The organism is Parabacteroides distasonis ATCC 8503 (assembly GCF_000012845.1).
In the GTDB taxonomy this organism is placed as follows: domain Bacteria; phylum Bacteroidota; class Bacteroidia; order Bacteroidales; family Tannerellaceae; genus Parabacteroides; species Parabacteroides distasonis.
This window is the reverse complement of sequence record NC_009615.1, coordinates 2,872,501-2,930,171: the sequence shown is the minus strand read 5'-3', so window position 1 is coordinate 2,930,171 and position 57,671 is coordinate 2,872,501. Positions and strand designations below refer to the sequence as shown.

Sequence of the window (57,671 nt, the reverse complement as noted above, 5' to 3'; positions counted from 1 at the left end):
GCCGGGAAATATGAGGTAGTATTAATGGTAGGCGCCGGCAATATCGACCGTTTGGTGGAGCCTGTAAAAGAGATTTTATGTAAACAAATAAGGAAACCGTGATCCGAATAATTTCCATAGTAGTAGCCACGTTGTTGTTCTGTTACATCGTGTTTGTGTCGTTTTTCTTTCGGGAAATACGTCAAGACTCTATTTGCCAAGATCTGCAAGTCGTGGTGAAAGACAGTCTGGATAAACACTTCGTGAGCGAGAGTGACCTTGTGTCTATACTGAAGAAAGCCGGGCTAGATCCGATCAAGCGGCCAATGGCTGACGTGAATACGGATCGGATAGAGACGGAATTGCTTAAGAATGAGATGATCGCCCAAGTGGAGGCGTATAAGACTCCTTCGGGGATTATCAAACTAGAGGTCATGCAAAAGATGCCTATCCTCCGGATTATGGGCGTAAGAGGTAGTTATTACGTGGATAATCTGGGAACCACCATGCCGATCAGTCGTCGGTATGCCGCACATGTGCCAATTGTGAGTGGATATGTGGAAAAAGAGCTTGCGGTGACCGACTTATACAAATTTGCATTATTTTTGCAAGAGAATGAGTTCTGGAATGACCAGATTGAACAAATCTATGTCTATCCGGATAATGATATAGAACTTATTCCAAGAGTGGGTAACCACCGGATCATGTTGGGTACTTTGGATGAATTCGAAGAAAAGCTTGCGAATTTAAAGCTTTTCTATGAACAAGCGATCCCTAAAGTGGGTTGGGAAAAGTACAGTATGATTAATTTAAAATATAAGAATCAGATTGTTTGTACTAAAAAATAGATGATATGGCATACACAGACTTTATAGCAGCTATTGACCTAGGTACCTCCCATATGGTAGGAATGGTGGGGACTAAGAATGCGATGGGCGCTCTTTCAATCATCGCCTACGAAGTTGAGAACTCCGGCACCTGCATACGAAGAGGATGTGTATATAACGTGAAGGAGACGGCGAGTAAGATAAAACGCTTGATCCTCAAGTTGGAGAATAAACTGGGGGGGACCAAGATCGGGCAGGTATATGTGGGACTGGGTGGCCAGTCACTCCGTTCTATCGAGCATACGGTTTGCAAGGTATTGGGAACGGAAGGAGTGGTCACGGAGGAGATCATAGACTCTCTTTATCAAGAGTGTAAGGATTATCGTCCGGATATGTTGACCGTTCTTGACGTGGTTTCTCCTTCCTATTTTTTAGATGATAAACCAGAGTCCAACCCGGTGGGTGTGCCTTGTAGCCGTATCGAGGCTCGTTACAAGTTGATTGTTGGACGTCCTTCCTTGAAATTAAATATTGTCAATAGCATCTCGGAACAAGCGAAAATCGAGATCGCCGGTATTCTGGTGTCACCCCTTGCGTTGGGAGATGTTGTCTTGAGCGACAATGAGAAGGACTTGGGTTGCGCCTTGATCGGTTTCGGTGCCGGCGTGACGACGATATCTGTCTATAAGGGTGGTAAGTTGGCCAGCCTTTCCGTTGTTCCCTTTGGAGGTAATTTGATAACAAAAGATATAACCAATCTCAGGGTCGTAGAGTCTGAGGCGGAACGCTTGAAGATCACTTATGGTAGCGCGAAAGCGGACCGGGATAATGATATGACCATCCAAGTGAGTTTAGCGGATGGAATGGGCTTGCGTGAGATTAAGCTGGCCGAGTTGAACGGCGTGATCGAGGCCCGTATGGATGAGATCTTAGAGAATGTATATGCTCGTCTGGAGGCTACAGGCTTGATGAGCGTTCTCGGTGCCGGCATCGTGATTACGGGTGGAGGCGCCGCTTTGAAGAATTTACCGGCTGTTATGAGCGAACGCTTGAAGATGGAGGTTCGCTATTCAGCGGTTCGCAAGGGGGTTGTCGCTAGTGGTGATTTAGTGGTTGCCAGCAATCCCGAATATGCGGTAGCCGTCGGCCTCTTGGCGAAAGGAACTAAGAATTGCGCGTTATATATTCCTCCTAAACCGGAGCCTAAGATTGAGCCGGTGGTTGAGACTGAACCGACAGTGGAACCGACTCCGGAACCGGAACCCGTCAAGGAGAAGCCGAAGAAAGAGAAGAAAAAAGGTCCCGGCTTGTTCGGGCGGTTGACAAAAGGAATCGATACCTTTGGTAAAACCCTCTTCGATGACGATGATAACGAGAGTAAATAACGTGATCTACGAATGTAATAAAACCGGAAGACAATGGACGATACAATATTAAATTTTAATTATCCTACGGATACTCCCAAAATCATTAAGGTGATTGGTGTTGGAGGCGGTGGCGGAAACGCTGTTACTCATATGTATAAGGAGGGCATACACGATGTTACATTCGTGTTATGTAATACGGATAATCAAGCCTTGAACCGTTCGGATGTTCCTATCAAGTTGTTGCTGGGACGTGAGATCACGCAGGGATTGGGCGCGGGAAATAAGCCGGAACGTGCGATGATGGCGGCCGAGGAGAGTCTGGACGATCTTCGAGGTATGTTGAACGACGGTACGAAGATGGTATTTATTACCGCCGGTATGGGTGGTGGTACCGGTACGGGTGCCGCTCCGGTTATCGCTCGTATCGCGAAGGATATGGGAATATTGACGGTAGGTATCGTAACCATTCCTTTCTTGTTCGAGGGTGAGCGTAAGATTATACAGGCCTTGAATGGTGTGGAGGAGATCGCGAAAAACGTGGATGCCTTATTGGTAATCAATAACGAGCGTTTGCGTGAGATTTATTCGGACCTTTCCGTGATGAACGCTTTCGGCAAGGCCGATGATACCTTGACGATCGCCGCCAAGAGTATCGCGGAGATCATTACGCTTCCGGGTATTATCAACCTCGACTTCGCCGATGTTAACACCACGATGAAAGATGGTGGTGTCGCTTTGATGAGTAATGGTTTTGGTGAAGGAGAAGGACGTGTTCGCCAAGCGGTGGAAGACGCTCTGAATTCTCCGCTATTAAGCAACAACGACGTAAAGAACGCCAAGAAAATCCTGTTCAACGTATATTTCAGCGAGGAAGCCGAGTTGCGCATGGAGGAGATGAACGACGTGCATAACTTTATGTCCGAGTTCAACCGTGATATAGAGGTTATCTGGGGTACTGCCGTGGATAATACATTAGGTAATAAAGTGAAAATGACGATCCTCGCTACTGGATTTACGATGGATGATATTCCATTGATCGCTGATAAACGCAGGAATGAAGCCGCTCAGATGACGGAAGAAGAATTGCGCTTAGAAGAAGAGCGAATCGAGAAAGAGCGTAAGGAGCGTGATTTGATTGGTAAATATTATGGTGCTTCCGCACAAAAGGCGGGTCGTTTTACCTCTCGTGCGAAAGCGGTAGTTTTGACTCAGGAAGAGTTGGACGATGATGCCTTGATCGCTTTGATAGAGGATAATCCGACTTATAACCGGGATCCGAAGATCGTGGCCCGTGCCCGTTCCAAAGTAGCGGGAGAGGATATTCAAGTATCGGCTCCGACAACGGCGAAGCAACCGGCTAACCAACCTCGCCAAGATTCTCAGCGGGGGGGTAAACAAGTGATCAGTTTCCGATAGTTAATAATATAATAAGGATATGGATTTATTTGAACAAGTCAGTGAAGACATTAAAAACGCGATGAAGGCGAAAGATAAAGTCGCCTTGGAGACATTGAGAAATGTAAAGAAATTTTTCTTGGAAGCGAAAACCGCTCCGGGAGCCAATGATACGCTGACGGATGCGGATGCCTTGAAGATCATGCAGAAGTTGGTGAAACAAGGGAAAGATTCCGCTACGATTTATGTGCAACAGGGCCGTCAAGACCTAGCGGATGTTGAGTTGGAGCAAGTAAAAGTGATTGAGAAATATTTGCCTCAACAAATGTCTGCCGAGGAATTGGAGAAAGAATTGAAAGCTATTATCGCTCAAGTCGGTGCCGCTGGCCCGAAAGATATGGGTAAGGTAATGGGTGTAGCCTCAAAAGCATTGGCAGGAAGAGCCGAAGGACGGATGATTTCCGAGACGGTTAAGCGTTTACTTAATTAATTGATTCATACGAAGACCGTACTAAGGGCATTCTGACAATTGCTCGTTAGAATGCCCTTGGTACGGTTTTCTCGTATATACCTTTTCCTTTGACAATTTAATTCTTTAGAAAACCATGATTACTTTTACATGTTGTCTGATAGCCCTTATCGTTGGATATTTTACGTATGGTAAATTTGTCGAGCGGGTGTTTGGCGTAGATCCCTCCCGGGTTACTCCTGCTTTCACGAAACAAGATGGTGTCGATTATATACCCTTGCCTACTTGGAAGATTTTCATGATCCAATTTTTGAATATAGCGGGTCTGGGACCTATTTTCGGCGCTATCATGGGGGCTAAATTTGGGGTAGCTTCTTTCCTTTGGATCGTATTGGGAAGTATATTTGCGGGCGCTACCCATGATTTCCTATCGGGAATGCTTTCGTTGCGGCATGATGGAGAAAGTCTTCCTGAATTGATCGGACGGTATCTGGGGAATAACTTTAAGCAATTTATGCGGGGCTTTACGGTTATCTTGATGATCTTGGTGGGTGCTGTTTTCGTAGCTGGGCCTGCAGGGTTGCTGGCTAAACTGACTCCGGAATATCTAGATGCTACGTTCTGGATTATCGTCGTGTTCATTTATTATATACTGGCTACTCTATTACCTGTTGATAAGATTATCGGAAAGATCTATCCATTATTTGCCATCGCTTTGCTATTTATGGCCGTAGGTATCTTGGTTATGTTATTTATTAACCAGCCGCCGTTACCTGAGATTACGGATGGACTTGGTAATACGCATCCGGGAGGCTTGCCTATTTTTCCGATCATGTTTGTTAGTATCGCTTGTGGCGCTATCTCTGGCTTTCATGCTACCCAAAGTCCATTGATGGCCCGTTGCATGAAAAGTGAGAAATACGCCCGTCCCGTATTTTACGGAGCGATGATTACCGAAGGTATCGTAGCCTTGATTTGGGCCGCCGCTGCTACGTATTTCTTCCATAATAACGGAATGGAGGAGAACAATGCCGCTGTCGTAGTAGACAGTATCACGAAAGAGTGGCTGGGCGCTGTCGGAGGTGTATTAGCGATACTGGGTGTGATAGCTGCTCCGATTACTTCTGGCGATACGGCTTTCCGCTCGGCTCGTCTGATTGTCGCAGACTTCCTGCATATGGAGCAAAAAACGGTGGCCAAACGTCTGATGATCTGTATTCCCATGTTTATCGTTGCGATAGGAATCTTATTATATAGTCAAAAAGATAAGGACGGCTTCGATATGATCTGGCGTTATTTCGCATGGAGTAACCAGACGTTAGCGGTATTTACCCTATGGGCCTTAACCGTATATTTGGTACAAGCAAAAAAATTATATGTGATAACCTTGATTCCCGCCTTATTCATGACGGCGGTATGTTCTACCTATATTTTTGTAGCTCCGGAAGGGTTTGGTCTTTCCTCCGGTTTTTCTCAACTTTTGGGGCTACTAGTTACATTGATCGTTTTCGGGATCTTCTTAGTCTGGAAAAGAAGGAAAGTATAAAAAAGGCTGGCTAAATGTAGGCCAGCCTTTTCTGTCGTTATTGTTCAAGTGAATTAAAGCACTTGTATGCCTTCCTCACGGGCTTGTTCCTCCCCGGAAGGAGTGATTAATTTATACCCCTTGCCGTGGATGTTGATGATCTCGATACCCGGATCGTCTTTCAACAATTTACGTAATTTCGTGATATAAACGTCCATGCTACGAGCGTTGAAATAGTTATCGTCTACCCAGATTGTCTTCAAGGCGTAGTTACGCTCAAGGATCTCATTTGCGTGGGCGCACAACAAGCTTAATAATTCGCATTCCTTCGTGGTAAGTTTTGTAACCTTGTCGCCGATAGCCAACGTTTGTTTTTGGGTATCGAACAAGAAGTTTCCTAACTTGTAGAAAGGAATATCTTTCATCTTCTTACCTTTCACACGGCGAAGGATAGCCTCGATACGAAGCAATAGCTCTTCCATGCTAAACGGTTTTGTCAAGTAGTCATCTGCGCCGATCTTGAATCCTTCCAAGATGTCTTCCTTCATAGTCTTGGCTGTAAGGAAGATAATAGGGATATCAGGATTGATAGAGCGAATTTCTTGTGCCAAGGTGAAACCATCTTTCTTTGGCATCATGACATCCAACACACAAAGATCGTATTTACCTTTGGTAAAACCTTTGTATCCGGCTTCTCCGTCAGAGAATAGGTCCGTTACATACCCTTTAGCTTGTAAGTATTCTCTTAAAAGCATTCCTAAATTCTCATCGTCTTCACAAAAGAAGATCTTTAGTTTTTCTTCCATAACTAACTTTTTATAAGAGGTAAAGTAATAATAAATTTTGTTCCAATGTTTCCCGCACCACTTTCGGCACGGATCGTACCTTTGTGGTCCTCAATAATTTTGCGTACGTAAGCGAGTCCGAGACCGAACCCTTTCACGTCATGTACGTTGCCTGTCGGTACGCGGAAGAAACGGTCGAATACCTTTTTCAGATATTCTTTCTTGATACCGATACCATTATCTTCCACGGAGATCAACAGCTTTCCGTTCTCGTTCCAAGTGCGTGCCATCAATGTAAGCGGAACTTCCGGGTGGCGGTATTTAACCGCATTATCCATCAAGTTGAACAATACATTGGTGATATGCATTTCATCCACATATATATCCGATTCTGTAGCTTGCAGGTCTATATCCATTGTACCGCCGTACTTCTCGACCTTTAAAACGAAGGTGTTAGCCACGTTCGCTACCAAATCATTCGCGTCAATTTCTTTCAATTTAAGCGCTGCTTTCTGTCGTTCGAACAAAGACATCTGTAGCACTTTCTCGACCAAGAAGCTCAATCGCTTCGTCTCGTCGTTGATTACGCCGGATATATGCTTGAATACGTCCGGACTCTTCGTTATATCCGAATCCTTCAACATCTGGGCGGCGAGCGAGATCGTGGATACCGGTGTCTTCAACTCGTGCGTCATGTTGTTGATAAAGTCGTTTTTCATCTCGGATAACTTCTTCTGACGGAATACGATGTAAATCGTGAAGACGAAGGTTATCAACAGGATCAATGAGAATATAACCGATGGAACGATGAAAGTAATAGAGCTTGAGATATAATCCCCTTTCGTCGGAAAATAAACTCTCAGGTAGTTTAGTTTCGATGGGGGATCGTTCGGGAAAAGCACTTGGGTGATCACGTCAGAGGCGATCGGTTGCTTTTGGAATTCTCCGCTCTGGTATACTACATTTCCATCTTTGTTAATAACAGAAAACACAAACGGCAAGTTCAAACCGTTGTTAATAAATTCTGTTTTTAAGTAATTGTTCAGCTTTTTAAAATCTATACGTTCCTCGATCGGCTTTAGATTCGCAGTGTATAAGATGTTGTAAATCACCTCCTCTATCAGTCCACCTTGGTACTGGTAACGTCTTTTTAGTGTCTTCTGTAAATCTTTAGATGTGTTTACGATGCTGTTGGCAGACTGCCGTTTTGACAAGGAAGAGAGCGGCTCGAACTTATGGGCGCTAAAACTTTGCATCTCTATTTGTTGAACGGTTCCATTAGAATCCTTGATCTGTAATTGGTATTTCTCATGGTTGATCACTTGTCCTAGGCTTTGGGCATCCGGGGCATTTTGATACATGAAATTTGTCTCATCCCGGTTGATATCATCCTCGAGGTATTTACGGGTCTCATCCAATTCCAGATTCTTAGATACTTGGCGCAGGCTTCTTTTGACAGTCTCATTGAACTGTTCGCTGCGTGTCTTAAGTATAATGCTCACATAGTTTACCTGTAGGTATAATAACCCGGCGAAGGCAAAAGCCATAACTACCGCAAGCAACCAAATTGTCGACTTCCTCATATCAATATCTTTCTCTTAATATTGCAACAAATAACGTATGTTTTAGTTTAATATTTACACAAAAAAGGTAAAAATAATCCGTTTAAAATGTTAATAATACTTTGTGGGCATAGAGGATATATGTTAGCTAAGCATTGAAACTCCGCTGTTAATGCGCTAGTTAGCGTTATTTTATCCTAAGTTTTTTATATATTATCCTAAGTAAAAACAAGTCCGGTGCGTTTTTTGTTGCGTACGGACTTTATAAAGTCTCCACTTAGGGGATTAAAATCGATGTCCCGGAGGAGGACCCATCGGACCTCTTCCCCGTCCGCTTCTACCCGGCGTTTTCACGTCGCTGGCACTGGCTCCGCCTTTGAAGATGCTGAACCGATAGATGAAGTGTACCATGAAATAACTGCCTAGCGTGTTATATTCTGAGTCTTGTATATAGCTAGCGGTAATGGAACGGGAGATATTGCTTCGTTGTTGCAGGATATCGTAGATCTTGAAACGGAGCGTCCCTTGGTTATTCTTTAAGAAAGACTTGGAGGCTGAGGCATTCCATAGGACTTCGTTCTGTTTGAATCCGTCCCCGTAGCCAGAGTTGGTAGACCAGTTCACGTCACTCTCTATCTTGAAATTGAGGGGCAGATAGATTGTCGTGTAACCGCCGGCTCCGTAATTGAAGGTGTTTTGGTTATTTTCCTTTTGCAGGGAGTTGCTGGTGGCATTGTAACGAATATTCCCGTTTACGCCCAGATCCAGATAAGAGGAGCGGAAGTCGATACCACCACGTTCGGACAATATGAGATTCCGGTTCGTATTCTTCTCCTCGTTGATATATCCGTTGCTATTAGCGAACGAGGCCATTGTCATGGAGTTGATGGAGAATTTCTTATTCTTCAAGGGGGTATTCAACATCATACGGACGTTGCCACTATAGTTGCCATTTACGTTTTTGTAAGTGGTGGTCTTTACACCTGTCTCTTGGTTATAAGAGGTATAACTTACGATATCGTTGATGATATAACTACCGTTTGCCATGATCATAAAGGCCCGTTGTTTCTCCGGTGTGAACTGTTGGAAACGAATAAATACGTTGTTCGTATAGCGGGGATTCAAATCCGGGTTACCGATCGTGATATTCGTCGGGTCCGAGATATCCGCTACCGGTTGTAATTGAGTCATGCTCGGTTGGCTGGTACGGCCATTATACATGATACGAAGATTCGTACGCTTATCGAACATATAGTTGAATTGAGCCATCGGGGAGAGGTTGACCACCTTACGGGTTATCTTGGATAAGGTCGTGTCGCCAACGAAATTCTCGCTGCTGGAATAGGATGGGTCCAGATTCAAGCCGATCGTGTAGTTGAACTTTGCCCGTTGAGACTTGAAGCTCAAGCTGGCCCGCTGGCTGATAAAGTTATTGCGATAGCTTTGGCTGTAGGCGGAATCTAATACATTATATATACCATCAGCGTCTTGGTTGTAAACATTCTTCAAGGCTTCTTGTTTCCGTTGGCTGATGCTATAAGTGGCTTGGATGAAATTATTATGCCCGATCGGTTCTACCCACGATACGTAGGCCCGGTAATTGAAACCTTTGTTGTCGTAACGTGAGCGCTGGTCGATAATGCTATTCTTCAAGGCATCAGTCTGGTTGAAATAAACGATGTCGGAACGGTTCATGCCGTCACTGTACGAATCGCTATTGCCTCCAGAAAGGGTGGCGCTGAACACACGTCCTTTGTTATTCAGCTTACGGCTGAAATCGATGCTGGCATTTAGGTTGTACCCGTTACTTTCCGAGTAATTACTGGATTTGTTGGTATTGACCGTATCCCGTTCGTTATCCAAGGTGGTAGCATCACTGAAATTGTCGTTCATGCTGTGGCTGAAGCTGAAACTCGGGCGGAAGATAAGTTGAGTCATCGTATCCGGTTTCCATTCCAAGCGAAAGTCTACGCCAAAGTTATCGCTCTTCGTACGGCTCATCGCCTCGCTATTATCATAGGAGGAACTATCTCCGGGAAGGATATTCTGCCGATCACTCTTGCTGCGAGCATCATTGTCGGAATGGGAATAACGAGTATTTCCCCCAAGAGTTAGTTTATCCGGCTTGAATTCCTTGCTGAAGTTCAAACCTGCGTTTCCGGAAGAGGTGATACCGCTACCCGCTCCGAAACCTCCTCGTCGGCCTCCACCGCCTCCCATACCGGAGAACATTGTTGAGGCTAGATCGGAAAAGCCCATATTATTCGTGTTATTCGCTCCCCCCATGAACGTGATCTGGTCATTATTCACGAAACGATTGACCATGGCGTTGCCTTCATACCGATCTTTACTTCCGTATCCACCATATGCGTTGCCAAACCAACCTTGCTTCATGCCGGGTTTCACGGTTAGGTTGATGACGGTCTCTTCCTCTCCATCGTCGAAGCCGGTCATTTGGGCCATATCGCTTTTCTTATCAAGTACCTGTAATTTATCGATCATCTTGGCTGGAAGATTCTTGGAGGCCACTTTCGGGTCATCGGAGAAGAACTCCTTTCCGTCCACCATTACCTTTTTCACCTCTTTTCCATTGACGGTGATCTTGCCTTCGCTATCTACCTCCACACCGGGCATCTTTTTCAATAAATCCTCCAAAACGGAGCCTTCGGTTACTTTATAAGAATCCGCGTTGTATTCCACAGTGTCGTTGCGAACGGTAACCTCGGGTGCCTTACCTATAACTACGGCTTCTCCCAACTCGATCGCTCCGTCGCTTAATTCAAGTTTACCTACGTTTACGGGGTTTTTCTTTCCGGTGATTTGCAAGGGTTGGTACAATGGATCGTATCCGATGAATGTGATGTGTAGTAAATAACTTCCTTTCTTTACGTTTTTCAAGGTAAAACTACCATTACGGGCGCTCACCACACCTCGTACCATGGCACTGTCTTTTACGTTCAGCAATCGTACCGTTGCTTGCTCGATGGGGGTATCACTACCTTGCTCAACGACAGATCCGGTAACATTAACACCGCTTTGCTGTGCGAAAGCCATCGGTGAAAAAAGGATCATCAACAACATCAAAAGGCACTTTCCCGATTTCATAACTATATGGATTACATTGTTTACAATTACGAAAAGATAGACATGGTTCATTCAAAATAGTTTAATATAACTTTTATGGATTTGATATTATTAACAATCGTGCAGGCCTTTGGATTTATGGAGAGTATTCTTAGAACAAGAACATTATAAAAGGTAAATAGTCCTTCAATTTAACCCGCAATATTTTCAAGGATTGTGTAATCCGGTATTCCACGGTTTTGATAGAAACCCCCAAGGCCTCTGCGATTTGGGGATTAGATTGCTCTCCGAATCGGCTAAGTTTAAATGTCTCCCGGTAATTCTCAGGCAATTCTTCGATCGCTTTCGTGATATTCTCTGTAAGCTCGTTTACGAAATAGGTATCAGGATTCTCAAATTGATCTTTAATCTTATCATAAATCAGGCTATGTACTCGCTCATGATACAATTGCCTTTTGATCGCATTGAGGCAACGATGCTTAACAGCCATAAAAAGATAGGATTTTAGGGATATCTCTACAAATAAGGAATTTCGGTTTTCCCATATAAATAACATTAGCTCCTGAATAAGTTCTTCGGCATCCTCATCAGAAACATATTGGGAAGCATATTCGCATAGCGGCGAATAAAATTTGATAAACATCTGTTTAAAAGCGTCTTTACTTCCTAATTGTATTTGTTCAATTAAAGTAGAATCATCCATAGCACCTTCTTCATCCTTTCTTTTCTGTAAGCAAAGATATATTTTATCTTGGATATTCAAGATTAAAATTAGGGTAACCGCATCGAAATATCACTTTTAGGACATCCTTATCGCAAGATATACTTACTTTACCGATGAAGTACTACTTACTTTACTGATAAAGTATATATCCTATGGGAAAGTAAGTAGTAAAAGTCTAACGGTCTTCCGTAAAAAAAATTGATGCGGTTACCTTGGACTAAAAATGAGAAAGTTGAAAAAAATTGCTTTTTAGTTAAGGGTGTGTTCTTTCAGGATTGTCTTAGTTATAGAAACAGATAAGAATGAAAACTGAAAATAGACATATTAATTTCCAAGAGCCGGAAGGTATGATGCTTTTACGGTATATAAAGGACACAGCTTCCAATGAGGAAAAATCTTATATTGAAGCTTGGCTGGAAGCGGATGAAAATAATAAGAGGATCTTATTACAGACCGCCCGTATATATTATGCGAACAATGCGATGGAACGGATCGCTAGCCGAAATCCATTGATTGCCTACGAAAAGCTGGAACAACGATTAGCAAAACGGACCCGTTTATATTGGCTGAAGAGGTTCTCTGTCGCTGCGGCTTGTATAATTGCTATCATTGGACTATCAACCTTATTTTCCCATAGAAAGGTTGATTCTGAATTTGGAGATCCTCAAATTATAACACTTCAGGCAAATGCGGGAGTCCGTACACGCTTTAATTTACCGGATGGTACTGTTGTTTATCTAAATTCGGGTAGTGTTTTATCCTATCCGATGTCTTATGACCAAAAAGAAAGAAAAGTATATTTATCAGGAGAAGCCTATTTTAAAGTCACTCACAACGAAAAACAACCTTTTATTGTCAGTACTTCAGGAGATCAGCATAGGGTTAGAGTTTTAGGCACGGAGTTTAATATACAAGCTTATGGGGATGAGAATATAATTTCGACTACTTTAGTGACGGGCTCCGTAAATCTCGAGGTGAAGAATAAATCAGGGAATGTGAGTCATAGGACGTTACTACCATCCGAAAAAGCGATTTGCAACTTGGATAAAGAAGAAATTTCTGTGATGAAAATAAACACGATGTATGAAACCGCATGGATGGATGGCAAACTGATGTTCAAGGATACGCCTTTACCTGAGGCTTTGAAAAAATTGTCATATTACTATAATGTTGAATTTGTGATTCAGGATGCGGAGATTAAAAGCTATTGTTTAACCGGTATTTTAGATAATAGGTTGCTATCTCAGACACTAGACTATTTGAGAATATCTTCAAATATTGATTATCGTATAGAAGATATGAAGACAGATGACAGCAAAGGTACTAACCGTACTCGAGTTATACTTTGGAAAGGAAAATAAAGAAAAATGTATAACAATTAAATAATATGGGCCTATGGAATAAAAGAACAAGAAAGTAGACTTGGTCTATCTAAAAAACATACGGGAAAATGTTACCAGCATCTTCCCATATGAAACAATTTGATAGAAGGTCTTTAAACCGACTAAGAAATTTATTTTTTAATCTTAAATCAATTACAAAAATATGATGAATAATTTATATTTCCAACTTGATGGAGATAAATCAGCGTTTGTCAGGTTGGTATCTAAAATATCAAGAATTATGAAGTTGACCTTATTTCTTGTTTGTTTATCAATTAGTATGTCATTTGCTATGACAACAAATGCTCAAAGCACCTCACTTTCTTTTAAAGCGACAGATCAATCTATAAAAGAAGTTTTGGAACTGATTGAAAGTCAAACTGATTTCCACTTCTTTTATAATAGTAAATTAGTTGATATCAATCAAGTAATATCTGTTGATATAAAGGATAAAGATGTGTTCACTACATTAGATCATATATTTGAGAATTCGAATATACGATATAAAATAGTAGGAAAAGATGTGATTCTATCAGTAAAAGGCAGTAAGTCTGATCAAGATGAAAAGACAGTAACAGGTACTGTTGTTGATGAGACGGGGGAGCCTATTATTGGTGCAAATATTGTAGAGAAGGGTAAAGCAAATGGAACTATGTCTGATTTGAATGGTCATTTCTCTATTGTAGTGTCTTCCGATGCGGTACTCCAGATTTCTTATATTGGATTTTCTCTTCATGAAGAAGCCGTGAAAAATAAAAATGTACTTCAGGTCATTATGAAAGAGGATACACAAAAATTAGATGAGGTAGTCGTTGTTGGTTATGGCTCAGTTGACAAAAAAGAGTTGACTTCTGCTGTAACCGCTGTTTCTAGTAAAGACTTTTTACAAGGAGCATTTACAAGTCCGCTGTCAATGATCGATGGAAAAGTATCAGGCGTTAATGTCTCGAATGCGGCGGCGGCAGATCCTAACTCTTCTCCTAATATCCAGATGCGAGGTGCTTCTTCCATAGAGGCAGGGAATTCGCCATTGGTTATTATAGACGGAATGCCGGGTGCAGATTTAAGAAGTGTCGCTAACCAAGATATTGAATCAATTACAATATTGAAAGATGGTTCGGCTGCAGCGATTTATGGTTCACGTGCAGCGAATGGAGTTATTTTGGTGCAAACAAAAAAAGGAAAGGCTGGAAAAGTTTCTATATCTTATGATGGCTATATCGATCATGATATGGTAGCTAATCAACCAGAAGTACTTTCTGTGGATGAGTTTCTTGCGCATGAAAGAGATGTAGATTTTGGTCATCAGGTGGATTGGTATGACAAATTGTTGAATAAGAGTAATCTGGGTCAAAGTCATTATTTAGCTGTTTCAGGAGGAGGTGAAAATTTGACCTTTAGAGCTTCAGCCAATTATAAGAAGAAAGATGGCTTGGATATAGCGTCTTCTAGAAAAGAGTATGGAGTTAGAATGGGATTCACCGCAAAGACATTAGAAGGTCTGCTAGAGATTCAAGGAAACTTGTCCACACGAGTTATCAATGAGGAATATGTGGATTATGGCGTATTTCAGCAAGCGGTAAAATTGAATCCGACTCATCCATTGATGGATGAAAAAGATCCTTCTAAATATAGTACTCTGTATGGGTTTGATACCTATAATCCTGTAGGATGGTTGAAAGATAAGGAGGATGGAGGTGATAGACAGTTTTCCCTTGCTGATTTTAAAGTGAAACTAAATATTTTACCGACGCTAAATACTGAATTATCTCTAGCTAGACAGAGTCAAGAGTATTTTAAACGTATATATGTTAATTCAAATCATAAGGAATCTATAGATAATATGCGTTCCGGACGAGGAACTCTGCAGGAAGAAAATTATACGGATTATACATTGGAATGGATCGGTAATTATTTTACGACAATTGACAAGCATACAATTAAATTAATGGCTGGATATTCGTATCAAGAGTTTAATCATCGTAGTTTTTCTTCAGAGAATGCAAATTTTCCTTCGGATGCGATGTCCTATAACAATCTGGAAGCTGGAGATTGGAATATGGCAGCAGGTCGTTTAGGGGTATCTTCGTTGAAAGAAAAAGAAAAGACAATAGGTTTTCCTGCGCGATTGATTTATAACTATGATGATACTTACTATTTGACGGCTTCTGTTAGATATGAAGGAAATAGTAAATTTGGGGCAAATCATAAATGGGGATGGTTCCCTGCAGCCTCTGCGGCATGGCGAATGTCAAGTTTGCCTGCTATTAAAAATATAGAGGCCATCAATGATTTAAAACTCCGTTTTTCATATGGAGTTACAGGGCGCTCTGGTTTCCCAAAGTATTCAGCGTTGGCTCGTTATGAGCAAGGTGGGTATTGGCTAGACGATAATGGACAATGGACCCAAGCGTGGGGACCTACGAATAATCCTAATCCTGATTTACATTGGGAAAAGCAGATATCTTATAACTTGGGTGTGGATTTTTCTCTTTTAAAGAATAAGTTATCAGGTAGTTTGGATGCCTATGTAAAACAAGGTAAAGAAGTAATTTCTAATTATGACGCTCCACTACCCCCTTTTATGTTTGATCAGATATTTACAAATGTAGCTTCTACTAGTTCAAAAGGTTTGGAACTGACTTTAAATTGGGATGTTGTAAACATGAAAGATTTTAGTTATTCGACTAATCTAGTTGCTTCTTTTACGAAATCTAAACTGGATAAATTCTCGAATGGTACATATCAGAAAGGATATATGGATCGATATTTACTGCCAGCTCCCGGAAATCCCGGCTATGCCCAACGCTTACAAGACGGAGTGGAAATTGGTTCTTTTTATGGCTTAAGATATGCGGGAGTTGATGATAATGGCAATATGTTGGTTTGGAAAGACGCTAAAATTGGAGGAGAAAAAATACTCGCTAATGGTGAAGCTAGTGATACAGACAAAGATTATATTGGCCATGGAACACCTAGATATTCTTTGTCTTGGGGGAATACATTTCGATATAAAGGATTTGATTTAAGTCTATATTTCCAAGGGCGCTTTGACTATCAAATATTGAATATGTATCAAATGTATTATGGATTAGTTGCTGAACCGGGTATGAATTTATTAGAAGATGCTTATGGAAAGAATGGGCATATTAAGTCAGGAAAAGTGATGTGTGATTATTTTTTGGAGGATGGAGATTATTTTAGGTTGGATAACATAACTTTAGGATGGACTCCAAAATTAGATACAAAGTGGATTAGCAATTTACGGGTATATGCGACAGTTAAAAATGCGTTTACTATTACGAAATATTCAGTAATGGACCCGACATCTGTGGATATAAATGGTCTAGAACCAGGTATTAGCGGTCTAAATGTGTATCCTATTGCCAGATCATTCACATTTGGAATTCAAATTTCATATTAATCTTAATTTCATTTATTATGAAGAAGTTTAAATATATAATAGTTCTTTTCGTAATGGGATTAATCTCATTTTCTTGTACAGATTTAGATGAAGAGATTTTTAGTGAGATTACAACGGATAACTATTATCAAAATAGCAATAATATTTATGCGGCGTTGGTGAATAACTATGCTAAGGCTTTTAGTACGGGTTGGTCTGATGCTCGATACTTTTTACAGGAAGTTACTGCCGACCAGTTAATGATTCCGACAAGAGGAAAACATGGTTATAATGGTGGGGAGTATGTTCGTTTGCATGAGCATAAATGGACTGTGGAGGAGAATTTCGTATATAATGGTTGGGCTGCTCCTTTTCAAGGTATAGCATTATGTAATAATACATTGTCTGATTTTGAAAATCTAGATTTCTCTACGTTTAAATTGACGGAAGAAACGAAAAATGAATATATAGCCGAATTAAGAGCTCTTCGGGTTTGGAATTATATGTTTTTAATAGATTTCTTTAGGCATGTACCAATTGTTACAGATATAGAAGAAGTGAAGGCTCAATCTACACCCCTAGAAGTATTTAACTTTATGGAGTCAGAGCTTTTAGCTATATTACCGGACTTACCTAAAAATAGGGGGGTATCTAGGTTTGATCAAGCAGGAGTAGCTTCTATACTTGTCCGTTTATACTTGAATGCGGAAAAATGGATAGGAATCTCAAAATATGATGAATGTGAGCAAATGGCTCAGGCTATATTAGATGGAAAATATGGAGAATATAGTATTGACCCTGATTATAGAGGCCCGTTCCGCTCGGGGATAAACGGTTATAGATCTAAAGAGAATATTATGGAATTTGCGATTAAGAAAAATTATTTTGAGGCATCTTGGCTATATAATATGTGGATGCACTATCAAGATCGTTATTCCTTGGATAATGACTGGCAAGGTTGGAATGGAGGTAATTTAGCACCGTCTCGGGACTTATATGGAAATTTATACCAAGATAAATTAGGTATGCCGTTTGAAAAATTCCCGGATGGAGATATCCGAAAGAAAGCTTTTAGAGTTATTTCAAATGATGGAGATTATGAGGGCTTTTTCTTGATGGGAACTCAATATAAATTTGATTATGAAAAAGGGTATGGATTTACAGATGAAGTAATAACTGGTACGGAAGAATATAATGGTAAACCTCTAGTTTATGTGGATCAAGTTGGACGTTTTTCGGAGGGAGAGACTGGTTTAGCCAAAGGATCTCATGTAATTTACGGAGAAGAGAATACAGGATATCGTTTGATAAAATTCCCTTGGTTACCTCAATCGAAAGATTTGTTCCAAATGAACTCTATTCCAGAGATCAGATTGGCAGAGATTTATTATTCGTTAGCTGAATGTAAATATAGATCAGGGGATAAGATAGGGGCTGCTCGGTTACTGGATGTGGTTAGGAAACGTTATTATAAAGCGGAAGATTGGTCTAAATTTAGTTACGAATCTAATATCTCGAAATTAACCGATGATGAATTTGTCGATGAATTAGGTCGTGAGTTCATAGGAGAACGTCATCGTCGTATTGATTTAATACGATGGAATCGTTTTAGTGAAGGTGCGTGGTGGGATAAAACTCCGGATGCGACGAATCAAGACGTATTTCCGATTCCTTATCGTGCATTGAATGCGAATCCTTTGTTAAAACAAACAACAGCTGGCTTTTAATAAATAGAATCGATATATGAAACAGTTTATAAATGTAAAAAGAGTATTTACCGTATTGATTATACTTTTGTTATTAATATCGTGTAGGGTCGAAACTGATTATAGACCATTATTTGACAAAGATTTATCAAATGCTGATTATGATAGTTCGGTTTGGACCTTTAAAAATGGCATACTTACTGCCACAGCCGATCAATCTATTTGGACAAAGGTGCAGTATGAAAATTTTATCTTGGATTTAGAATTCAAGACAGATGTGAATACAAATAGTGGGGTTGTGATTTATTGTACGGATAAGGGTAATTGGATCCCATCTTCCATTGAGATTCAAATAGCGGATGATCATCATCCTGAATGGCAATCATATCCAGAATATTGGCGTTGTGGTTCTATTTATGGACATAAAGGAGCAAATGAACAATTGGTCGTGAAGAAACCGGGAGAATGGAACCGAATGATTATCACTGCTAAAGGTCAGCAGATAGATATCGAATTGAATGGAAAACATATTGTTTCGGCTAATTTAGCAGATTGGACTTCTGGAACAACAAATCCAGATGGAACAGAGATTCCGGAATGGCTACCAATCCCGTATGCGAATATGCCAACAAAAGGTTATATTGGTTTGCAAGGGAAACATGGAGAATCTAATATTTGGTTTAGGAATATTCAACTGAAACAACTTTAAAATCATCATTATTATGAGACATATATCAAGAAGAGATTTTTTGAAGACAGGAGCTTTAGCAGCAGGTTTAACGATCGTACCAAATTCTGTTTTAGGTAAAACGCATGGGTTTACTTCACCAAGTGATAAATTGAATATTGCTGGAGTTGGTGTCGGTGGAATGGGCCGTGGTAATTTACGGAATATGAGTACAGAGAATATTGTGGCTTTATGTGATGTAGATTGGAGATATGCAGAGAAGACTTTCAATGATTATCCAAAAGCAAAAAAATTTAAAGATTGGCGTGTTATGTTCGATGAGTTCGGAAAATCAATTGATGCGATATTGGTTGCTACTCCAGACCATACACATGCAGGAGTTACTGCTCATGCTATTACATTAGGGAAGCATTGTTATACTCAAAAACCTTTAACTCATTCTGTTTATGAATCTCGTTTACTAGCAAAACTCGCTAAAAAATATAAAGTAGCGACGCAAATGGGTAATCAAGGAAATTCTTTTGATTGGTGTCGTCAAATAGCAGAGTGGATTCAATCCGGTGTTATTGGGGAAGTATATGAAGTTCATTGTTGGACAGATCGTCCGATTTGGCCTCAAGGATTAATGCGGCCTAGCGATAATCCGAAATGCCCGAAGACTCTTGATTGGGATTTGTTTATTGGACCGGCGCAAAAAAGACCATATAATCCAGTTTATACACCTTGGAATTGGCGGGGATGGTGGGACTTTGGAACGGGTGCTTTAGGAGATATGGCTTGCCATATTATGGACCCACTTTATTGGGCACTTGATTTGAAGTATCCGATAAGTGTGATAGGTAGTTCAACCTTGAGTAATTTATATTCGCCACCTCATGCACAAATTGTAACTTATACGTTCCCGGCTCGTCCCCCAAAAGGAAACACAAAAATGCCTGAGGTTAAGGTATATTGGTATGATGGAGGTTTAATGCCTCCTCGTCCGGAGGAATTAAAAGATGGACAAATGATGGGAGATGAAAATGGTGGTATTATTTTTATTGGGACAAAAGGGAAAATCATGACTGGCTGTTATGGAATGAATCCAACTTTATTGCCCGTATCTGATATGGAACATTTTAACCAGCCTAAGCCTTCAATACCAAGAGTTAAAGGAGGTAATGGCAATATTTGGTCTACGAATGCCCATGAGCAAGATTGGATTCGTGCTTGTAAAGAATCTCCAGAAAACCGAGTAGAATCATCTTCAAATTTCCAATTCTCCGGACCTTTTAATGAAATGGTAGTAATGGGAGTTCTTGCGGTACGTCTTTCTGGTCTTCATGGGCTACATAGAGAATTGTTATGGGATGGAGAGAATATGAAATTTACCAATATATCTCCTACTGACACAATTAAGATTGTAACAGTTGATGATTTTAAAGTTGTTGATGGTGATCCTCGTTTTGATCGTCGTTTTGCGGACTTTAATGCTCTTGATGTTGCGAATGAGTGGATTAAGCATACTTATAATAATGGGTTTAGTTTACCCAGTATGCCATTCTGAGAACATAGAAAGGTCGTGAACTTCTGTTGGATGTCATTTAGTTAAAGAGTATCTGTAGTAGATAGAGGTTATTTCTTTTCAAGAGGAAATAACCTCTTCTTATTTTTTTATTTTATATTTGTTCGGTCAATATGTGCTAGAGGAGATGGATGTAGAACGGATATACCTAGAACGATTACGAAGCGGTTCATACAGAGACTTTACGAAACTGTATGAATCATACGCTTCACGCTTATATGCGTTCGCATTGCACTTGACTCATTCTGATGCTCTTGCAAAAGATATTGTACAAGAGACTTTTATCAAAGTGTGGGTGCGGAGAGAACAGATTGATTTAGATATGTCTTTCAGTGCTTTCCTATTTACGATGGCCAAGAACCAATTATTGAATGAGTTTCGTAGGCAGGCAAATAGTCCACTTTTTTTGGAAGATGTTGTACTGAATGAGTCTGGAGATGGAGAGGAAACAGCGATTGAACGTAAATTATCTTTTGAGGAATTTAACCATAGACTGGAAATAGCGAAACAAAAGTTGACACCTCGCCAACGAGAACTGTTTGAGTTAAATAAGGAACAAGGTATAACTATAACAGAAATAGCGGCTAAAGCCTTTATTTCAGAACAATCTGTGCGTAACCAGTTATCGCAAGCCTTACATGTTTTAAGAAAGGAGCTCGGTAAGTATGCTTTGCTGTTCTCTCTTTTCTTTATCGGATAAATAAAATTGAAAAAATAATATTCTTATGTTTTATAACATCTAAAAAGACATGTTATAAATTAACGGCTCATGTGTATACCTTATAAAAAGGGTATTATGCAGGAATCACATACATATTATTTGCTCTCAAAGTACATGGATCATACGATCTCTACGGAAGAGTTGAAAACACTACGGCTTTTGGTTAATTTGTCTGATGATGATGAATTATCGTTGTCATTGTCTCTTTTATGGGAAAATGGGCGACCCTTTGAAGAGGTTGATGAGAGAATCATACGAGATATGTTCAGCGGGATTCAAAATCGAACGAGAAAAGAACGATTCGTTATGGTGTTTAGGAAACTGGCTCGTATCGCCGCAATACTATTAATACCTTTATTAAGTGTATTGTCTGGTTATTTATATTTCAATCCAGTCAATCAGGAGGAGGGTATTGGTAATTTAGTGGTTCATGCCGATAGAGGGGAAAGATCGGGGGTGACTTTACCGGATGGAACACAAGTAAAACTAAATGCGGAATCGAGCTTAAGTTACACTCACGATTTCGGTCGAGAGCTTCGACAGGTTAATTTAGAGGGAGAGGCCTATTTTGAGGTGACTCGGAATGAGGATAAACCTTTCGTGGTACATACAAAATATCTGGATATAGAAGTGTTGGGCACAAGTTTTAATGTGTATTCGTATGAACGGGAGAATGTCATGGAAATGGCCTTGATATCGGGACGGATCAAGATACAGACTTGTTCAGAGCCTTCTCGTGTCGTTTATCTAAAACCGAATGAAAAAGCATTGTTCAATAAAGAATCGGGTATTATAACCGTGGAGAAAACAGATAATCGATTTGAAACGGCATGGTTAAGAGGAGATCTCGTTTTCCGATCAACGACATTAAGTGATGTCTTGGCTAAACTAGAGCGTAGATATGGCGTGAATATCCATTTGAATGATTCTTCTTTAGCGAATGACTTATTTACCGGAAATTTTGATAGTGAATATATCGTAGAGGTAATGGACCTTTTAGAGAGGCATTATGACTTTACATATGATGTACGAGGAGATGATATCTTTATACATCCTTGAGCGAGTGAAAATAAAAATGTACAACCTTAAATCAGTTCTTATGCGACAAGATTCTTCATAATAAAAACGGAACCGAAAAATGGTCGAGATTTTCCGGTTCCCCAATTAATACTCCATTTACGAGAATGGCGATTAGGCCATAAAACGGATTGTATCAATTTAAAAAAATAATATATGTTCAAAAGTAGAAAAAATCAATGTAGCTATATAATTTTTTTGGCTCTATTTCTGTTTTTTAATCCTATTTTGGTATTAGCTCAGACAGGAAGTGTCACTCTTTCCATGAAGAATGCTACATTAAAGCAATTTTTTGAGGCTGTAGAGAAGCAAACCACATATATATTCTCTTATCGGGATGCTATAGTGGAAGGAAAGAAGGAGGTAACTTTAAACGTGACGAATCAGCCGATTCAGCGTTTGTTGGATGATGTATTGCATCAAAGGGACTTGCAATATACGATGACAGGCCATTCAATTGTCGTAACTTTAAAGACTGCAGGTAAAGTAAAGCAGGTATCTGGTACTGTGGTGGATAGTAACGGCGAACCGATTATCGGAGCGAATGTTGTTGAGAAAGGGACTACGAATGGAACGGTAACGGATATCTCGGGAAATTTCTCATTAAATATAGATGATACCGGTATTTTACAGATCTCGTATATTGGGTTTAATACTCAAGATGTAGCAGTGAACGGAAAATCAAGTTTAATGATAAACTTGAAGGAAGATACTCAAAAACTGGATGAGGTAGTCGTTGTTGGTTATGGCGTGCAGAAGAAGTCGAATGTAACGGGATCTGTGGCTTCTATTAAGACGGATGATTTTAATGATTTAAATATGGATGTGTCGCATGTTATTCAAGGACGTGTGGCTGGTGTCAATGTTTCCAATGGGAACATTATCATTCGTGGAGCGGCTTCTATCAATGGCGCGGATCCGTTGTGGATCGTGGATGGAGTGCCGGGTAGCGCTCCTAATTTTAATGATATAGAATCTATCGAGATCTTGAAGGATGCGGCTTCTACTGCTATTTATGGTGCCCGGGGAGCAGGTGGTGTGATCCTTGTTACCACTAAAAAAGGAAAGATAGGGAAACTTTCTATTAATGCGAGAGTAAACTTTGGAATAGAGACTCCGATCGATTTGCCGGATATGCTGCATACCGCAGACTTTATTGACCGGAAACTGGCGGCAGGCTTCCCTAATAATCCCAATTCCGGCTGGGATAATCCCGCTTCGCTACCAGATACAGACTGGGAAGATCTGGTTTGGCGTAATGCTTTTAGGCAAAACTATTTTTTACAGATGACAGGTGGTAATGAGAAAACTACATTTAATATGTCTGCGGAGTTCTACAAGAATCAGTTTATCGAACGTTATTCATTTGAGGATGCGGGTAATTTTCGTGTGGCTAGCCAGACAAATATAAGTAAACGTGTGAAATTTTCTGAGATCCTGACTGTTGGTTTTAATAATACGGATCCCCATTTGTATGGGCAGACGAATAATGATTATGTTTATTACCGCCAAGTTCCTACGATGGTGCCTTATGATAATACCAACGAAGCTGGTGGAGGTTGGGGGAAACATCCGGCAGGTGGTTACTACGAGGGACCTAATCATGTGGCTACACTAATGTCGCATCATGCGAATGAACGTAGGTTTTGGGCCCGGGCAAATGCGATTTTGGATTGGGAGATTATCAATGATTTAAAATTCCAAGCGAATTTCTCTGCCAATTTTGACTCCCATGCGAATAATTTGTTCTTAGAATCATGGAATTTGGGATCTTTGTCTCAACAGGATTATTACTCGAAAGATTATGGCTCCGGTTATGATTTACGTATGTTATATACATTGACTTATGATCATACTTTTGGGGAGAAACACTATGTAAAAGGTATGGTTGGCTACGAGGCTTATCGGGCGACGGCTTCTTCGGCAGGTGGTTGGAAAAACGGCTTCTTGGTTCAGCCTTCGGATGATATTAGTTTAGGTACGGGAGATAAAGATGTATCCGGAACGAAAACGGAAGGTCGTAGTTTATCCCAGTTCGCTCGTGTAAACTATGCTTATGATGACAGGTATTTGCTAGAGGCTAGTATTCGTCGGGATGGTTATGATAACTTTGGTCCAGAGAATCGGTTTGGTGTGTTTCCTTCGGCTTCTGTTGGTTGGAATGTGGGAAAAGAGAGCTTTGTAAAGGATAATATAACATGGATGTCTCAATTAAAACTGAGAGGAAGTTATGGTAAAATTGGTAACAATACAATTCCTCAATTCTTGTATGAACCTTCTTTTACGAATAATTATCTATATTATTCATATGATGGGCAAAATACGCAGAGAGGATTCTGGTATTCAAATGTTGCGAATGCTACGATTAAATGGGAAGACGTGGCCCAATGGAATATAGGTGTTGACGCAAGTTTTCTGGATAATCGCTTGAATACGACAATCGAGTATTATGATAAGAAAACTTCCGATATGCTGTATTCAGTAGGTGTGCCACCTTCTGCCGGGCCTTCTTCGGAACCATTTAGCGAGACCTCTTCTTATCGGGCTAATATCGGAAAGATAAGCAATAGAGGTTTCGAATGGATGGTTCAATGGAGGGATTCCTATAAAGATTTCAGGTATGACGTGGCTTTTACGTTGTCTACCAACAAGAACAAAGTGGTAAAGTTAAGTGACCAAGTGAATCCGATCATTTGGGCTGGAAGCGATGCGGCTTTGAATAGTTCTATTTATCGTACGGAAAATGGGCAACCGATGGGACAGATGTATGGGTATGTAGTGGATGGCATTATTCAAGACCAAGCGGAAATCGATGCCTTAAACGCTCAATCTCCGGATGGATTGTACCAACAAGCAGGTACGGCTCCGGGTGATTTGAAATATAAGGATTTAAATGGAGACGGAAAGGTGACGAATGAGGATAAGACATATATCGGTAATCCTTGGCCGGATTTGATGTATGGATTGAATATAAATTTGTCATGGAAAGGCTTTGATTTAAGTATGGGCTGGTTAGGAAACGCAGGTGTTGATGTCTTTAATAGCGCTAAGCTTTATGAAAGAAGTTTCTATGGCGACTATAATACGACTTATAAGGTATATGAGGCGTGGAGTCCGACGAACCGGGCTACTTCACATCCTCGAGTAACGAAAGAGGATCCGAATGGAAACTTCAAGAATGTCTCCTCTTATTTTGTGGAGGATGGTTCTTTCTTTAAATTGAAGAATTTACATTTCGGCTATAATTTACCGAAATCAATACTTTCTCATTTGAAGATAGAAGGTTTGAAGTTTTATATTAACTGCGATAATTTATTTATTATCACAAAGTTCCAAGGAGATCCTGAATTGGGTGGTGGATATTTGGAACGAAATATGTATTCTGTGAAACGGGCTCCCTCCACCCGCACCATTATGGGCGGTTTAAGTTTAACCCTCTAAATTAATAGGAAGATGAAGAAATTAGTTATATTATTAGCTGCTGCGTTAACTTTTAATAGTTGTTCGGATAGTTTTCTGGATTTATCAAATCCCAGTGCGTTATCTCCAAGTGTCTACCCTAAATCTATGGCGGATATGGAGACTATCGTAACTTCAGTTTATGCGAATATGGTCGCTGTGCCTTTGTATGGAAAAAGGGTTATGGCGAAAGGGACATTCTGTGTGGATCATACGGTAGATATGGCTTGGACTGGTGACGCCAACTGGAACCAGTTGGCGACCAATCAAGTGACTTCTGATAATGCTTACATTGGGACGTTATGGATTGGTTATTATAAAATGATTTCTTGTGCGAATACCGTATTGGAGCAATTGGAAAGAATCGACAAGGAGAAGTTTACGGATGCGGATTTAGCAAGACTTTCGCAGATGAAGGGAGAAGCTTTGTTTTGGAGAGGTTGGGCACACCAACAGTTAGTAGCGTTTTTTGGGGAGGGATATCCTTGCAACGGGGATGGCGATAAAAAAGGTGTACCTGTTCGTTTACAGGTAGCATCGACTCCGGATATGCTAAATATAGAACGTAGCACGGTGGCCGAGGTTTACGATCAGATCTTGAAAGATTATGAGGCAGCCAAACTTTTGCTACCTGCCGTATGGGAAGAGCGGGCGGACTATCCACGTCCAACCTCTGTTGCCGTTGCTAGTTACATCGGGCAAGCGAATTTGTATATGGGTAATTATGATGCGGCAAAGAAAGCGTTGAAAGAGGTTATTGATTCTTCCGGAAAAGAATTGCTCCCTTTCAATGAATATGCGAAGATGTTTAATGAGGATCAGGAGAAATTTAATAGAGAATCGATCTTAGAGATTAATTTCCGTAATGGGGATACTTCCGGATATTTTTGGTATGGAGAAGGTTCTCAATATGGATTGATCGCTGCCTTATGTTTCCAGAACGCAAGTGGAGATGTTGAGGCGGCCGGTTGGGGTAATATTTTCTTTCATGATGCGAATATTAAACGTTTTAATGGAGATCCTCGTCTGGATATCGCCGCTTTGCGTCCGGGAACTCCTGTTATTATGAATGGACAGCAGACGCAGGTTCTGAAATATAAGGATACGGAGGCTGACATTCAAGGTTGGAGCATGCGAAAATACAATCCGTTGAAAAGTACGGTGAATGAGTTGAATTTAGGGGTTGGTATTAATATGTATTTGATGCGTTTGGCGGATGTATATTTGATGTATGCGGAAGCTTGTCAGGCTACGGGAGATGAGGTAAATGCCCGGAACTATATGAATCTGGTAAGAAGAAGAGCTTATAATGGAGATAGTTCCCATGATATAACGGCTAGTGGAGAAGCTTTGAGAGATGCGATTCGGGAGGAACGTTTCATGGAGTTCTGCGGTGAGGGCGTACAACATTGGCAAGATGTTTGCCGCTGGAAGGTCTTGGATGAGGAGATTAGCCGTTGGTATGGAAAGACACGTGTTGGTAATCCGCATTATGATGCGAAAGATTTGTATTTCCCGATACCCAAGGTTGAAATGGAGAATAATCCGAATATGACACAAAGCATAGGTTACGAGAACGAGTAGATATAACTTGTTGAAAAGTTCATCAAAGAAAAGGAATAGGATAGTTCTCTTGGGATCGCTAATCCTATTCTTTTTTTATTCCTTTATGATCATATTAAATCTTATTGAATAATGAAGATGATAGATGTATCGAAAGTAAGAGTCTTTCGGGGGAGTCTCTTTGTATTGCTTATGCTCTTTATGCGGATAGGTTGGGCCTCAAATGATGATAGCACCTATAATATCGTGGATTTTGGAGCTAAAGGAGATGGAATAACAGACAATACCCAGTTCATCAACAGGACAATAGAAGCTTGTTCCTTGAGAGGGGGAGGAACGGTTATCATTCCGGAGGGAACGTTTTTGACAGGAAGTATTCTGCTGAAAAGTAAAGTAAACTTATTCTTAGAAAGTAATGCCGTAGTGAAAGGCATAAATAATCTGGAAAAGTACCGTTCTATATCCGATCTTAATCAAGATGAGGCTTATTATAAAGTAAAACCCCGGAATTGGAACAAGGCATTGCTTTTAGGAGATCAAGTTGAAGGTGTGTCAATTACAGGAGAGGGGGTAATCGATGGTGCCCATATTCAAGATAAAAAAGGTGAAGAAGGGATGAGAGGCCCTCATATTCTCTTTTTGTCGAGATCGAAAGGGATTAAGATATCGGGAGTTAAACTACGAAGAGCATCGAACTATGCTTTTATGAGTTATGATATTGAAAGGGCTTCTTTCGATAATCTTTTAGTGGAGGAAGGATGGGATGGGATTCATATTCGTGGCGGAAAAGATATCCGTATCCGAAATTGCCGTTTTTATACGGGTGATGATGCTGTTGCGGGTGGGCTATGGAAGAATATGGTAATAGAGAATTGCTATATGAACTCATCGTGCAATGGGATAAGGTTGATAATGCCGGCTACTGGTTTAAAGATCGTTGATTGTGAATTTAGAGGTCCGGGAAAATATCCACATCGGACTTCCGGTGAACAAAAACGTAGGAATATGCTTTCTGGAATATTGCTCCAACCGGGCGCATGGTTCCCTGCGTTTGGGGAAGTAAAGGATATATTGATATCTAGCTGTTCTTTTGATCAATTGGATAATCCGTTTCTAGTCACATTGAATGAGGGGAACCGGGGAGAGCGGATCTGTCTGGAGCATATAAGAGGTACACGTTTAATGAAAGCGGCCGCCTCGGTAGAGAGTTGGGGAGATAGTAGTTTGAAAGATGTCCGGCTTTCGGATGTTTCCTTATCGTATGTTGGAAACAAAGATCAAGAAATAGTAGGACGTACTCCCTCGAAGCCATTGACCGATTATCGTGCGCTCCCTTGCTGGGGGCTTTACCTTCATAATTTAGATCGAGTGATTTTACGGAATGTTCGGTTAGATTGTGAGAATGGGAAAGTTGGCCCAGCCTCTTGTTTCGATAATGTGGGGTCCGTGGAGATTTATAATGTAAGTTTTTAATCTTAAAAAGAATTAGTATGCGAAAATATCTTTTGTTTTGTCTAGCTTTTTGTGTATTGGGTTGTTTGGCTCAAGATTTGATTGTCCGTCCGAACGATCCTATTATTTATAAGAAAGAGGGCGGTGCCTTTTTATGGCTGGGGGATACGGCTTGGGAGTTATTTCATGTATTGGATAAGGAGGAGATCGTTCATTATCTGGATAACCGGCAAGAAAAGGGCTTTACGGTAATACAGGCTGTTATCTTATCTGAACTGGATGGTTTGGATAAACCGAATGCGTATGGATATTTGCCCTTGGTTGATAAAGACCCTACCCAAATCACGGAAGGGTACTTTGAGTTGGTGGATTTTGTGATTCGAGAGGCCGGCAAACGAGGAATGTATATAGGGCTTCTACCTACTTGGGCAAACAATGTGGTAGAGAAAGACGGAAATCCAGCATTGTTTAATCCAGATAATGCGTATACATACGGGAAAATACTGGGAACCCGATATAAAAATGAAGCTGTAATATGGATTCTTGGTGGTGATAGAAATGTGGTTACGGATAAGGAGTTCGAGATCTGGCAATCTATGGCGAAAGGAATTCAGGAGGGAAATGGAGGAACACAACTAATGTCCTATCATCCGACGGGAGAGATTTCCTCGCATTATTGGTTCCACAATGAGTCTTGGCTATCATTCAATATTCTCCAAAGCGGGCATTACCGCCGGATGGATCCGGTATATCGTTTTTCGGGTATGTATGCTCAATTGAACCCGATTAAACCGTTTGTAAACGCGGAACCTTCATACGAGGACATACCGGTTCTTTTCTGGGAATATTTTGATTATGCTAAGTTCGGGAAGAAAAAGGAGGACATAATAGGTGATAACGGATTGATTAAGGATACGACTTATTTTACGGATGGAATTTACGATGACTATGATATTCGTATGCAGGCTTATTGGACTTATTTCTCTGGAGCTGCCGGATATACATATGGGAATAACGCTATTTGGCAAATGTATAAGCCGGGTGGTAAATATCATGTACCATGCCTTACGTTTTGGGATGGTGCGTTGGATAGGCCGGGAGCCGAATGTATGCGCTATGTAAAGTCTTTGTTTACGATGTATCCGTTAGATCGTTTCCGTCCGGATCTATCCGTCCTGTTCGGAATTAATTACAATGACGCAAGCTATATCACTCCCGTTTTAGCAAAAGATAAGACTTTTATTTTAGTTTATTTGAGTCAAGGGCAGGATGTAAGAATACAAATGAGTAAATTGCGATCTTTAGGTAAAGCTTATTGGTTCAATCCGAGGAATGGGGCGAGAACCTTGATCGGACCGGTCGAGAATAAGGGAATTCGTACATTCAATGCGCCCGGAGAAGCGGGAGAGAGGGGAAATGATTGGATCTTAATTTTGGAGGCGGATGATAGGTAGACGATGTATAAATTTTAAATAATAAAAGTCATTATGAAGAAGATCAATGTTTTGCTGTTAGCCTTTTTGCTGTTAAGTTTTTGGGCGAATGCCCAGCAGTATCCTTTTAACGGGTTGGATATGAATATGGGAAACCTTTCTCGTTTGTCGAATGCGCAGAGTCGTTCGATCAGTCCGGAGAATTTTACGGGGGAGAAAGGGAAAGGAGCGATGGCTGATCCCGTGAGAGATAAGGATGTCCGGAATAAGGCGAATGCGGCCGGCCCAGCGAAAGATTTGGGGAAAGGCTGGAAAGTAAATCCTTTTATTATCGTGAAACCGGGGGAGACAGTTACCATCGCGGAGATTGATGGCCCGGGGGCTATCCAGCAGATATGGATGACTCCCACTGGCAACTGGCGATTCTCGATACTCCGTATGTATTGGGACGACGAGAAAGAGCCTTCGGTTGAATGTCCGGTCGGGGATTTCTTCGCCAGTGCTTTTAATGAGTATGCCCAACTATCTTCGTTAGCGGTCTGTGTAAACCCCGGGAGCGCTTTCAATTGCTACTGGAAGATGCCGTTCCGTAAGAAAGCACGCATAACATTGGAGAATATTAACAATGCGGAAGAGATGCGTTTGTATTACCAAATTAATTATACCTTGACGGAAGTGCCGGAGGATGAGGGATATTTCCATGCACAGTTCCGTCGTTCCAACCCGACACAAGGCTCTAGCCATACGTTGGTGGATGGAATCAAGGGAAAGGGACAATATGTTGGAACTTATTTGGCTTGGCGTGTCAATGATAACTGTTGGTGGGGTGAAGGAGAGATCAAGTTCTATATGGATGGCGACAAGGAATACCCGACAATCTGTGGAACAGGTACGGAGGATTATTTCTGCGGTTCGTATAACTTCGAGAATCAGAAAACACATCAGTACCAAGAATTCACCACTCCTTATGCGGGAATGCACCAAGTGATCCGTCCGGATGGCCTATATCGGGCTGTTACGGCGTTCGGCTTGTATCGCTGGCATATCTTGGACCCGGTTCGTTTTGAAAAGGATCTGAAGGTTACGATTCAAGATTTGGGTTGGCGGCACGACGGTAGGTATAATAACCAGAAGTCGGATATCTCATCGACTACTTTCTGGTATCAGGCGGAACCACACGCTAAATTCCCGGCATTACCCAGTAAGGATGATTTGGAGATTCCGAGATGGTAAATGGCCTGTGGTAAGATGTTAAATGTTATTTCCGATTAAACCTTTCCTTTTTATCGATGTCTATTCTTTCGAAGCGCTTCATAAACAGGTAATTTATAATAAAAGTAATAAGTAGTAGTTTATGAAAAAGGTAATAGGATTGTGTTTGGTTGTATTGTTGAGTTCAACTTCTGTGTTCGCTCGTGAGAACAGGCGTATGGACAAGCGTAAGATGGATCCGTCCGCACGTTGCGAGAAGATGATCGCCGACTTGAAGCTGGATGAGAAACAAGCGGTGGAGTTCCGTAAACTTCAAAAAGAGTATATGGAAAAGGCTCAAAAAGAACGTGAGGCGATGAAGGCTGAGCGTGAGAAGCAACGGGAAAAGATGTTGGCCATGCGTGAGGATAAGAACGCCCAGATGAAAAAAATATTGACGGAGGAACAATACAAACAATATCTGGAAAAACAGCAGCCTAAAGGGAATAAACATGGCAGAAAACATCTAGGTAACGGACGTAGATAAAGAAGTCTATAGATAGATAAAATGGCCGGGGTAGCGATTATCCCGGCCATTTTAGTTCTAATCGGCTGCTTCAACCACATACCAAGTATATCCGTTGGCAGGGATTTTAACCGTAAGCTCCACCGTATAGTCCCGGTTCAGTTTGTAGGTGACAGGCTTTTGCTCTTTTTCCCGGATGCGGGCTGTTTGTGTCAGGCCGGTATAATAGAGTGGAATATGGATCGTACGGGTGATCTCTTGATGGGTCGGATTGAAGAACATGGCTAGACCTTTCTCCTTCTTGTGAGGATTGACGTGTATGAACCCGTCCCAGTCTCGTGCGTCCGGCCGGCGTAAGTGGATCATATCGCTGTTGAGTATATCGCGGTATTTCTTATACCATTGAATAACCTCGGTTACGGCCGCTTGGGTTTCCGGGGTATCATATAGGCGTGGCCCTCGATAGCAAGCTTGGACACCAGCTCCGTAATTTTGCATCATATGTGTTTTGTATTCGAACAAGTGTTCGTGGAGGGGCTCCAAGGTGGCGGCCTCTCCTCCTCCTTGATACTCCACGAGAGGAACGAAGCTCCAGCATGCCGAAGCCATCCGATCCCATGTACCATCATAATTCAATTGGCGGGCATGGATGATCTGCCTGTCCCGGGGAAGCGACCAGTTGGCTTCACGGTAACCAATGCCTGTCTTGGTAGACCCGTTCAAGAAATAGAAATCGGGAACATTGATATAAATGCCATTCTCGCACATCCAACGATAGAGATCGGTTATCTTATGGAACTGATTCCATTGGGAATCTTCCAGCCCTTTATGATAGGTATGGTGGGTGGAGGCGCATACGTCGCCGGGATAGGAGCCGTCGTGCTCGAAGCAACGCATGCCCGTACGCTCGAAGAAGGTTCGTATATGATGGAAATACTCATATCCCCAATCGCTGCACAGGCAGGGAGCGCTACCGAAACGCATGCCTCCCCGTTTGCCCGTCTTGGGATTGATAACATCCACCTCGTCGCTGATCCAACGGCTTGATAAGAGGGAGTAACATCCTAACTCTACACCTTTGCCGCGGGCGTAATCTACCAAGGATTTATATTTGGCGATATTTTCTTCCGAGATATCCTCGGCGTTCAATCCAGACCCGAAGCTGATGATCACCATCTCGTAGCCCACGGTAGCGCATTGATCGATAGCGGTACGAATAACATCCGGATCGGAAGAGGTAAGGTGCATGAAGATCGGATTCTCCGTAGCCCATGGAGCTACCGTATAATGAAAGCGTCGTTTGAACAAGCCCTTCCGTTCCCGGTCATCGCTGTCGAACGGCATCTCGTATACGCTGAAGGACTTGAACTCCTGGCCCGCCGCTAGGGTATAATCGGGACCTAGCTTGGGCGATACGTCTAATATGCAAGGCGTGAGCAAAGGATAGTTGCGTTGGGAGGTATATTCCGGATCGGCTACCCATTTCTCCGTGATATCGGTTTCCCGCTCGGTAAACTCTCCGCCACAAGCATAATCGCTTTCTATATGTATGTTCGGGAGCCTGAATTTGGAGGGATCTCCACCGCCGGGAGACTCCGGTTCGGCGAATGCCAGATATTCCAATTGAAAGGCATCGATATCTATGGACTGCGGGGTCTTGTTGGTAACCTCCATACTTTTCCGGATAACCGGGATATGATCGTATAAGTCGTAATGGAGTTCTACGGTGACACCTTCTGTTTCTTTCTCTCCTTTCAATACGAAAGTCAGTCTTTTCCCTGTGGGTACGTTCTTATTCAGTGCCCAGCGGCTTCTGGCCCATTTGATATCTTCCTGCAGCTCCTCTATGCGGAAATCCTCAATGAGAAAAGAACCGGAGCGGGTAGTCATCTGCTCGACCCATTCCATCTGGAAGTATCCGCGCTCGGGCTGGCCGGCCAGCCCGCCAAGTTCCCAACGTTTCCCGTCAATCGTCAAACTGCCTTCGCTACTTACGGCACGAAGCATACTTTCTCCGGTCATCCGGTTAAAGATATCTAGAGTGGAGAGATTGGGCAAGACACGGAACATACGTGCTACCATTCCGTTTGACAATAAGATGCTTTTGCCATCGGGAGTCGCATATATGCCGGCTTTGGATCGTGAGGGTTGTAAAAGCCAGTCGAAAGAGGTGTTTTCCAAAGGAAGCCCTTGTTGGGGCAATCGCTTGATTTTATCAAGTAATTTCTTCTCCGTACCGGATGATACCTCCGGCCCTTTCCCTTGATAGCTTGTGGAGATGATCGAGGGGATGATCTCCATATACTCTATTTGGGGCGTGATCCATAAGGCATGATCTCCGCTGGGGCCATCGTCGGTAGGCTCTACGATAAGGTCCAATATCTTTATGCCATTTAGGGGGATATCGATTGTTTTCGGGGCGTCGCCAAGTTTGACGATACCGCTGTTATAAAGCTCCTTGTCATCTCCTTTCAAGATAAATAAGACCGAGCCCGGATGTACCTTTCCGTCTTTACCTTCTAGACCAACAAATGTCTTGGCGTTTTTTCGGGTATCGAAATACATTTTCGTTCCGTCAACAAAAGGGATAACCGTGAGGCTTTTATCTGTATAATCGATATGTGAGTCGGCGATCCCGACCTGTGCTTGAAAGCGTGACGCATTCTTGTGTAAATCGATCTTGATATGGCTTTTGGCTTGTACCCCGATCACGTCATCATACGTTTTTCCTTGTATGGAGGCGGGCTCGTTGGTAACTGATTTCCCTTTGACGGCGCCACCGTAGGTTTGGTAGGATTTATTTAGGTCCATGTCCATAAGCCGGATTTCGTTCTGGCCCATGGCGTAGAGACCGGCAAATCCCGAAAGGATAGCTGTAAAGATAAGTTTATTCATAAAATCCAGTGATAAAAGAGCGTGTTATCAATGATAAAAATAAGGTGCTTCAAAAAGACTTCTTTTGAAACACCTTATTGGGTTTATAATCTAGTTTCGTTCTATTATAATGTCGTAAGTTTTAAATTACGCCAAAGAACCTTGATGCCTCCACCGTCGTGAATCTGAAGGGCGATGCGGCCTTTGCCGGCTCCGATCTTCTCGTCATTCAAGTTTACCATTTCCTGTCCGTTCAGCCAAGTCTGTACGTTGTCGCCTTGTACCTTGATACGCATCGTGTTCCAATCGCCCTCTTTCAATATATTCTCTTTCTCGTCCGGAATCTGAACCAGCCAGCCACGTCCGTACGACTCATAGATACCACCTGTATCGTGACCCTTCGGAGCTACTTCTACCTGCCAGCCGTTTACTTTCACGCCTTCCTCTACGAAAGAGCGGATGAATACGCCGGAGTTTCCGTCAGCCTCTTGCTTGAACTCTACGGTTAGATCGAAATCATCGTAATAATCACGGGTAGCGAGATAACCGTATTGTTTGTCGGGACCGCTTTCGCAAACCAATAAGCCGTCTTTTACGTACCATTTCTCCGTACCGTATGGTTCCCATCCCGTCAAATCCACGCCGTTGAACAAGTTCACTTCCTTACCGGTCTTACGGGGAAGTTCCTTGATCTTCAAGTTACGGAAAGATGCGGGATAACCATGATCTTGCAAACAAAGCACACCTTTTTTCGCCAATCCGTATTCCGGTGCGTTGGCCCATTTACCGCTATTTTTCTTAGCGTGCCAATCGTCTGTCCATGCCTCGAACTCAACGATCTTTTGTCCGTTCAACCAATGTTCCACATGTCCGTTATCGAATACGATCTTGGAGTTGTTCCATTCGCCTTGCGGATTCACCTTCATCTTGGATTTATCCGGCAAGTGCATCGCGTAATCTACGCCTAATTTCTGCCACTCTTCCAATGGCTCCGGGAAGTTCGGCTCGTCGATCAATTGATACTCCGGCCCTGTTACGTAAGGAACAGCGTATTGGGGACGCTCTACCACGTGGTACAACATACCGCTATTGCCCCCCTTGGACAATTTCCAGTCCCAAGAAAGCTCGAAGTTCTCATACTCTTTATCGGTTACGATGTAGCCACTAGCGTCGCTGCCATCACCTTTGGCTTGGATACAACCATCCACTACATGCCAAGGCTGTGTCAATGTAGTCCCGTTGTAATCTTTCCAACCATCCAATGTCTTTCCATCAAAAAGCAGGACCCATCCGTCAGCGATTTCCTCGGGAGTAAGTGTGTTTTGTTCTTGACTGGCACAAGAGGAAAACAAGGCCAGCGATACCGCACAAGAGGCTAACAAGCTTGTGGCGGCTGTTTTTTTCATTACAGATTCCATGTAAATAAAGAATTTAGGTTGATAAATTGTAACTGAATGGCAAATTTACGTAAATATCTTTGATATCTCTCTCTGTTGGAGGAAAAACGCTTCTCTCCCTAGGAAATACTTCTCCAAGAGCCTATATATTCTTTGTCGGATAAGCTCTATTTCTTAATTTGGCGGCGCTGAATTTATATTCACAGCCGCTGAATATACAAATGCCGCCGCTGATTGTAAAATCAGTGGCGATAATTTAAGAATAGAATAGGTACCGATCAGGTTTACCTATAGGTACGCATAAGTTTTATTCTGGCACAATCAACTTTTATATGTTTTTGTGGAAAAGAATCTGGATAATACTTGTTTAATCGAAGAATAATATAGATATTGCATGCATCTAATAAAGACTGAAATACCCTGCAAACCATATGATAACAATAGGCACCTTAAAACTAGATTTAGTTGCGGATCGGGAACCTTTCGTTCATGATTTATATGGTCGTTGGGATACCTTTAACCGAACCTCTTTAGAAGGGATCGTGGATGAGATTTTAAGCCGTTATGATACGGAAGATGAGTTGATCCGGATCGAGAGTTTAGATTTGGATCTAGGTGAGCTAGAAGAAGATGAATTCTATGAGCAATTCCCCCGTAGACTGGCGGAGAGACTGGACGAGACTTTCGCTTCTTATTTGCGAAGTAAAGAAGAGCATCCAGACCGAATAGCAGTTGTTCCCATCAGGCAATCTTGGCTGGAAGTATTTACCTATTATATGTCGCACGGGTATTGGCCTTGGCTGGAAGAGGAGCGACTCACCTTACCGGAGCTTCTGGATAAATTAGTACGAACATCTTCGATAGAATTAAGTCATTTCCTGCGTGAGAAGGGAAAGGCGCTTACCATTCGTAAACGTCTAGTCTTTCAATTGGATGATATCTATCAAGAACGTTTGGTACATGTGGTGGTACCCTCGGAAAGCTCGTTTATAAACGCTTATGCCCGTTTCTTGCAAGACTCTTATCCCGAGATAAAGCGTCCGGAGATAGGGAAGAATGATTACAGAAACGCTATCTGGATAATCCTATGGGGATATTTATTATCTCAGGATCAAGGCTATTTCAACCGGAAACAAATGGTGACGTACGCACTGCGGGAATTATCCGGCTATTATTCCATTTATTTTGTGGATTTACTGGGGATGCTGACGTATGATTTAGATAAGTTCGCCTCTACCCGCTTGTTCATGCCCGAGTTACTGTCGCTTTTGAAGGATATCCGGCTAGAGACATTATCGGAAAAGGAATTCACTAAAAATTTCTCTCTTTTTTCTCTGGAAGAATTGAAGGCTTTGCTCGTGCGGCGGGAGAAGAGCTTGACTTTCTTATCCGGGTATAATGAGGAACAGATTTACCTGATCGTGGAACAGGTGATCCCTGCGGAGAGTCCGTTTGTCATCGACTATGCGAGAGCGTTGGATAAGGAGAAGGAATTGGGCATGCTCGAAGGGAAAGCCGGGAATGATTTCCGGGTGCTGAAATGGGTGTTTATCTTCGAGGTTATTCTCGGTAGAAGTGGAAGCGTATATTCCCGCCATCAGTTCGCTTTCTCCGTGTTAAAGGAGTTGGCGGCGCATTATAATCTGACGGTGATGGAGTTGTTGGGATATTTTTACCGTACCTTGGCTAGTGGACTGCTAACGGCTTATCCAGCCGTTCGGGAATTGATCATTGCTTTGTACTTGAATGCTATCGATGATTCTCCCGCCGGTATATCCGTTTATTACCCGGAAGATTTGAAAGATCGGTTGGCTTGTGCCGTTGCTTTATCCGTTTCTTGCGCGAGGAGCAAATCTATTCGGTGGTCGAGCAAACCGTTCCGGTGGAAAGCCATTTCATTATACGGTATGCCCAGACGCTGGATAAGGGGAAAGAGCAAGGGCGTTTGGAAAGAAGGGTGGGTGACGAGTTCCGGCTGTTGAAATGGGAATTTATCTTTCTGGTGCTGTTTAGTGCGCCATTGTCCGCTTTTAGCCGGAAACAATTCGTACGTTCGGTGTTGGGACAGTTCTCTGCCCATTATAATATCACGGTGCGGGAGCTGATCTCCTATTTCCATGAGGGAACACATGGGGAACATCCATGGGTCCCGGAAGAGTTACGTGAGATAATAGATCTGCTGTACGAGGATATGGATAAGGAATCTCCCGAGCCTTTATTCTCTGTTTGGTTGAATGAGGAGAGGAAAGCCTATCGGTTCGGGCAATTTATAATCACGGGCCGTGCCGATGAACCGCTGGGCGATCTATTCGAGTACGTGAGGGACTTGGAGAAGACGAACCCGAAAGTCTTACTGGACCAATTACGGCAATTGAAGGATATTCCTTCATCCGGAATAAGGGTGGAAGAACCGATAGAGGCCGCTCGTATCTTCGCTTCCTTATTACTGCTTGTCATCCGTGAATACGGTCTGGCTTTTCCGAATCAGGTATCCTTGATCCAATACCTTACGAATGTAAAAGAGAATCGTACATTTGGAGATGCTGCTCGGCTGCGCTTGTTATTGCATGAGTGTATGTTGGAGAATATGGATGCGTTTACACGTACCATGGATGCTTTACTGGGCACGAAACCGGGGAAAGCGCCCGAGCTTCCCATCCGTACTGCTTTTCCCGCTATCTATCCGTCCAATTCCAAAAAAATGGAATTATTGGAGGAATTATATACAGGGGCGACTCCCGCTTTGCGCTTACTTGTAGAGGAGGTAATCCGCTTGTTTCGTCTCAATAGCTTCGGGTTGGAAGAGAACCTTTGGTTGGGGTGGTTACAGGCTCTTTCCGGCAACGTTTACCGGAATTATTCCAAGGATGGATTGTTGTTCCTCTTTTGGCAGCGTTTGAGGGAGTCTGTGCCAGAGGAGGAATTACGTAAGATCGAGACTTTTATAGGGCGACATATAACTAATTTACCTGAATTGTCAGTTTTTATATATCAACTTAAAAATAATATGAATATGAACGTTTTGAATGGCCAGTTAAAAGACCATGGCGTATCTATTGACAATGCGGGCCTAGTGATCATAGCCGTCTACCTGCCAATGCTTTTTAATCGGTTAGGCTACTTGAGTGATGACAGGCGTGACTTTAAATCGAAAGAATGCCAAGTGAAAGCTATTTTTGTGTCCCAATGTTTTGTGACGGATGAGAAGGAAATCCCGGAGTCAGAATTATTCTTAAACAAAGTCTTGACGGGCTATGACAACAGCCCGGAACCGCTTCCTCGCTCGTGTGATTTAACCGAGAATGAATTGGAGATCATGGAACAATTGAAGAAAGCGGTACTTATGAATTGGGACAAGATGAGGCATACAAGCTGGGAAGGTTTTCAAAAAACTTTTATCCAGAGAAAGGGAATGTTAAAAATGGAAGAGGATAATTGGATGCTAACGGTCGAGGAGAAGCCTTTTGACATCTTATTAGACTCGCTTCCTTGGAACTTCAAGCTCGTTAAAGCTCCATGGATGGAAAAAATGCTTAGAGTAAAGTGGCGGTAAAATACTATTAAATGATAACATTATGAATGCGGATCGGATACAGATTCAAGAAGGACCTTCGCAGGTCTTTCAAAACCGTAAAGGTGAATCAACACAATTGATGGAAGATAATCGGGTACAATCTGTCTTGCAGGCTAAAATGGTGGAAACTATGCAACGTGACGCGATGGATGAGGATGATTTGCAGCAAGGTAAGTTCGCCGTTCAGCGGGATGTGGAAGATGAGGATGAGCTTCTTCAAGGAAAATTTGTGGCCCAACGGCAAACGAAGAACCAGACAGGGATTCCGGATTATGTAATCCAAGGCATGGAGTCTTCCTTCGGGACGGATTTCTCTTCGGTACGTGTACACCCGGATTCATCGAAAGCGCCGGAGGTTGGGGCTTTGGCATATACGCAAGGTACGGATATCCATTTCGCCCCGGGACAATTCAAACCGGATACGTCTGCCGGACAGCAGCTATTGGGACATGAGTTGACACACGTCATCCAGCAAGCAGAGGGACGTGTGCAGCCTACTACCGAGGTAGGTGGAATGGCCGTTAACGATGATTTATCCTTGGAACACGAGGCGGATGTGATGGGCGCTAAAGCTGCTTCTGTCTTATGAACGAGTGGATCGATTGGTTCCAGCGGGTATTGGATGTCTCTATTCGTTTGTATTTCCGGCAGGAGTGCGATTTATCTTCCGTCTATGATATCGCACTCCCGAAGGCAGGACCGCTTTGGAAGGCGTTGTTGCCGGAACAGGTCGATCCTACTTTCGATGAGTGGATGGTGTTGATGTTGGCCTTAATGCCTCATCTTTCTCCGCAGGTGTTGGATATTTTCTTTGTGCATAATAAGAATTTTGACCGTCCTTATACGGAATTTGGCGGTTGGAAAGGACTATCGCACGGAGGATTCTTGCCAACGGGCGAGACGGCCGTTTTCCTGTTGGCGGGCGATCGTGTGGAACGCCGTCTGGAAGTGGTTCGTCTATTTCGTGAGGAGCATTGGTTCCATATGTATCACGTCGTTGGCTTGGAAGGAGCCGGGAATGGTGAACCGTTCTTGAGCGGACAACTGCGTATATCGGAGGATTTCTTGTACCGTTTATCTTTTGAGGGAGAATATAAGCCGGACTATAATATGGGTTTTCCGGCCAAACGGATTAGTACGACTTTGAATTGGGAAGATGCCGTATTGCCTTATTATGTGCGTGAGGAGTTGGAAGAGATAAATAATTGGATTACGGGTCATCGAGTCATCCTTTCGGACTGGGGATTGAGTCGTTTTTTGAAGGCCGGTTACCGCACTTTGTTTTATGGCCCGCCGGGAACGGGTAAGACGCTTTGCGCGACCTTGATCGGCAAGAAGAACGGGATGGATGTATATCGTATCGATCTTTCCATGATTGTCTCCAAATATATCGGCGAGACTGAAAAGAACCTTGCGAATGTATTCGACCAAGCGGAAAACCGGAATTGGATTCTCTTTTTCGATGAGGCGGATGCCTTATTCGGTAAACGAACCTCGACGAACACTTCTAATGATCGCCATTCGAATCAAGAGATCGCTTATTTGCTGCAACGGATCGAGGATTTCCCGGGAACCGTTGTTTTGGCCACAAACTTAAAGAGTAATATTGATGAAGCTTTCTCCCGTCGTTTCCAGTCTATTATCTATTTCCCAATGCCGGATCAAGACTTACGTGAGGAATTATGGCGTAGAATGCTTCCCTCTTCTTGGCTACCTGCGGATGCGGACAAAATGATTCGTATGGCAGCTACTTATGAGTTATCGGGTGGCTCCATCTCGAATGTGATCCGGCGTTGTGCCCTTCGGTTGCTAAAGCAAGACACTCCCCGGCTAGATTCCGATATCTTATCTATGGCGATCCGCCGGGAATTGAATAAAGAGGGCCGGTGGTGATTTAAGGCAACGGCTCTCTTTCCCGGTGCCCGATCGGTACGATGATTAAGAGAAAAAAGAAGAGTGGGAGCGCCAACAGTATCATTTGGGTCCATATGTCGAAAGTTTCCCGCGAGGATACGATATTGGTGATTAGGTATAATACCAATACGATCTCGGATATGAATACCAGTAATAGAGGCAAGACATATCGCTTATAATGTTGTGCCAACATGTAGAACTTACTGGATGTCATATACAGGTTGATTAGGATTAATAGTATGAGAAATAGGAATATATCACCCAATACGAAATAAATAAGCATCGGGTTGGAGAATTCCGTATTTGCCAGTTGCGCCAGATCATCGGAGCAACTGGTGAGTTGCTCGCCTTGCGGAAAAGGATTTAGCAAATAGAATAAAGAGTTGAAAAGATTATCTAGTAAGGATACCTCGCATTCTTCCTCATACATGACCATCTTGAGTACTGGTTCTTGCTTATTCTCTCGATTTTCGCAAGTAGTTACAGGAACGCCCATTTCATCGTAATCGACAAAACAAAGGCGGTCTACCAATTGGTATTTCAATAGAATGGATAGATAACCGATATGCTTTTTCTCCTTGATAGGGAATATGACATTTAAATCGTAGTTTCTATATATTTTATTACCCATCACACAAAAGGAATCAATTACGAAACTGGTGGACTTCACGAATTGTACAAGTTCTCTCCGGTTCTCCAGCTTAAAATCGAAATCAGGGAAGTAAAGAGTCAAGCCGTTGAGTTTCCGGAGAGACGGGTTCCGGTTGATCGTGCCGGTATCCTTTGTGAATAAGTTATTTAAAAGAGCCATCTGGGATTCTTTCGATCTTAGGAAATCATTCGTCGCTTTTGAGTTTCGGAATAGGACCAGCAAATCGACAGGCGTATCCGAATAAACGGGCATATCTACCAGACACTCCTGTTGTTGCCAGTCGCTTACTTGACTAGGTTGCCCGCTTTCTGTATCCACTACATACCCTAGATATTCCATCCGGCTGAATTTCCGGATAAGGCCTGCCGGTAATTGCTCGTATACGGATTGCAACCAATACGGCACGATGGGAAAAGCTCGTTGGTTGTATTGACTTAGGCGTTCGGATAGGCGTTCGGTTTCCGATGATGCGCCATCTACCTTGAATACGGGAATACTGCAATTTCCCTTTTTCTTTTGTGTGGCGATCTCTTCTTTGCTACGTTTATCGAAATAACAGAAGAACGTACGAATCGTGGAGGGACGCAGCTCACGCACGGATAGCAACCAGTTCTTTACGGCTTGCGTGTAAGTGGTGTCGTAAACGAATGGGATGAAATCGGTTTCCCGGTATCCAATGGCGTCTTCTTCCCAAGGCGTGATGTTGAGGGCGATGGAAAGGGGAGCTTCTTTGATGAAAAACTCAATCGTTCCGCTTCCTCTGATGGAGGGATTCTCGTCCGGATTATCCAGAACTCCTGTAACGTCTTCTGTCCATACGGGGCAAATGATATAGCCTTGTTTATCGGAGTTGAGCAACGATTGCATATTATCCATATCTCCGGTTTTGCCCTTGAAGAAATACATATTCTCGACGGTAGGGGGAGGCAATATCCTTTCCGGTTCTCTTTTATTGAAATAATACCACAAAGCTTGCGTTACTTTGACTGGGCCGGGCATTGCATCGAAGAAGCGGAAGAGAGGATCTGCGTTGGCCTTATTCTTGGATGCGGTTAATAACTCGTTTCCGAACAACCAAGGTGTATATGCACATTGTTCCACATGATCTGGTAATAAGGAACTCGGGGACTGTAAATAACCCAAACGCAATATCGCTTGGTTCGCGTCCGGATTTATTACGAAAGTGAAAGCGTTCCCCAATTCAGCGGGATAGACGATATAACTGCATTGCTCCGTTAAGATACGCTGGGTGATCGAGTCCATAAGAGCTTGATAGGAGACGATCGGGGTACGAATCTCTTCCAGTTCCAATTCGGTCCGCTCTCCTAAACTCCGGAAATAATCCAATCGCTCCGAGAGACTTCTTTGGGCGTTAACGGCTTGTGCCATGATTACATGAAGTAATAAGCCCAATAAAATGCCGTGGTAGGTAGTTCGATATCTGGTTGACATAAGGGTAAATTTAAAGTTCTATATTTATTCGTATCAGATTATTCTTTAAGATTTCTCCGGTGCGGTCAATCTCTTTGTCGTCTTTATCGGCCCACGCTTTTCGCCATGCCTTATAGTCTTTGACAAATAGGGCTAGCTCTTTCGGAGGAAGCCAATGAACCGTGAATCGTAGATGTGCCGGTATCTTCTCTCGCAAGAATTCTTCAAGACGAAGCTGAAAATCCGGCCGTTGCCGCGTACGTTCTGTTTGTGAGAGGATTGCCGTTAAGGTAAATTCCCGGGAGGGGACTGGATGATCAGTCGCCTTCGGTGAATGCAGGAGTATGTTTTCCAGAATGAAAATTTGCTCTTTCGCATCTTCCCATCCGAGTATGGAATAGAGATATCTTTCCAATCCGGAAAGGGAGTCTGCGTCGAATAGATTACAGCCTAGATACCGGTCCCGGATAAGTTCCGGTAGTTGTCGCAGGAACCGGACTCTTCGTTGACGGTTTATCTCTTTATGGGAGTAGCGGAGAAAAGGCTGGTTGCTATTTTCGCCGTAGATTTTATCCAACGTATCCAATAGCAGATCTTTGTTTTGTTCCATAGAAGCGGAACCGGGGGTTCCCATATTTAAGGCCATCCAATCTTTTAGATGGTTCATTTCTTTATGTCCCTCCGAAAAGAGATGGTCGAATATAGAAAGATATGCCTTGAATGAATCGGTAAACGAGTCCTTGTAGCAAATCGGGAAATCATTTGTGACGCTATAATCATTCAGATGGATATGGCGACTGTCCATGAGGATCGATTTGGCTTGTTTTTTCTGTTCTCGTATCGCATGGTTGATATTATTCCGCGAATGCAAACGATTCAATACTTTTGTGGCATTAATCTCTACTGCTTGTTGGTTTTGGTAAAGTCGTATCTTGATTTGCTCAGGGGAAGATAATGCCAATGTATAGGCGTATTCACCCTCTTCAAAACCTTGAAATTCCAAAGAGTGTATCGATAGAACCCCTTGTATCTGCTTGATCCCTTTGAAAAGCTTGTATATGGGAAGCGCACTACCTGTATAATGACTTCCCGGTGCGAATAATTGAATCGCCTCCGTATAAATGGCGATCAAGGTTTTTTCCGGAGAGATGCTACCGTCTATATCGATATTTCCAATAAGTAATAAAGGTTTTCTTCTTACGAAATGGATTGCGTGTAGGGCTTCTCCTAAATTCCGGTTCGCGTGATATAGTTCCTCAATCTTTTCCTTGATTTTCTTTTCTTCCTGTTTGTGTTGATCTTCTGAGATAAAGGACGAGAGTTCTATAAATAGGTCGAACCATCCGTGGCAGATCTGATCATTGGATCTATAAGGGTGGATTTGCAGGTCCGATAAGTTCATTAAGTAATCAGTGTTATCTAATTGATCTAAAAAATGGTCTCGGTAATCTTTGGGTGTCACAGGGGCCATCCCGGAAACCCGTTCAGGACTGAACAAGCCGTAATCCTCCGGATTGAAACGATTATTCGATCCGGTGAGATATTGTTCTAATGGGAAACTCATTTGGTAATCCAATTCGCTTAAGGCGTAATTTAAGATGTCCAGAGTCGTGATTCCCGGGTCGTGCGGGGCATGGTCTGTCCACAATTGTCCCGAAAGCTCCCGGATTGTTTCCAAGGCATTCTTTTGGAGGTTATCGAATATGGATTCCTCCGTTTTTAGTTCTTGCAGGTTGGGCAGATCATCCATGGCTATTCTTGATTAAAGGTGTTTCTCCGGTCGGAGGCATCCATCCGGTAATCTTTCCATAAATCGGTTATCAGGAAACAAACAAAGATGTTGTCTCCATAATCCCGTCCGCTACGTATTTGCAACTTGCATTTTTGTCCGGGGCCGTACCAACGGAATTTGATCTTGTTAAAAAAGGAACCGAACCAAGATTGATTCGTACGGATTTTTCGATGTTTCCCGTAACAATGGATAGCCGTGGCTTCCACCAATGCGTATTGTCCGCTTTTTAACTTACCGCATCCAGCCATGATGCGGTAGGCACGACATCCTTCCGTTGGTATTTGCAGGGTATGCCATTCGCCATCTGCGGGAAATTTACCCCGTATCGCGCCGTCGAAGCGGGTTGCGGAAAGACTGCCGTTGATACGTATATCCATACCGGGTTGGTTCATCTCGATACGACCGTTTGGATGAAGCGATAGTATCGGTTCATCTTGCCCTTGACGTATGATATGGAGTTGGCTATTGTTACCTAGGTATATTTTCCACTCAGGAATATTGTCTTGTATGTTCGTGAATAAGCTGATGACGGGACTGTTTTCCTTGGAAGGAGCTAACCGTAAGCCATCATCCGGATTTTTATCGATCCCGTCGTCGGAAATATTGACCATGGAATCGATTAATTCGTAGAAATGCTTTTGGTTGGGCATACTTCCGCGCTTAAAGTATTCTTTTAGTGTATTTCTGTTTGTACGAGGCATATCCGGTTTGTTTTATTTGTTAATAATAAAATTACTTCCAACTCCTAAATATCCGAGTCCGAGTTGTTCCAATAGTTCGTCTTTTTGGTCAATATATAGCAAATGCCTATCAGAAGGAACTAATATGCACCAAGGTTGGGAAGGGCTAACGTTGAAATTTTGCCTAGCCTCTTCCGGGTAGCGGTTTAGATAATAGCTCTTTTGTTGGTCTTTTGCCGTATATACGACATGCGCTACGCTTAATATATCAATGTCCACGATGGCTTCACACTCTCGTATGGAGTTATAAAGATCGGTCGATGAGAACGAAAGCCCAAATACCGGGATCTCTTCCTTATCTCGCCAAGGTGCGATACAATTATTAATGCGTGCCTCTGTCTGGCGGAGTATATCTCCTACGGGATATCCGGGCTTTATCCGGAGGTTACAGCAAACGGTTACTTCCTCGTAGACCGGAGTGATTGCATCAACGGTAATGAACGGACTTGTCTTGTCACCTATATAATCTTCGATTCGCATGAGTAGCCTATGTTCGCATAAAGGCAAGATCTTTTTATCTTTCTCCTTTTGCATCACGACCAATGTTACGATCGGGCTCCTGTTTTGAGCTTTACTGTCTATTCCGGGCAAGCAAAGTACTTTTTCGACTTCGGGGAACTGAGCCAATGTTATTTGCTCGTAATTCCTAGGCAATACAGCCCGGTTCCGATGGGACATCTCTTGGGTGATCCGGAGCCGCATATCCTCTGGCGTTTCCGGCGAACGTCCTCCTTTAGCGGGTATGATCTGGTAAATATCCGTAAGTCCCGGCATACTTTTCTCGAAAGAAACGAGTCCCGTGAAGCTTTCGAGTTCCTCACCGATCAGGGCTTCCATTTCTTCGGGGATTTCTAACCGGGCTTTCACTGGGTTTAGATAGACATTTCGTATGGATGAACAATTTTGCGTGTGGCAAGATACTTTTGCCGAAAGCCAGAAATCTCCATTTATGTCAAGCATTTCCTCGCTAATAGGTGAGGGAAGCAGGATGTCTACCAAACCTGTATTCAACAGATTCCCGGTTGTATCGGAAAGTAAATTACCCGGTTTGATAAACTCCCATTGCTTGCCGTTGAAGAAAGACCATTGTACGCAAGGAAGATATTCTTTTTCGATTTCCCGTTTCAAGGCAGCCATCTCGAAGAATAAACGGATCTGGTCGTTACCGATCGAGTTACCAATACCGAATAGAATAATCCCATCTTCTGTGGGTACTTCCACCATTGGGAACGGATGACGTAGATCGATTTCATGTAATTCCTTTTGCCTCAATGGATGGATATGATAGATACGGCATCTATCTCTTGGGGTATCGCCATTGAAAAAGTATTCTTCCTCGGCGCTATAACCGATACCTATACTTTCAATCATAGGGTTGTAAGGAGGTTTGGGCACCGGGGTCTGTTTACGGGTATGGCTGTTTCTTATCATGATATCCGCAAAGAGCATCCGGTACTCCGTCTGCCCGAATCCGCCGTTCGGATCTGTGAGTCTAATCCTGAAGAAGCCTTGCTGGGCTTTCATGTATTGATATTGCTCTTCTTCCGTGGAGACCGTAATGTTTTTGAACGGTTTGTCGTAAACGATCTCGCTGTACTCCGAGAGCTTTCCCCTAGGGGAAGTATGCTTGTTTTTCGTATTGAAGAGACAAGATGTACTTTCCGGTAATTTTACCCATTTCTGGTCTGTTAGTTTTTCCCATTCAACTTTGAAGGTGGTATTATCGATAGGTGTCTTATATGCTTGATACAAATCATAGAAACCTCCTTCCGAATAAGGTAGATCCGCCCATTGCAAAGTAATACCCATGGATTGGATAGGCTTGATCGCTATCTCATAATTACCGAATGCGAACCATGAGCCTTTTTGAGCTTCTAACCCGAATAAAGGGAAATGTACGCTTGCGTCTACTTCTCCCAGAGGATTATAGATTTTCAAGGATGACATGCCGGATACATGTACCTTTATCTTTAAGCTAGTAATAAAAATACGGTGTACCCAAGAGTAGGGGAATAACCAAGCATCCGTGTTCATCAATATACGGAGCGCTGGGTTCCGTGTTTGGCAACCATGAGCTTCAGAGCAAGGTGTTGTAGGGTCGAATTTCTCATTAAGGACGAATTTCAGATAAAAGGAGTTTTCGTTGATGAATGTCAAGGTGTAGGCGTATATCGGGGCCCAACCTTTCTCTGTGCTTAACTCCAATAGGAAAGCGTCGTTTAATACACGCCCGGTTTCGTGGGAAGATTGTTCCGTAGTAGCGATTAATTCTTTGAAATATGATATGGAGTCTTCTTCTAATCCGAATGTGATATGTATATCCCGATGTCCTTCCCGAAGTAATAACATGGGAGATTCGATCATCAGTCCGGCTTGTATAGAGGATTGGTTCTCAAAGATTAGCTCTGAGTCCAGATTGGGCTTCTTAGAAAAAACTTTTCCGATCCTGTCATTCAACTGTTTTTGCCAGATGGACGTAACGAAGCCTAATCGGCTCGCTGGATATTTTTCGGATCTTTTTCCAATAGTAACGAATGTATACTCGTTATTTTCATGTCATTGACCGAATAATCTTCGTCCGTACGATAACAAAATTGGATATCTTGCGCAGGAAATGGTACCTGTGTTATAATACCTGTACCCTTGGGTAACTGGGCTTGCCGTGCGGTATTATTCTTCACGGCGATAAACCAAGCGGAAGGAATAATCGCTTTTTGGGGAGATTCCTTCAATATTTGGTTGACATAAAATAACGGATAAGCTTCCCAGCGTTTATTGAACTGATCTACCAGATATTGATAGTTTTTCAAGAAAGCGATTAAAACAGCTAATGAGGGATCGGTCTCTCCGCTTTTAGCGATTTCTTGGATGTAAATCTCCCGTTTGTTTTGTAAATTGCGGAGGATACGTAATAATAGGTAGAGACTTCTACGAACCGTTTTAGGATTGGATAGGGTTATTAGCTGAAGTCTCTGGTTATATTTCTCCATATCCAGAAATAAATCGGACATGGAATCTCTAAAGATCCGATGATTCAATCTTTGATACCAATCAGAGAACTTATGGTATAGAGCGTTTCTTAGATAGGTGATTTCTCTGTTACTTTCCGGTGAGTTCTCATTTTGCCACAAAATGAAACTCTGTTCGATCCCGATTGTATCTGTTTGCTTGATCTCATTGAGTATGGCTAAGGATTGGTAATGATATAAAAAGGATGATTTCGAAAAGGCACGAGCCAATAAATTGGAGAGATTTTTCTCGAGTACTTGAAAAGGCTCATGTATCCGGAAATTATTCTCCAATTTTTTTCTTGTCAATCCATCTTTATTCCATTGTTTATTCATCGGTTAGAATCAAAATAGATAGGATAGGTCAATTCTTGTTGGACATTATTCATACGTATCGTATAATAAAGTTCGATAATCAGAATGCCATCTTGAATCGAAGCCTTATTAATTTCTATGCGATCAAGCGAGACTCTAGGCTCGTATAAGAGAACAGCCTTCTCAATAGCGCTTTTAATCATGGTCTCCATGGTAAGATCTAATTGTTCAAACTGATAACGATATAGTTCCGTACCGTAATCCGGACGATGTATTCGCTCCCCTGTGCGAGTGGAGAGAAGGATGATCAAGCTTTGCCGGATGTCTTCTTCATAATTAGACATGCGGGTGGGATTATCATTATGGCTGAATTCTGGGGGGAATGCCCATCCTTTACCTAAAAAACTATTTTTATTCTGCATAAATCATTCGATTTAATTAATCATTACAACGCCTCCTTTTACAACGGTTTGGCCGGATGCGGATATTTCGGCGGTGGCAGACCCTTTTACTTTAACTCCCATTTGTGCGGAAACCTCGATATTCAAGCCATTTATCTTGGTATCTTGCTTAGACTTGGATTCGATACCCATTCCTTCTGTCTTGACATTCCCTCTTGCCTTAAATATGAGATCTTTGCCGGATTCTACCATAATTCCGTTTTTATCCATACAGACCTTGTTCTTATTAGCATCGGATAACAGAATTTGCTTTTTGTCATCATCCAATATGAGCGTGTTCTCTCCGGGAGTCCTTATTGTGATAATCTTTTTATCATCGTCCAAAGTAATTTTCAACTGGTTTTTTGTAACAATTGTCTTTAAATTATTTTTTGGATCTAAAGAAACCGGCGTTTTTCGTTTGCGACTGTACAAACTTCCGATAATCACAGGGTGGCAGGGGTCCTCATTGATGAATTGCAGGACTACCTCATCATCGACTTCCGGTAGAAATAACATGCCGACCCCATTGCTTGCGTACGGACTGACCGGCCGAGCCCATATCTCCGTCTTCTCACATTGTAACAAGGGTATATCGACTAATATAAAATTCTCGAAATCTTTATTATCTCCGATCTTTTTAACGATCCCTATTTGTAATCCTCGTATACCGGGCAAAAAACCACTAGCTGCGGGAGCGACTACATCGGGCTCTTCGGTAATGACTACCGGATTGAAACCCATATAGACTTGTGTCTTCCATTCGCCTCCTTGTAGTGTATGTTCTACTGATTGAACAAATGCGTTTCCACTATAATGTTTGCTTAATCCTTCCAATTTGATAATACAGCCCGGAATAATAGACGCATTCCCGTAAATTGTGATGGAGCCTTGAAAACGTGCCAGGCCGCTCCATAAAGCTTGCGCATCGGCCCAAGCATGTAAAGAAGCGTCGCCGATGGGAGCGTTAGTTTGATAAAGCATCACTTCATTTGCCAGACCGGATAGATCCTTTGCGGCGATATCGCCTTGGGCATTGAGAGGAGGTTTGCTGGCGGTGGCTTTGATAATTTGTTGACGGCTCACGTCCCAAGCGCAAGCTTTTGTATCTGTGTATTGCTCGGAAGCGGATATAGAACCATCGAAAGCGATTAAATTATCTCCATAGGTGATGGTTAAGACCGGGGAGGCGGATACATTCGGTTTACATACCTTGACTTGTTTACCGTCAGTGATAACGACTAATCCGTTATTTTGTGCTCGTGTGAGTACAAAATCCCAATCTGTACAATAATATTGTACCAGTTGTGGAATTTCTATACCGGTGCTATCTACTTTGGCGGAAAGCCCGTATTGTCCCAGAATCTTCTTGATAACGGTATCATCTTTACTATTTTCATATACATTATTTTTACGTCCAAAGGTTACAGGATATGCGAAACCCCTACATTCTAAAATAAATAGAGTTTGTTGTTCGCTATTGATTTTTAACTGATGGGTTGTAACGCATCCCTCAAATAAGGTGTTGACCTTATCTGTTGGACCCGCTTGAAACTTAAGCTCCGTACCCGAATTGAATATTTTGTTGTCTGGTATTTCAAATTGGCTGTTGTCGATAATATCAGCGCTGATGGAGATCGTTGCTTTATCGATCTTATTACATGCTCTGTATATTTTTGCATTGATTACGGAGTATTGCTCCGTTACATCTTTACCATTTAGTAATAGTTTGATTATGAATGAATTATCCATATTCATTATATTTTAGGGAACCATAATTGAGTTCCGGGTTTTATATCTCTAAAGCTGATTAGGTTATTTATGGAGGCAATCATTGGAGCATAACCAGAATTTTTATATTCTTTTGCGCATAACCCGATTAGACTGTCTCCTTGTTTAAAAGTAACGAATTTACCCTCAGCTTTTTGATTTTTCTTTTTTGCTTGTGTCTCTCTACTACTAATCGCCTCTGTTAGTGACAAGGAGCCTTTAGCTCGTAAAGGATTGCCCTTGGGCGAGAATAAGGTGTAATCCCAATTTAGGTTGGTTAATCTCCCCTTGAAAATGAGACTCCCCCAAATTACTTTAAGGAAGCAAGGGCTGGGTGGATCGATCTCCGCGCTAGGAAGAAAAATGATATTCTCCAAATCCTTGATCCTTTCTGTCACGGTTTTTTTCCCCGTCGGGATAATACCGGTACCATCGAAGTGTATATCAAAAGAGAGAGTGGAGGGGTTGGTGTGTTTATACTCCGGTAGTTGCTTATCCTCTTTTATGCTTTCGTCTTTCTTATAGGAGGTAGATTTGCTTAACTTATAGCTATCCGGATTGATTTGGACGGTGATACTACCCAATTTCTCGCCACCTTTGTATTCAATTGATTTATATGCCTCGATGATCAACTTTTGGTTCATGTTTTACCGCTCCTTTCTACAAGAAAAAAGGTTAGACAAATCTTTCTTGGCCTCACGAATTATCTCCTCTTTGATTTGTTGTATCAAATCACGGGAGAGAGGGAGGTCGGGTTCCTTTTTCTGTTGTGTCACTTTTGTGGACACTTGGATTTCTTTTATAGTTATAGCCATTGCTTAAATTGTTCTTTTTTCGTATCTTCTGTATCTCTTATCGACATACGGATCAAATTAGTATAAGCCATCTCCAATGTTTCAATCACCAACTCATTCTTTTGGGAATTCAATGCGCTAATGTCCCATTTTACAGGGTAAGCATTGAGCACAGACCAATTATTTAGGGGAAAATGCCCGGCATCCAGCAATGATATAGTTAAATTGACGGGAACGATCTGGGCACTTCCATTATTTTCCAATACTTTAACCACATATGTCTCTAGCACATGAGGCAAAGGCATTAAAGAACGTTTCAACACAAGGTTACCGTGCTTTCGTCGGGTAGGCACCTGATAGCTGAAACTGTTTTCTCCCCCTTCTTTAATCGTTTCCGTCTCCATTTCAAGTTGTAGTCCCGAGACCTCTTGGAAAGAGGTCTCGATCAATCCTTCGAAAGTCACGTTGAAATAAAACGCTACCGGAGGAGGGACAATATGATCAAACCTTAGCATTAAGCGTTTTCTATGGTCAATCCTTCATGCGCTAAATCTAAGGTTTCGATGGCAGCCTCGTTTCCATCGGATTTTAAGCTGACACCGGTAACCTTAGTCGGCCATGCGTTCGATAATTTCCAAACCATCGTAGGGCTTCCTGCTTCATCCAGTAAGCTGATTGTTACATCTTCTCGCTGTATTGTGTTCATTTTTATCTTGTTAAACCAATCGAATAATTTGTTATCCGCTTTGAAAACCCCTTTCTTTAGACTGACATTGCTCGTCTTCTTCAGTCCCGGCATCTTGATATTTGAGAAAACCGGGCTATTACCATGTCGGTACTCAATTACTTGGGCTTCCATATCCAGACCAGATACCTCTTTAAAAGCGATTTCCCCGAGGCTACCTAATTCTACCTTAAAATAAAAACTGGGTAACGGCCATACATTATCTTGTGCTTCTCCTGCCATATTCGTATTTTTTAATAGGTTTTAATTCTTAAATTATCAGCTTTTTTGCATTTGTTGTTGGAATGTGATCTCGATAAATTCCGCAGGTCTGGTAATAGCCACGAATACGGATATCCTGAGGATACCTTCCAGAATATCCTTCGGAGTCATCGTGTCTCCCAATCCGATATGAATGCTATATGCGTCTTCGGGGGAAGTTCCTGCTAATCCACCTCGTTTCCATACGCCCCGTAAGAATCCATCTATCATACTACGCATATTTACCCATGTATTTACTACATTCGGTTCGAATACATAGGCACGGGCGGCGTTCTTGATCGATTCCTCTAGGAAGATCATCGTACGCCTTACGTTAATATAACGCCAGTCTAACGAGTTACCATCCATCGTGCGGGCACCCCAAACCTTGATTCCTTCACCGGGGAAGCTACGTATCGCGTTTACGGCTTTTCCATTCATCGGTACGTTCAGATCTTCTTTGGTAATAAGACTCTTCCTTAATCTTTATCGGATATTCTGTGCTGATACGAAAAACGTCCTTATCCATGAAACGGATTTGCTCGGGATTCTTGAAGCTAATATTTTCCGGTCCATTATCCTCCATAAAAATATCCATTGACGCATTTTCTGGATTACGAGGTATCAAGATAAAATCCCAATAGGCTTCTTTTGTGTGATAATGGATTTCTTTCTGTATTGGGCATTTCGTTTCTAATAATTCTTTGGTAACATGAATGATCACATTGAGCCGATTCAGTCGGTTATCGATAACACTTAATTGTATATCTGAATCATTTAGCTCTTCCGGTAGCAGGGATTGTGTATACAGTAAAAAATTCGGATCTTTTGAATGTGCTTGAAACTCAAGGTTGAGACCATCCGGGGAGGTTGAAAGGTGATCAAGAAGCTCTTCTCGATCTCCAATTAGTGCATATTGATTTCGCCCCGTTTGCCTAAAAGGATATTTAGGTCCTCCTAATACGACTCTATTCGTTCTCCTGGGTTCTATCTCGAAGATTTCAGAAGGAATACATTCATTATAATATTCATGACTAAATATAATGTTAATTAAAAAGTCAAATTTCATCATTGGTTTGTTTTATCGTTATAATATTCCAAAAGTAGATAAAAAGAATATGGCATGATATTAAATACTATATGTTTGATAACATTATTTCTAATTTATTTTTTGACTTGATATTCGTTGTTTTATATCCTTGATTTCTGTTCCGGCAAAAGATATGATTCGTGCTTTACATAGGATTGATGGATAATAATGCCCTCCTAATATACTCCATATATTACTGAGTTCTTGCATACTAATTGTTATGGTCTCGAGCGTTATGGTACCTTGGTCTGGTAATTTAAGAATGGAATTTTGTTGTAAGAAGGAGATTGAATCCAATAATATTTGTATAGATTCTAAGTATCTTTTAGATGAAAAAACAGCGGCAACCATAATATATATATTCAAGTACCATGGTGGAGATGTTTGTTGGAATGTGTTATTTTTTGTGTTCCTATAGGGGGCAGAGATTCCCATTGCTGTCTCTCGCTCTATATTCACGATAGAAAGTATGATTTTATCCGATTGATCCTCATTTGGAGTCGCATCAATACTTCCGGCTTCCACTATAATTTCTGCCCGTTCATAATAGCTGGAAAGAAATTCGTTCATTTTCTCTGCGAGTGTGTTTATTAATACGTGTATCATGGTCTTTTGCTTTATTTGTGCTAAAGGTAAGGAATAAATTTGTTTTTCTGCTTTATAATTTCATTGTCTGAATTCTTTCTAGCAAATTACCTTCGTTTCGATTCGTGATAAGAATTAAAATCGTTTTCTGATTATCATAGATAATTACGTCTTGGCGGTTTCCTGAAAAAGATTGAAAGAAAAGTTGATCCTGAGATTGGGCTATGCTTATTGTGTATTTTTTATCTACTCTTATTTTCTATTATGTGACTTCGGAAAAACACGTACGACTTTTTTCGAAAACACGTACGACTTTTCTCATAAACATGTACGACTTTCCGGTAAAACATAATCGTGTTTTTAAGCTGTTAATGTTCAGTGATTTATATTTTTGTATCATTCACGCACTTATTGTATGGAAAATTATCACATCGCCACTCAATAAATCATATATACCTCCATGTAGAAGTGCGGCACGCTATGTCTCTATAACAGGATGTCTCCAATAGGGTGAGAATCGAGTAGTATGGCTTTATCACACGTACATTATATAACTTGTTAAGTCTTGAAAAAAAAACTTGAAAAATAATTCCGAAAAAGTTTGGAGGTTATGTTTTATAACACTACTTTTGCACCCGCATTCGAGAGAGAACGCCGGTACAAAATGATGAAACAAACTTTTAGAAAAAAAGTTCCGAAATAATTTGGAGGTTTAAAATAAAAGTCCTTATCTTTGCATCCACGTTCGCAAAACGAAAGCGACAAAAGAGTTCTTTGAGAGATTTACATAATTCAACAAGTAGTACAAGTATTAGGAAAATTAATTTTCCGGATCGATACCGTCAATAGAGTATGACTTTGGACTACAATAACGGATTCCGGAGCGAGGATATTAAGAAACAATTTAAACAACGAAGAGTTTGATCCTGGCTCAGGATGAACGCTAGCGACAGGCTTAACACATGCAAGTCGAGGGGCAGCACAGGTAGCAATACCGGGTGGCGACCGGCGCACGGGTGAGTAACGCGTATGCAACTTGCCTATCAGAGGGGGATAACCCGGCGAAAGTCGGACTAATACCGCATGAAGCAGGGATCCCGCATGGGAATATTTGCTAAAGATTCATCGCTGATAGATAGGCATGCGTTCCATTAGGCAGTTGGCGGGGTAACGGCCCACCAAACCGACGATGGATAGGGGTTCTGAGAGGAAGGTCCCCCACATTGGTACTGAGACACGGACCAAACTCCTACGGGAGGCAGCAGTGAGGAATATTGGTCAATGGCCGAGAGGCTGAACCAGCCAAGTCGCGTGAGGGATGAAGGTTCTATGGATCGTAAACCTCTTTTATAAGGGAATAAAGTGCGGGACGTGTCCCGTTTTGTATGTACCTTATGAATAAGGATCGGCTAACTCCGTGCCAGCAGCCGCGGTAATACGGAGGATCCGAGCGTTATCCGGATTTATTGGGTTTAAAGGGTGCGTAGGCGGCCTTTTAAGTCAGCGGTGAAAGTCTGTGGCTCAACCATAGAATTGCCGTTGAAACTGGGGGGCTTGAGTATGTTTGAGGCAGGCGGAATGCGTGGTGTAGCGGTGAAATGCATAGATATCACGCAGAACCCCGATTGCGAAGGCAGCCTGCCAAGCCATTACTGACGCTGATGCACGAAAGCGTGGGGATCAAACAGGATTAGATACCCTGGTAGTCCACGCAGTAAACGATGATCACTAGCTGTTTGCGATACACTGTAAGCGGCACAGCGAAAGCGTTAAGTGATCCACCTGGGGAGTACGCCGGCAACGGTGAAACTCAAAGGAATTGACGGGGGCCCGCACAAGCGGAGGAACATGTGGTTTAATTCGATGATACGCGAGGAACCTTACCCGGGTTTGAACGCATTCGGACCGAGGTGGAAACACCTTTTCTAGCAATAGCCGTTTGCGAGGTGCTGCATGGTTGTCGTCAGCTCGTGCCGTGAGGTGTCGGCTTAAGTGCCATAACGAGCGCAACCCTTGCCACTAGTTACTAACAGGTTAGGCTGAGGACTCTGGTGGGACTGCCAGCGTAAGCTGCGAGGAAGGCGGGGATGACGTCAAATCAGCACGGCCCTTACATCCGGGGCGACACACGTGTTACAATGGCGTGGACAAAGGGAGGCCACCTGGCGACAGGGAGCGAATCCCCAAACCACGTCTCAGTTCGGATCGGAGTCTGCAACCCGACTCCGTGAAGCTGGATTCGCTAGTAATCGCGCATCAGCCATGGCGCGGTGAATACGTTCCCGGGCCTTGTACACACCGCCCGTCAAGCCATGGGAGCCGGGGGTACCTGAAGTCCGTAACCGAAAGGATCGGCCTAGGGTAAAACTGGTGACTGGGGCTAAGTCGTAACAAGGTAGCCGTACCGGAAGGTGCGGCTGGAACACCT

41 protein-coding genes, 1 rRNA gene and 1 pseudogene (2 of these 43 only partly in view) are annotated in these 57,671 nt (G+C 42.3%); 24 read left to right on the top strand and 19 right to left on the bottom strand.

From position 1 onward, the window contains the following. The 6 genes from murC to BDI_RS12410 all read left to right on the top strand — a co-directional run. On the top strand, window positions 1-102 hold the final stretch of the coding sequence (gene murC, locus BDI_RS12435) for a UDP-N-acetylmuramate--L-alanine ligase (protein WP_005861375.1). It extends 1,287 nt beyond the left edge of the window; only the last 102 of its 1,389 coding nucleotides appear in the window; its start codon lies beyond the left edge, outside the window; it ends in the stop codon at window positions 100-102. After that, a complete protein-coding gene (locus tag BDI_RS12430; RefSeq protein ID WP_005861378.1) occupies window positions 99-827 on the top strand; it encodes a cell division protein FtsQ/DivIB in 729 nt (242 codons plus the stop codon). The genes murC and BDI_RS12430 overlap by 4 nt, the downstream gene beginning before the upstream one ends. Window positions 828-832: 5 nt before the next feature. Then, complete coding sequence (gene ftsA / locus BDI_RS12425) at window positions 833-2,191, top strand: cell division protein FtsA (RefSeq protein WP_011966868.1); 1,359 nt, start codon at window positions 833-835, stop codon at window positions 2,189-2,191. 33 nt (window positions 2,192-2,224) lie between these two features. After that, complete coding sequence (ftsZ, locus tag BDI_RS12420; RefSeq protein ID WP_005866974.1) at window positions 2,225-3,589, top strand: cell division protein FtsZ; 1,365 nt, start codon at window positions 2,225-2,227, stop codon at window positions 3,587-3,589. A 19-nt stretch (window positions 3,590-3,608) separates the two neighbouring features. Next, window positions 3,609-4,058, top strand: coding sequence for a GatB/YqeY domain-containing protein (locus BDI_RS12415; protein ID WP_005861384.1), 450 nt, complete (start codon window positions 3,609-3,611; stop codon window positions 4,056-4,058). A gap of 115 nt (window positions 4,059-4,173) precedes the next feature. Next, entirely contained in the window at window positions 4,174-5,583 is a 1,410-nt protein-coding gene (locus BDI_RS12410) for a carbon starvation CstA family protein (RefSeq protein WP_005861386.1), read from the top strand. Between the two features lie 53 nt (window positions 5,584-5,636). On the opposite strand, the gene BDI_RS12405 is transcribed toward BDI_RS12410, so the two are convergent. The 4 genes from BDI_RS12405 to BDI_RS12390 all read right to left on the bottom strand — a co-directional run bounded on the left by BDI_RS12405 (window position 5,637) and on the right by BDI_RS12390 (window position 11,696). After that, complete coding sequence (locus BDI_RS12405; RefSeq protein ID WP_005861388.1) at window positions 5,637-6,368, bottom strand: response regulator transcription factor; 732 nt, start codon at window positions 6,366-6,368, stop codon at window positions 5,637-5,639. 2 nt (window positions 6,369-6,370) lie between these two features. Continuing rightward, window positions 6,371-7,930, bottom strand: a complete 1,560-nt coding sequence (locus BDI_RS12400) for a sensor histidine kinase (protein ID WP_011966867.1) — start codon at window positions 7,928-7,930, stop codon at window positions 6,371-6,373. A 264-nt stretch (window positions 7,931-8,194) separates the two neighbouring features. Continuing rightward, window positions 8,195-11,014, bottom strand: a complete 2,820-nt coding sequence (locus tag BDI_RS12395; RefSeq protein ID WP_036629142.1) for a TonB-dependent receptor — start codon at window positions 11,012-11,014, stop codon at window positions 8,195-8,197. A 130-nt stretch (window positions 11,015-11,144) separates the two neighbouring features. Then, window positions 11,145-11,696 carry an RNA polymerase sigma-70 factor gene (locus BDI_RS12390; RefSeq protein ID WP_008773829.1) on the bottom strand — a complete coding sequence of 184 codons (552 nt, stop codon included), beginning with the start codon at window positions 11,694-11,696 and terminating at the stop codon, window positions 11,145-11,147. Between the two features lie 323 nt (window positions 11,697-12,019). On the opposite strand from BDI_RS12390, the gene BDI_RS12385 reads away from it, so the two are divergent. From BDI_RS12385 to BDI_RS12325, 13 genes are all read left to right on the top strand, one after another. After that, window positions 12,020-13,078 carry a FecR family protein gene (locus tag BDI_RS12385; RefSeq protein WP_009018305.1) on the top strand — a complete coding sequence of 353 codons (1,059 nt, stop codon included), beginning with the start codon at window positions 12,020-12,022 and terminating at the stop codon, window positions 13,076-13,078. A gap of 184 nt (window positions 13,079-13,262) precedes the next feature. Further along, window positions 13,263-16,523, top strand: coding sequence for a SusC/RagA family TonB-linked outer membrane protein (locus BDI_RS12380; protein WP_011966866.1), 3,261 nt, complete (start codon window positions 13,263-13,265; stop codon window positions 16,521-16,523). 17 nt (window positions 16,524-16,540) lie between these two features. Then, on the top strand, window positions 16,541-18,229 hold the full coding sequence (locus BDI_RS12375; RefSeq protein WP_009018303.1) for a RagB/SusD family nutrient uptake outer membrane protein: 1,689 nt from the start codon (window positions 16,541-16,543) through the stop codon (window positions 18,227-18,229). Between the two features lie 16 nt (window positions 18,230-18,245). Continuing rightward, complete coding sequence (locus BDI_RS12370; protein WP_009018302.1) at window positions 18,246-18,917, top strand: 3-keto-disaccharide hydrolase; 672 nt, start codon at window positions 18,246-18,248, stop codon at window positions 18,915-18,917. Window positions 18,918-18,930: 13 nt separating this feature from the next. Further along, window positions 18,931-20,442 (top strand): Gfo/Idh/MocA family oxidoreductase, encoded by a 1,512-nt coding sequence (locus BDI_RS12365; RefSeq protein WP_009018301.1) that lies wholly within the window; start codon window positions 18,931-18,933, stop codon window positions 20,440-20,442. Window positions 20,443-20,587: 145 nt separating this feature from the next. Then, window positions 20,588-21,160 carry an RNA polymerase sigma factor gene (locus tag BDI_RS12360; protein ID WP_005861405.1) on the top strand — a complete coding sequence of 191 codons (573 nt, stop codon included), beginning with the start codon at window positions 20,588-20,590 and terminating at the stop codon, window positions 21,158-21,160. 69 nt (window positions 21,161-21,229) lie between these two features. Continuing rightward, window positions 21,230-22,240: a FecR family protein gene (locus BDI_RS12355; protein ID WP_008780727.1), complete on the top strand. Its 1,011-nt coding sequence runs from the start codon at window positions 21,230-21,232 to the stop codon at window positions 22,238-22,240. A gap of 282 nt (window positions 22,241-22,522) precedes the next feature. After that, complete coding sequence (locus tag BDI_RS12350; RefSeq protein ID WP_022191823.1) at window positions 22,523-25,699, top strand: TonB-dependent receptor; 3,177 nt, start codon at window positions 22,523-22,525, stop codon at window positions 25,697-25,699. Window positions 25,700-25,711: 12 nt separating this feature from the next. Continuing rightward, on the top strand, window positions 25,712-27,301 hold the full coding sequence (locus BDI_RS12345; RefSeq protein ID WP_005861411.1) for a RagB/SusD family nutrient uptake outer membrane protein: 1,590 nt from the start codon (window positions 25,712-25,714) through the stop codon (window positions 27,299-27,301). Window positions 27,302-27,412: 111 nt separating this feature from the next. Further along, entirely contained in the window at window positions 27,413-28,753 is a 1,341-nt protein-coding gene (locus BDI_RS12340; protein WP_005861413.1) for a glycoside hydrolase family 28 protein, read from the top strand. 17 nt (window positions 28,754-28,770) lie between these two features. Next, window positions 28,771-30,186, top strand: a complete 1,416-nt coding sequence (locus tag BDI_RS12335) for a glycoside hydrolase family 140 protein (RefSeq protein ID WP_008780729.1) — start codon at window positions 28,771-28,773, stop codon at window positions 30,184-30,186. A 33-nt stretch (window positions 30,187-30,219) separates the two neighbouring features. Next, on the top strand, window positions 30,220-31,398 hold the full coding sequence (locus BDI_RS12330; protein WP_008780730.1) for a glycoside hydrolase family 172 protein: 1,179 nt from the start codon (window positions 30,220-30,222) through the stop codon (window positions 31,396-31,398). Between the two features lie 121 nt (window positions 31,399-31,519). Continuing rightward, window positions 31,520-31,903: a hypothetical protein gene (locus tag BDI_RS12325; RefSeq protein ID WP_005861419.1), complete on the top strand. Its 384-nt coding sequence runs from the start codon at window positions 31,520-31,522 to the stop codon at window positions 31,901-31,903. Between the two features lie 57 nt (window positions 31,904-31,960). Here BDI_RS12325 and BDI_RS12320 read toward each other — a convergent pair whose 3' ends face one another. Next, the gene (locus BDI_RS12320; protein WP_008780731.1) at window positions 31,961-34,777 is read right to left on the bottom strand and encodes an NPCBM/NEW2 domain-containing protein; all 2,817 of its coding nucleotides are present in this window, start codon (window positions 34,775-34,777) and stop codon (window positions 31,961-31,963) included. 104 nt (window positions 34,778-34,881) lie between these two features. Beyond that, complete coding sequence (locus BDI_RS12315; RefSeq protein WP_005861421.1) at window positions 34,882-36,174, bottom strand: 3-keto-disaccharide hydrolase; 1,293 nt, start codon at window positions 36,172-36,174, stop codon at window positions 34,882-34,884. Window positions 36,175-36,584: 410 nt separating this feature from the next. Here BDI_RS12315 and BDI_RS21235 point away from each other — a divergent pair, with 410 nt between their 5' ends. From BDI_RS21235 to BDI_RS12295, 4 genes are all read left to right on the top strand, one after another. Next, window positions 36,585-38,135, top strand: a complete 1,551-nt coding sequence (locus BDI_RS21235) for a contractile injection system tape measure protein (RefSeq protein WP_011966864.1) — start codon at window positions 36,585-36,587, stop codon at window positions 38,133-38,135. A gap of 209 nt (window positions 38,136-38,344) precedes the next feature. Next, window positions 38,345-39,706 carry a contractile injection system tape measure protein gene (locus BDI_RS21415; protein ID WP_306769545.1) on the top strand — a complete coding sequence of 454 codons (1,362 nt, stop codon included), beginning with the start codon at window positions 38,345-38,347 and terminating at the stop codon, window positions 39,704-39,706. A gap of 22 nt (window positions 39,707-39,728) precedes the next feature. Continuing rightward, on the top strand, window positions 39,729-40,316 hold the full coding sequence (locus BDI_RS12300) for an eCIS core domain-containing protein (RefSeq protein WP_005861423.1): 588 nt from the start codon (window positions 39,729-39,731) through the stop codon (window positions 40,314-40,316). Next, entirely contained in the window at window positions 40,313-41,620 is a 1,308-nt protein-coding gene (locus BDI_RS12295) for an ATP-binding protein (RefSeq protein WP_011966862.1), read from the top strand. Before BDI_RS12300 ends, BDI_RS12295 begins: the two co-directional genes overlap by 4 nt. A 1-nt stretch (window position 41,621) precedes the next feature. Here BDI_RS12295 and BDI_RS12290 read toward each other — a convergent pair whose 3' ends face one another. The 13 genes and pseudogenes from BDI_RS12290 to BDI_RS12230 all read right to left on the bottom strand — a co-directional run bounded on the left by BDI_RS12290 (window position 41,622) and on the right by BDI_RS12230 (window position 55,264). Beyond that, the gene (locus BDI_RS12290) at window positions 41,622-43,745 is read right to left on the bottom strand and encodes a hypothetical protein (RefSeq protein ID WP_011966861.1); all 2,124 of its coding nucleotides are present in this window, start codon (window positions 43,743-43,745) and stop codon (window positions 41,622-41,624) included. A gap of 10 nt (window positions 43,746-43,755) precedes the next feature. Beyond that, window positions 43,756-45,474, bottom strand: coding sequence for a hypothetical protein (locus tag BDI_RS12285; RefSeq protein ID WP_011966860.1), 1,719 nt, complete (start codon window positions 45,472-45,474; stop codon window positions 43,756-43,758). A gap of 2 nt (window positions 45,475-45,476) precedes the next feature. After that, on the bottom strand, window positions 45,477-46,166 hold the full coding sequence (locus tag BDI_RS12280; protein ID WP_230321812.1) for a hypothetical protein: 690 nt from the start codon (window positions 46,164-46,166) through the stop codon (window positions 45,477-45,479). Between the two features lie 63 nt (window positions 46,167-46,229). Continuing rightward, window positions 46,230-48,713 (bottom strand): hypothetical protein, encoded by a 2,484-nt coding sequence (locus BDI_RS12275; protein WP_227742497.1) that lies wholly within the window; start codon window positions 48,711-48,713, stop codon window positions 46,230-46,232. A gap of 29 nt (window positions 48,714-48,742) precedes the next feature. Next, window positions 48,743-49,600, bottom strand: a complete 858-nt coding sequence (locus BDI_RS12270) for a hypothetical protein (RefSeq protein WP_011966857.1) — start codon at window positions 49,598-49,600, stop codon at window positions 48,743-48,745. Further along, window positions 49,597-50,001 (bottom strand): GPW/gp25 family protein, encoded by a 405-nt coding sequence (locus tag BDI_RS12265; RefSeq protein WP_005867028.1) that lies wholly within the window; start codon window positions 49,999-50,001, stop codon window positions 49,597-49,599. Before BDI_RS12265 ends, BDI_RS12270 begins: the two co-directional genes overlap by 4 nt. 12 nt (window positions 50,002-50,013) lie before the next feature. Further along, complete coding sequence (gene vgrG, locus BDI_RS12260) at window positions 50,014-51,771, bottom strand: type VI secretion system tip protein VgrG (protein WP_011966856.1); 1,758 nt, start codon at window positions 51,769-51,771, stop codon at window positions 50,014-50,016. Window positions 51,772-51,776: 5 nt separating this feature from the next. Further along, window positions 51,777-52,433, bottom strand: a complete 657-nt coding sequence (locus BDI_RS12255; RefSeq protein ID WP_011966855.1) for a hypothetical protein — start codon at window positions 52,431-52,433, stop codon at window positions 51,777-51,779. Between the two features lie 161 nt (window positions 52,434-52,594). Further along, window positions 52,595-53,098, bottom strand: a complete 504-nt coding sequence (locus BDI_RS12250) for a phage tail protein (protein WP_005861439.1) — start codon at window positions 53,096-53,098, stop codon at window positions 52,595-52,597. Continuing rightward, the gene (locus BDI_RS12245; protein WP_005861441.1) at window positions 53,098-53,550 is read right to left on the bottom strand and encodes a phage tail protein; all 453 of its coding nucleotides are present in this window, start codon (window positions 53,548-53,550) and stop codon (window positions 53,098-53,100) included. Before BDI_RS12245 ends, BDI_RS12250 begins: the two co-directional genes overlap by 1 nt. A 36-nt stretch (window positions 53,551-53,586) precedes the next feature. After that, window positions 53,587-54,030: pseudogene (locus BDI_RS12240) on the bottom strand (phage tail sheath C-terminal domain-containing protein); the annotation flags it as partial. Further along, window positions 53,978-54,637 (bottom strand): hypothetical protein, encoded by a 660-nt coding sequence (locus BDI_RS12235; protein ID WP_005861445.1) that lies wholly within the window; start codon window positions 54,635-54,637, stop codon window positions 53,978-53,980. The pseudogene BDI_RS12240 and the gene BDI_RS12235, both read right to left, overlap by 53 nt. A 90-nt stretch (window positions 54,638-54,727) precedes the next feature. After that, complete coding sequence (locus tag BDI_RS12230; protein ID WP_011966853.1) at window positions 54,728-55,264, bottom strand: DUF4255 domain-containing protein; 537 nt, start codon at window positions 55,262-55,264, stop codon at window positions 54,728-54,730. A gap of 887 nt (window positions 55,265-56,151) precedes the next feature. On the opposite strand from BDI_RS12230, the gene BDI_RS12225 reads away from it, so the two are divergent. Further along, window positions 56,152-57,671, top strand: a 16S ribosomal RNA gene (locus BDI_RS12225) (it continues 5 nt past the right edge of the window).

Excerpts from the sequence above, each read along its gene's own strand:
- ftsA (WP_011966868.1), top strand. The coding sequence starts at position 833 with ATGGCATACACAGACTTTATAGCAGCTATTGACCTAGGTACCTCCCAT.
- ftsZ (WP_005866974.1), top strand. The coding sequence starts at position 2,225 with ATGGACGATACAATATTAAATTTTAATTATCCTACGGATACTCCCAAA.
- BDI_RS12415 (WP_005861384.1), top strand. The coding sequence starts at position 3,609 with ATGGATTTATTTGAACAAGTCAGTGAAGACATTAAAAACGCGATGAAG.
- BDI_RS12410 (WP_005861386.1), top strand. The coding sequence starts at position 4,174 with ATGATTACTTTTACATGTTGTCTGATAGCCCTTATCGTTGGATATTTT.
- BDI_RS12405 (WP_005861388.1), bottom strand. The coding sequence starts at position 6,368 with ATGGAAGAAAAACTAAAGATCTTCTTTTGTGAAGACGATGAGAATTTA.
- BDI_RS12400 (WP_011966867.1), bottom strand. The coding sequence starts at position 7,930 with ATGAGGAAGTCGACAATTTGGTTGCTTGCGGTAGTTATGGCTTTTGCC.
- BDI_RS12395 (WP_036629142.1), bottom strand. The coding sequence starts at position 11,014 with ATGAAATCGGGAAAGTGCCTTTTGATGTTGTTGATGATCCTTTTTTCA.
- BDI_RS12390 (WP_008773829.1), bottom strand. The coding sequence starts at position 11,696 with ATGGATGATTCTACTTTAATTGAACAAATACAATTAGGAAGTAAAGAC.
- BDI_RS12385 (WP_009018305.1), top strand. The coding sequence starts at position 12,020 with ATGAAAACTGAAAATAGACATATTAATTTCCAAGAGCCGGAAGGTATG.
- BDI_RS12380 (WP_011966866.1), top strand. The coding sequence starts at position 13,263 with ATGATGAATAATTTATATTTCCAACTTGATGGAGATAAATCAGCGTTT.
- BDI_RS12375 (WP_009018303.1), top strand. The coding sequence starts at position 16,541 with ATGAAGAAGTTTAAATATATAATAGTTCTTTTCGTAATGGGATTAATC.
- BDI_RS12370 (WP_009018302.1), top strand. The coding sequence starts at position 18,246 with ATGAAACAGTTTATAAATGTAAAAAGAGTATTTACCGTATTGATTATA.
- BDI_RS12365 (WP_009018301.1), top strand. The coding sequence starts at position 18,931 with ATGAGACATATATCAAGAAGAGATTTTTTGAAGACAGGAGCTTTAGCA.
- BDI_RS12360 (WP_005861405.1), top strand. The coding sequence starts at position 20,588 with ATGGATGTAGAACGGATATACCTAGAACGATTACGAAGCGGTTCATAC.
- BDI_RS12355 (WP_008780727.1), top strand. The coding sequence starts at position 21,230 with ATGTGTATACCTTATAAAAAGGGTATTATGCAGGAATCACATACATAT.
- BDI_RS12350 (WP_022191823.1), top strand. The coding sequence starts at position 22,523 with ATGAAGAATGCTACATTAAAGCAATTTTTTGAGGCTGTAGAGAAGCAA.
- BDI_RS12345 (WP_005861411.1), top strand. The coding sequence starts at position 25,712 with ATGAAGAAATTAGTTATATTATTAGCTGCTGCGTTAACTTTTAATAGT.
- BDI_RS12340 (WP_005861413.1), top strand. The coding sequence starts at position 27,413 with ATGAAGATGATAGATGTATCGAAAGTAAGAGTCTTTCGGGGGAGTCTC.
- BDI_RS12335 (WP_008780729.1), top strand. The coding sequence starts at position 28,771 with ATGCGAAAATATCTTTTGTTTTGTCTAGCTTTTTGTGTATTGGGTTGT.
- BDI_RS12330 (WP_008780730.1), top strand. The coding sequence starts at position 30,220 with ATGAAGAAGATCAATGTTTTGCTGTTAGCCTTTTTGCTGTTAAGTTTT.
- BDI_RS12325 (WP_005861419.1), top strand. The coding sequence starts at position 31,520 with ATGAAAAAGGTAATAGGATTGTGTTTGGTTGTATTGTTGAGTTCAACT.
- BDI_RS12320 (WP_008780731.1), bottom strand. The coding sequence starts at position 34,777 with ATGAATAAACTTATCTTTACAGCTATCCTTTCGGGATTTGCCGGTCTC.
- BDI_RS12315 (WP_005861421.1), bottom strand. The coding sequence starts at position 36,174 with ATGGAATCTGTAATGAAAAAAACAGCCGCCACAAGCTTGTTAGCCTCT.
- BDI_RS21235 (WP_011966864.1), top strand. The coding sequence starts at position 36,585 with ATGATAACAATAGGCACCTTAAAACTAGATTTAGTTGCGGATCGGGAA.
- BDI_RS21415 (WP_306769545.1), top strand. The coding sequence starts at position 38,345 with ATGGATAAGGAATCTCCCGAGCCTTTATTCTCTGTTTGGTTGAATGAG.
- BDI_RS12300 (WP_005861423.1), top strand. The coding sequence starts at position 39,729 with ATGAATGCGGATCGGATACAGATTCAAGAAGGACCTTCGCAGGTCTTT.
- BDI_RS12295 (WP_011966862.1), top strand. The coding sequence starts at position 40,313 with ATGAACGAGTGGATCGATTGGTTCCAGCGGGTATTGGATGTCTCTATT.
- BDI_RS12290 (WP_011966861.1), bottom strand. The coding sequence starts at position 43,745 with ATGTCAACCAGATATCGAACTACCTACCACGGCATTTTATTGGGCTTA.
- BDI_RS12285 (WP_011966860.1), bottom strand. The coding sequence starts at position 45,474 with ATGGATGATCTGCCCAACCTGCAAGAACTAAAAACGGAGGAATCCATA.
- BDI_RS12280 (WP_230321812.1), bottom strand. The coding sequence starts at position 46,166 with ATGCCCAACCAAAAGCATTTCTACGAATTAATCGATTCCATGGTCAAT.
- BDI_RS12270 (WP_011966857.1), bottom strand. The coding sequence starts at position 49,600 with ATGAATAAACAATGGAATAAAGATGGATTGACAAGAAAAAAATTGGAG.
- BDI_RS12265 (WP_005867028.1), bottom strand. The coding sequence starts at position 50,001 with ATGCAGAATAAAAATAGTTTTTTAGGTAAAGGATGGGCATTCCCCCCA.
- vgrG (WP_011966856.1), bottom strand. The coding sequence starts at position 51,771 with ATGGATAATTCATTCATAATCAAACTATTACTAAATGGTAAAGATGTA.
- BDI_RS12255 (WP_011966855.1), bottom strand. The coding sequence starts at position 52,433 with ATGAACCAAAAGTTGATCATCGAGGCATATAAATCAATTGAATACAAA.
- BDI_RS12250 (WP_005861439.1), bottom strand. The coding sequence starts at position 53,098 with ATGCTAAGGTTTGATCATATTGTCCCTCCTCCGGTAGCGTTTTATTTC.
- BDI_RS12245 (WP_005861441.1), bottom strand. The coding sequence starts at position 53,550 with ATGGCAGGAGAAGCACAAGATAATGTATGGCCGTTACCCAGTTTTTAT.
- BDI_RS12235 (WP_005861445.1), bottom strand. The coding sequence starts at position 54,637 with ATGAAATTTGACTTTTTAATTAACATTATATTTAGTCATGAATATTAT.
- BDI_RS12230 (WP_011966853.1), bottom strand. The coding sequence starts at position 55,264 with ATGATACACGTATTAATAAACACACTCGCAGAGAAAATGAACGAATTT.